This window comes from Paraliomyxa miuraensis (assembly GCF_026337845.1).
GTDB lineage: Bacteria > Myxococcota_A > Polyangia > Nannocystales > Nannocystaceae > Paraliomyxa > Paraliomyxa miuraensis.
Map to the genome: position 1 here is coordinate 346,029 of NZ_JAOVZF010000157.1, position 56,579 is coordinate 402,607.

54 protein-coding genes and 1 tRNA gene (2 of these 55 cut by a window edge) are annotated in these 56,579 nt (G+C 70.4%); 19 read left to right on the forward strand and 36 right to left on the reverse strand.

All coding sequences use genetic code 11. The features are described from left to right. From OEB96_RS28750 to OEB96_RS28800, 11 genes are all read right to left on the reverse strand, one after another. Positions 1 to 461: the 5' portion of a riboflavin synthase gene (locus OEB96_RS28750; RefSeq protein WP_266219969.1), read on the reverse strand. The gene continues 217 nt to the left of window position 1, outside the view; 461 of the gene's 678 nt are visible here — the first part of the coding sequence; its start codon is at positions 459 to 461; the stop codon falls past the left edge of the window. A gap of 9 nt (positions 462 to 470) precedes the next feature. Next, positions 471 to 1,655 (reverse strand): bifunctional diaminohydroxyphosphoribosylaminopyrimidine deaminase/5-amino-6-(5-phosphoribosylamino)uracil reductase RibD, encoded by a 1,185-nt coding sequence (ribD, locus tag OEB96_RS28755; RefSeq protein WP_266219970.1) that lies wholly within the window; start codon positions 1,653 to 1,655, stop codon positions 471 to 473. Then, the gene (gene nrdR, locus OEB96_RS28760; RefSeq protein ID WP_266219971.1) at positions 1,642 to 2,157 is read right to left on the reverse strand and encodes a transcriptional regulator NrdR; all 516 of its coding nucleotides are present in this window, start codon (positions 2,155 to 2,157) and stop codon (positions 1,642 to 1,644) included. Before nrdR ends, ribD begins: the two co-directional genes overlap by 14 nt. A 6-nt stretch (positions 2,158 to 2,163) precedes the next feature. Then, on the reverse strand, positions 2,164 to 2,664 hold the full coding sequence (rpiB, locus tag OEB96_RS28765; protein ID WP_266219972.1) for a ribose 5-phosphate isomerase B: 501 nt from the start codon (positions 2,662 to 2,664) through the stop codon (positions 2,164 to 2,166). 45 nt (positions 2,665 to 2,709) lie between these two features. Next, positions 2,710 to 3,957 carry a beta-ketoacyl-ACP synthase II gene (gene fabF, locus OEB96_RS28770; RefSeq protein ID WP_266219973.1) on the reverse strand — a complete coding sequence of 416 codons (1,248 nt, stop codon included), beginning with the start codon at positions 3,955 to 3,957 and terminating at the stop codon, positions 2,710 to 2,712. Positions 3,958 to 4,057: 100 nt separating this feature from the next. Then, positions 4,058 to 4,297 carry an acyl carrier protein gene (acpP, locus tag OEB96_RS28775; RefSeq protein WP_266219974.1) on the reverse strand — a complete coding sequence of 80 codons (240 nt, stop codon included), beginning with the start codon at positions 4,295 to 4,297 and terminating at the stop codon, positions 4,058 to 4,060. Between the two features lie 56 nt (positions 4,298 to 4,353). Next, a complete protein-coding gene (locus tag OEB96_RS28780; protein WP_266219975.1) occupies positions 4,354 to 5,154 on the reverse strand; it encodes a 3-oxoacyl-ACP reductase family protein in 801 nt (266 codons plus the stop codon). Then, a complete protein-coding gene (gene fabD / locus OEB96_RS28785) occupies positions 5,144 to 6,082 on the reverse strand; it encodes an ACP S-malonyltransferase (RefSeq protein ID WP_266219976.1) in 939 nt (312 codons plus the stop codon). The genes OEB96_RS28780 and fabD overlap by 11 nt, the downstream gene beginning before the upstream one ends. Before the next feature lie 33 nt (positions 6,083 to 6,115). Next, positions 6,116 to 7,243: a phosphate acyltransferase PlsX gene (gene plsX, locus OEB96_RS28790; protein ID WP_266219977.1), complete on the reverse strand. Its 1,128-nt coding sequence runs from the start codon at positions 7,241 to 7,243 to the stop codon at positions 6,116 to 6,118. A 40-nt stretch (positions 7,244 to 7,283) separates the two neighbouring features. Next, a complete protein-coding gene (gene rpmF, locus OEB96_RS28795; RefSeq protein WP_266219978.1) occupies positions 7,284 to 7,469 on the reverse strand; it encodes a 50S ribosomal protein L32 in 186 nt (61 codons plus the stop codon). Between the two features lie 95 nt (positions 7,470 to 7,564). Beyond that, positions 7,565 to 8,266 (reverse strand): YceD family protein, encoded by a 702-nt coding sequence (locus OEB96_RS28800; protein WP_266219979.1) that lies wholly within the window; start codon positions 8,264 to 8,266, stop codon positions 7,565 to 7,567. 270 nt (positions 8,267 to 8,536) lie between these two features. Between OEB96_RS28800 and OEB96_RS28805 the strand changes: the two genes are divergently transcribed. Further along, positions 8,537 to 12,547, forward strand: a complete 4,011-nt coding sequence (locus OEB96_RS28805) for a hypothetical protein (RefSeq protein WP_266219980.1) — start codon at positions 8,537 to 8,539, stop codon at positions 12,545 to 12,547. Between the two features lie 87 nt (positions 12,548 to 12,634). On the opposite strand, the gene OEB96_RS28810 is transcribed toward OEB96_RS28805, so the two are convergent. After that, the gene (locus OEB96_RS28810) at positions 12,635 to 13,261 is read right to left on the reverse strand and encodes a TetR/AcrR family transcriptional regulator (RefSeq protein ID WP_266219981.1); all 627 of its coding nucleotides are present in this window, start codon (positions 13,259 to 13,261) and stop codon (positions 12,635 to 12,637) included. 133 nt (positions 13,262 to 13,394) lie between these two features. Beyond that, on the reverse strand, positions 13,395 to 14,264 hold the full coding sequence (locus tag OEB96_RS28815) for a peptidylprolyl isomerase (protein ID WP_266219982.1): 870 nt from the start codon (positions 14,262 to 14,264) through the stop codon (positions 13,395 to 13,397). A gap of 255 nt (positions 14,265 to 14,519) precedes the next feature. Between OEB96_RS28815 and rpsT the strand changes: the two genes are divergently transcribed. Beyond that, positions 14,520 to 14,789 (forward strand): 30S ribosomal protein S20, encoded by a 270-nt coding sequence (gene rpsT / locus OEB96_RS28820; RefSeq protein WP_266219983.1) that lies wholly within the window; start codon positions 14,520 to 14,522, stop codon positions 14,787 to 14,789. Between the two features lie 99 nt (positions 14,790 to 14,888). Here rpsT and holA read toward each other — a convergent pair whose 3' ends face one another. Beyond that, the gene (gene holA, locus OEB96_RS28825; RefSeq protein ID WP_266219984.1) at positions 14,889 to 15,965 is read right to left on the reverse strand and encodes a DNA polymerase III subunit delta; all 1,077 of its coding nucleotides are present in this window, start codon (positions 15,963 to 15,965) and stop codon (positions 14,889 to 14,891) included. Next, the gene (locus OEB96_RS28830; RefSeq protein WP_266219985.1) at positions 15,962 to 17,242 is read right to left on the reverse strand and encodes a class I SAM-dependent RNA methyltransferase; all 1,281 of its coding nucleotides are present in this window, start codon (positions 17,240 to 17,242) and stop codon (positions 15,962 to 15,964) included. The genes holA and OEB96_RS28830 overlap by 4 nt, the downstream gene beginning before the upstream one ends. Before the next feature lie 120 nt (positions 17,243 to 17,362). Between OEB96_RS28830 and OEB96_RS28835 the strand changes: the two genes are divergently transcribed. From OEB96_RS28835 to OEB96_RS28845, 3 genes are all read left to right on the forward strand, one after another. Further along, the gene (locus OEB96_RS28835) at positions 17,363 to 18,127 is read left to right on the forward strand and encodes a metallopeptidase family protein (protein ID WP_266219986.1); all 765 of its coding nucleotides are present in this window, start codon (positions 17,363 to 17,365) and stop codon (positions 18,125 to 18,127) included. A gap of 173 nt (positions 18,128 to 18,300) precedes the next feature. After that, entirely contained in the window at positions 18,301 to 18,735 is a 435-nt protein-coding gene (locus OEB96_RS28840; RefSeq protein ID WP_266219987.1) for a hypothetical protein, read from the forward strand. A gap of 149 nt (positions 18,736 to 18,884) precedes the next feature. Further along, positions 18,885 to 20,066: a DUF2341 domain-containing protein gene (locus OEB96_RS28845; protein ID WP_266219988.1), complete on the forward strand. Its 1,182-nt coding sequence runs from the start codon at positions 18,885 to 18,887 to the stop codon at positions 20,064 to 20,066. Positions 20,067 to 20,070: 4 nt separating this feature from the next. On the opposite strand, the gene OEB96_RS28850 is transcribed toward OEB96_RS28845, so the two are convergent. From OEB96_RS28850 to OEB96_RS28880, 7 genes are read right to left on the reverse strand one after another with little or no spacing between them, the layout of a single operon-like run. Continuing rightward, positions 20,071 to 21,207: an acyl-CoA dehydrogenase family protein gene (locus OEB96_RS28850; RefSeq protein ID WP_266219989.1), complete on the reverse strand. Its 1,137-nt coding sequence runs from the start codon at positions 21,205 to 21,207 to the stop codon at positions 20,071 to 20,073. Positions 21,208 to 21,249: 42 nt separating this feature from the next. Further along, complete coding sequence (locus OEB96_RS28855) at positions 21,250 to 22,395, reverse strand: acyl-CoA dehydrogenase family protein (RefSeq protein WP_323137441.1); 1,146 nt, start codon at positions 22,393 to 22,395, stop codon at positions 21,250 to 21,252. A 3-nt stretch (positions 22,396 to 22,398) separates the two neighbouring features. After that, on the reverse strand, positions 22,399 to 22,926 hold the full coding sequence (locus OEB96_RS28860; RefSeq protein ID WP_266219990.1) for a hypothetical protein: 528 nt from the start codon (positions 22,924 to 22,926) through the stop codon (positions 22,399 to 22,401). Between the two features lie 45 nt (positions 22,927 to 22,971). Next, positions 22,972 to 24,114 carry an acyl-CoA dehydrogenase gene (locus OEB96_RS28865; RefSeq protein WP_266219991.1) on the reverse strand — a complete coding sequence of 381 codons (1,143 nt, stop codon included), beginning with the start codon at positions 24,112 to 24,114 and terminating at the stop codon, positions 22,972 to 22,974. A 9-nt stretch (positions 24,115 to 24,123) separates the two neighbouring features. Next, positions 24,124 to 24,936: an enoyl-CoA hydratase/isomerase family protein gene (locus OEB96_RS28870; RefSeq protein WP_407674688.1), complete on the reverse strand. Its 813-nt coding sequence runs from the start codon at positions 24,934 to 24,936 to the stop codon at positions 24,124 to 24,126. Continuing rightward, entirely contained in the window at positions 24,937 to 25,815 is an 879-nt protein-coding gene (locus OEB96_RS28875) for a 3-hydroxyacyl-CoA dehydrogenase family protein (protein WP_266219992.1), read from the reverse strand. Between the two features lies 1 nt (position 25,816). After that, positions 25,817 to 27,013, reverse strand: a complete 1,197-nt coding sequence (locus OEB96_RS28880; RefSeq protein ID WP_266219993.1) for a thiolase family protein — start codon at positions 27,011 to 27,013, stop codon at positions 25,817 to 25,819. Positions 27,014 to 27,343: 330 nt separating this feature from the next. Here OEB96_RS28880 and OEB96_RS28885 point away from each other — a divergent pair. Then, positions 27,344 to 27,420, forward strand: a tRNA-Met gene (locus OEB96_RS28885). A gap of 289 nt (positions 27,421 to 27,709) precedes the next feature. After that, a complete protein-coding gene (locus OEB96_RS28890) occupies positions 27,710 to 28,060 on the forward strand; it encodes a hypothetical protein (protein ID WP_266219994.1) in 351 nt (116 codons plus the stop codon). On the opposite strand, the gene OEB96_RS28895 is transcribed toward OEB96_RS28890, so the two are convergent. The 3 genes from OEB96_RS28895 to OEB96_RS28905 are packed head-to-tail and all read right to left on the reverse strand — an operon-like array spanning position 28,057 to position 30,391. Beyond that, positions 28,057 to 28,737 (reverse strand): hypothetical protein, encoded by a 681-nt coding sequence (locus tag OEB96_RS28895; RefSeq protein ID WP_266219995.1) that lies wholly within the window; start codon positions 28,735 to 28,737, stop codon positions 28,057 to 28,059. The two genes, OEB96_RS28890 and OEB96_RS28895, sit on opposite strands and share 4 nt — an antisense overlap. After that, complete coding sequence (locus tag OEB96_RS28900; protein ID WP_266219996.1) at positions 28,734 to 29,399, reverse strand: lipase family protein; 666 nt, start codon at positions 29,397 to 29,399, stop codon at positions 28,734 to 28,736. The genes OEB96_RS28895 and OEB96_RS28900 overlap by 4 nt, the downstream gene beginning before the upstream one ends. After that, positions 29,396 to 30,391, reverse strand: coding sequence for a prolipoprotein diacylglyceryl transferase family protein (locus tag OEB96_RS28905; RefSeq protein ID WP_266219997.1), 996 nt, complete (start codon positions 30,389 to 30,391; stop codon positions 29,396 to 29,398). Before OEB96_RS28905 ends, OEB96_RS28900 begins: the two co-directional genes overlap by 4 nt. Before the next feature lie 96 nt (positions 30,392 to 30,487). Between OEB96_RS28905 and OEB96_RS28910 the strand changes: the two genes are divergently transcribed. After that, positions 30,488 to 31,564 (forward strand): potassium channel family protein, encoded by a 1,077-nt coding sequence (locus OEB96_RS28910; RefSeq protein WP_266219998.1) that lies wholly within the window; start codon positions 30,488 to 30,490, stop codon positions 31,562 to 31,564. 51 nt (positions 31,565 to 31,615) lie between these two features. Here OEB96_RS28910 and OEB96_RS28915 read toward each other — a convergent pair whose 3' ends face one another. Next, on the reverse strand, positions 31,616 to 31,990 hold the full coding sequence (locus OEB96_RS28915; protein ID WP_266219999.1) for a TraR/DksA family transcriptional regulator: 375 nt from the start codon (positions 31,988 to 31,990) through the stop codon (positions 31,616 to 31,618). 359 nt (positions 31,991 to 32,349) lie between these two features. On the opposite strand from OEB96_RS28915, the gene OEB96_RS28920 reads away from it, so the two are divergent. Both OEB96_RS28920 and OEB96_RS28925 read left to right on the forward strand, forming a co-directional pair. Continuing rightward, complete coding sequence (locus OEB96_RS28920) at positions 32,350 to 32,559, forward strand: TIGR04563 family protein (protein WP_266220000.1); 210 nt, start codon at positions 32,350 to 32,352, stop codon at positions 32,557 to 32,559. A 114-nt stretch (positions 32,560 to 32,673) separates the two neighbouring features. Continuing rightward, positions 32,674 to 33,654, forward strand: coding sequence for an alpha/beta fold hydrolase (locus OEB96_RS28925; protein ID WP_266220001.1), 981 nt, complete (start codon positions 32,674 to 32,676; stop codon positions 33,652 to 33,654). Between the two features lie 2 nt (positions 33,655 to 33,656). Here the strand turns inward: OEB96_RS28925 and OEB96_RS28930 are convergent, their stop codons facing one another. The 4 genes from OEB96_RS28930 to OEB96_RS28945 are packed head-to-tail and all read right to left on the reverse strand — an operon-like array spanning position 33,657 to position 37,083. Beyond that, on the reverse strand, positions 33,657 to 35,039 hold the full coding sequence (locus OEB96_RS28930) for an MlaD family protein (RefSeq protein ID WP_266220002.1): 1,383 nt from the start codon (positions 35,037 to 35,039) through the stop codon (positions 33,657 to 33,659). Further along, complete coding sequence (locus OEB96_RS28935) at positions 35,029 to 35,832, reverse strand: ABC transporter ATP-binding protein (protein WP_266220003.1); 804 nt, start codon at positions 35,830 to 35,832, stop codon at positions 35,029 to 35,031. The genes OEB96_RS28930 and OEB96_RS28935 overlap by 11 nt, the downstream gene beginning before the upstream one ends. A gap of 31 nt (positions 35,833 to 35,863) precedes the next feature. Next, a complete protein-coding gene (locus OEB96_RS28940) occupies positions 35,864 to 36,631 on the reverse strand; it encodes an MlaE family ABC transporter permease (protein WP_266220004.1) in 768 nt (255 codons plus the stop codon). Then, on the reverse strand, positions 36,628 to 37,083 hold the full coding sequence (locus OEB96_RS28945; protein ID WP_266220005.1) for a hypothetical protein: 456 nt from the start codon (positions 37,081 to 37,083) through the stop codon (positions 36,628 to 36,630). Before OEB96_RS28945 ends, OEB96_RS28940 begins: the two co-directional genes overlap by 4 nt. Positions 37,084 to 37,568: 485 nt before the next feature. Between OEB96_RS28945 and OEB96_RS28950 the strand changes: the two genes are divergently transcribed. The 5 genes from OEB96_RS28950 (at position 37,569) to dapF (ending at position 41,509) form a co-directional block, all read left to right on the forward strand. Further along, positions 37,569 to 37,751 carry a hypothetical protein gene (locus OEB96_RS28950; protein WP_266220006.1) on the forward strand — a complete coding sequence of 61 codons (183 nt, stop codon included), beginning with the start codon at positions 37,569 to 37,571 and terminating at the stop codon, positions 37,749 to 37,751. 144 nt (positions 37,752 to 37,895) lie between these two features. Then, entirely contained in the window at positions 37,896 to 39,140 is a 1,245-nt protein-coding gene (locus tag OEB96_RS28955) for a phosphoglycerate kinase (protein WP_266220007.1), read from the forward strand. A 2-nt stretch (positions 39,141 to 39,142) separates the two neighbouring features. Continuing rightward, positions 39,143 to 39,949, forward strand: a complete 807-nt coding sequence (gene tpiA, locus OEB96_RS28960; protein WP_266220008.1) for a triose-phosphate isomerase — start codon at positions 39,143 to 39,145, stop codon at positions 39,947 to 39,949. Between the two features lie 24 nt (positions 39,950 to 39,973). Beyond that, a complete protein-coding gene (secG, locus tag OEB96_RS28965) occupies positions 39,974 to 40,645 on the forward strand; it encodes a preprotein translocase subunit SecG (RefSeq protein WP_266220009.1) in 672 nt (223 codons plus the stop codon). 33 nt (positions 40,646 to 40,678) lie between these two features. Further along, on the forward strand, positions 40,679 to 41,509 hold the full coding sequence (gene dapF, locus OEB96_RS28970) for a diaminopimelate epimerase (protein ID WP_266220010.1): 831 nt from the start codon (positions 40,679 to 40,681) through the stop codon (positions 41,507 to 41,509). A 3-nt stretch (positions 41,510 to 41,512) separates the two neighbouring features. Here the strand turns inward: dapF and OEB96_RS28975 are convergent, their stop codons facing one another. Beyond that, positions 41,513 to 43,528, reverse strand: coding sequence for a hypothetical protein (locus tag OEB96_RS28975; RefSeq protein WP_266220011.1), 2,016 nt, complete (start codon positions 43,526 to 43,528; stop codon positions 41,513 to 41,515). Positions 43,529 to 43,601: 73 nt separating this feature from the next. Further along, positions 43,602 to 44,927, reverse strand: a complete 1,326-nt coding sequence (locus OEB96_RS28980) for a serine/threonine-protein kinase (RefSeq protein ID WP_266220012.1) — start codon at positions 44,925 to 44,927, stop codon at positions 43,602 to 43,604. Positions 44,928 to 45,123: 196 nt separating this feature from the next. On the opposite strand from OEB96_RS28980, the gene OEB96_RS28985 reads away from it, so the two are divergent. Continuing rightward, complete coding sequence (locus OEB96_RS28985; RefSeq protein ID WP_266220013.1) at positions 45,124 to 47,346, forward strand: Ig-like domain-containing protein; 2,223 nt, start codon at positions 45,124 to 45,126, stop codon at positions 47,344 to 47,346. Between the two features lie 93 nt (positions 47,347 to 47,439). Next, the gene (locus OEB96_RS28990) at positions 47,440 to 47,859 is read left to right on the forward strand and encodes a hypothetical protein (protein WP_266220014.1); all 420 of its coding nucleotides are present in this window, start codon (positions 47,440 to 47,442) and stop codon (positions 47,857 to 47,859) included. A gap of 158 nt (positions 47,860 to 48,017) precedes the next feature. On the opposite strand, the gene OEB96_RS28995 is transcribed toward OEB96_RS28990, so the two are convergent. The 3 genes from OEB96_RS28995 to guaA all read right to left on the reverse strand — a co-directional run bounded on the left by OEB96_RS28995 (position 48,018) and on the right by guaA (position 53,157). Next, a complete protein-coding gene (locus OEB96_RS28995) occupies positions 48,018 to 50,321 on the reverse strand; it encodes a DUF4215 domain-containing protein (protein ID WP_266220015.1) in 2,304 nt (767 codons plus the stop codon). A 113-nt stretch (positions 50,322 to 50,434) separates the two neighbouring features. Beyond that, positions 50,435 to 51,481: a Holliday junction branch migration DNA helicase RuvB gene (gene ruvB, locus OEB96_RS29000; RefSeq protein WP_407674691.1), complete on the reverse strand. Its 1,047-nt coding sequence runs from the start codon at positions 51,479 to 51,481 to the stop codon at positions 50,435 to 50,437. Positions 51,482 to 51,606: 125 nt separating this feature from the next. Continuing rightward, on the reverse strand, positions 51,607 to 53,157 hold the full coding sequence (guaA, locus tag OEB96_RS29005; protein ID WP_266220017.1) for a glutamine-hydrolyzing GMP synthase: 1,551 nt from the start codon (positions 53,155 to 53,157) through the stop codon (positions 51,607 to 51,609). Positions 53,158 to 53,432: 275 nt separating this feature from the next. Between guaA and OEB96_RS29010 the strand changes: the two genes are divergently transcribed. Continuing rightward, positions 53,433 to 54,830: a cytochrome P450 gene (locus OEB96_RS29010; protein WP_266220018.1), complete on the forward strand. Its 1,398-nt coding sequence runs from the start codon at positions 53,433 to 53,435 to the stop codon at positions 54,828 to 54,830. 10 nt (positions 54,831 to 54,840) lie between these two features. Next, the gene (locus tag OEB96_RS29015) at positions 54,841 to 55,452 is read left to right on the forward strand and encodes a TetR/AcrR family transcriptional regulator (protein WP_266220019.1); all 612 of its coding nucleotides are present in this window, start codon (positions 54,841 to 54,843) and stop codon (positions 55,450 to 55,452) included. A gap of 18 nt (positions 55,453 to 55,470) precedes the next feature. Here the strand turns inward: OEB96_RS29015 and guaB are convergent, their stop codons facing one another. Beyond that, on the reverse strand, positions 55,471 to 56,579 hold the 3' portion of the coding sequence (gene guaB, locus OEB96_RS29020) for an IMP dehydrogenase (protein ID WP_266220020.1). Its footprint extends 370 nt past the window's final position; only the last 1,109 of its 1,479 coding nucleotides appear in the window; its start codon lies beyond the right edge, outside the window — the gene reads right to left on this strand; its stop codon occupies positions 55,471 to 55,473.

Genomic DNA, 56,579 nt, shown 5'->3' on the forward strand with positions numbered 1-56,579 from the left:
CCCACCGCGTCGATCCCATTGACGGTGAGGCTGGTGCCATCGACGCAGATCGAGCCCTTGGGGGCGACGAAGCGCATCAGGTCGCCCGGCACGTCGATCCACACCTCGCGAGCATCGCCGCGTGCGAGCACCGAGCGCACCGTCCCCACGCCATCGACGTGTCCGGAGCAGAGGTGTCCGCCCAGAGGATCTCCGACGCGCAGCGCAGGCTCGAGGTTGAGGCGATCGCCGATCATGCGTCCCCCCAGCGTGGTGAGGCGCAGCGTCTCGAATGCGGCGTCGAACTCGAGCCGGTCCTCGGAGGAGGAGGTGACCGTCAGGCACACGCCGTCGACCGCGATGCTGGCCCCCGTCTCTCGCTCGCGCAGCGGGAATCTGGCCTCCACGACCAGCGTCTGCCGCTGCTGCCCCGGGCGCATCGCGACGAGGGTCCCCACCTGTTGGACCAAGCCGGTGAACACGCGATCCTTCTACCGCACGTCCGCGCGGGGGTCGACCAGACGATCCGGCCCGGGCGACGGCCCGCCCGTGACGGCGTCCTCGGGCGTCAGCACGGTCAGCAGGTCGGGCCCCAGACGACGGCGCGCCTCCACGCGCAAGCGCGGCGCCTCGTCCACCGTGCTCCACCCCACGCCCGCCACCATCGGCAAGCCCTCGCCCAGCAGGCGTGGAGCCTGGAACACGAACGCCCGCTGCCACGCGCCCGCGGCCACGAACGCCCCCAGCAAGCGGCCACCGCCCTCGACGAGCAGCGATCGGATCTCGCGGCGACCCAGCTCGCGCAGCGCCGCGACGAGCTCCACGCGGCCATCCCCGGCATCGGCCACGCTCACGAGCGTGGCCCCGGTCTTCGCGACCCGCGCGCGGGCCGAACGGCTCGCCCGCTCGGTGTGCAGCACCAGCGTGCCCGGCCGCAGCACCCGAGCCGCCGGCGCCGTGGCCAGCCGCAGGCGCCCATCGAACACCACCACCTGGGGATCGACGCCTCGAACGAGGCGCACGTCGAGACCGGGATCGTCGGCCAGCACGGTCCGTGCCCCCACCGCAATCGCGTGGTGCCAGGCCCGGAGCCGATGCCCGTACCGACGCGAGGCCTCGCTGGTGATCCACTTGCTGTCACCGCTCGCGGTGGCGATGCGGCCATCGATCGACGTGGCGGCCTTGAGGCTCACGAACGGCAGACCCACGCGTACGTGGTGGAGGTAGTGCTCGTGCACGGCCTCGCAGGCGGCCGCTCCCACCCCGACCACGACCTGCACGCCGGCCCGCCGCAGGGCATCGAGACCCTGGCCGGCGACGTGCGGGGCCGGATCCTCGACGCCCACCACCACGGTGCGGATCCCGGCGGCCACGATGGCATCGGTGCAGGGCGGGGTGCGGCCGTGGTGGCAGCAGGGCTCGAGCGTGACCACCAGCGTGGCTCCGCGGGCAGCCCTTCCGGCCTCGGCCAGCGCCTGGGTCTCGGCATGGGCACCTCCGGTGGGGCGGCTGCGAGCGGTCCCCAGCACCCGCCCCCCCTTGGCCACCACGGCGCCCACGCAGGGATTGGGATACGTGGCGCCCAGTCCGGACCGAGCCAGGCGCACGGCCTGGGCCATCCACTCGGTCATCCGCGGAGCCGTTCTCTTGTCGGGGTGCGAATCACGACGGCTCATCGTCGGGCCTCCGCTCGAACAGCGATCGTTGCCCCTCGGGATCGACCTTCTCGGCCTTCTCCATCTCTCGCAGCAGCTCGGAGAACTCGGCCACGGACTCGAAGCTGCGGTAGACCGACACGAAGCGCACGTAGGCGACCTCGTCGAGCTCGTAGAGGTGGTGCATCACCCGCTCGCCGATCTCCGCCGCATGCAGCTCGCGATCGCCCCGGGTCGACGACCACTGCTCGACCTGCTGCACCACGCCGTCGAGCTGATCGCGACGCATGGGTCGCTTGCGGCAGGCCAGCTGCAGGCCCCGCAGCAGCTTGCCGCGATCGAACGCCTGCTTGCTGCCGTCGCGCTTGACCACCATCGGCAGCGTCTCCTCGATGCGCTCGTGGGTGGTGAAGCGATGGCCACAGGTGTTGCACGAGCGCCGCCGGCGTACCGACAGTCCATCCCGGCCGTCGCGGGAGTCGAGCACCTTCGTGCTCGGGCTGCGACACACCGGGCACAGCACGGGGGCTCAGCTCTCCCCGTGCTCGGAGGGCGAGTCCTTCGCGGACGTGGCGGCGGCGGGGGAGGAGATGGCCTCGATCTTGCCCACCCTCCGCGCATGCCGACCGCCTTCGAATTCGGCCTCGACGAACGCGCGCAGCAGCTCCTCCGCCAGGCCCAACCCGAGCACGCGACCGCCCATGCACAGCACGTTGGCGTCGTTGTGGGTCCGGGCCATCCTGGCGCTCAGCGGCTCGGTCACCACCGCGGCTCGAATCCCGGGGATCCGGTTGGCCGCCATCGCGATGCCCTGGCCCGTACCGCAGACCAGCAGGCCCCGGCTGGCCGGATCCCCCTCGGCCAAAAGCGTGCGGCACACCTCCACGGCGATGTCGGGGTAGTCGATCGAGTCCGAGGGATCATCGGGCCCGACCTCGAGCACCACCTCGTGACCGCCAGCACGAAGTCGCTCGACCAGGTGCTTGCGCAGGGCCACCGCCCCATGATCGCCACCGACGTACCAGCGCACCGGGCTACCCTCCATCTCCGTCACTCCACGCGAACCACGGCGGCTCTAGCCGTACCTCTTGAGGACGATGGCGGCGTTGGTGCCACCAAAGCCGAAGCTGTTGGACATGGCGTGCTCGACCTGCACCTGCCGTGCCGTGTGTGGCACGTAGTCGAGGTCGCACTCCGGATCGGGATCGTCGAGGTTGATGGTGGGCGGCAGCACGCCCTCGTGCAGGGCCATCGCGCACAGCGCCGCCTCGAGGCTGCCCGCGGCGCCGAGCAGGTGCCCGTGCATGGACTTGGTCGAGCTGACCGCGAGGCCGTCGTAGGCGTGCGACCCGAACACGGACCGGATCGCCGCGGTCTCGATGGTGTCGGCCGCGGTCGAGGTGGCGTGGGCGTTGATGTAGCCGATGGCCTCGGGAGCCAGCCCCGCGTCGCGAAGGGCCAGGGTCATGCAGCGCTGGGCCCCCTCGCCACCGGGCGCGGGCATGGTGATGTGGTGGGCATCGGCGTTGGCTGCATAGCCCACCACCTCGGCGATCACGGTGGCCCCTCGCGCCACCGCGCGGTCGAGCGCCTCGAGCACCACCAGGGCCGCCCCCTCGCTGAGGACGAAGCCATCGCGGCTCTGGGTGAACGGACGCGAGGCCTTGGTCGGCTCGTCGTTGCGCTGGCTGAGCGCCCGCGCCGAGCAGAACCCGCCGATCCCCAGCGGGGTCACCGTGGACTCGGTGCCCCCTGCGATCATCACGTCGGCATCGCCGCGCTCGATCACCCGCGCCGCCTCCCCGATGGAGTGGGCGCCGGTGGAGCAGGCCGACACCATGCTCATGTTGGGACCCCGGCAGTCGTAGCGAATGGAGATCTGCCCGGGCGCGAGGTTGATGATGACCGACGGGGTGAAGAACGGGCTGATCCCGTGGCGGGGCCCCTTGGCCCGCAGGGTCTCCCAGGTGTTCTCGATCCCGGACAGGCCTCCCATGCCAGCGCCCACGTAGACGCCGATCCGCTCGGGGTCGGGCCGGTCCTCGCCGAGCCCCGACTGCTCCATGGCCATCTTGGCGGCCGCGAGCCCGTAGTGGATGAACACGTCCATCTGCCGCAGCTCGCGCTTTTGCATCCCCCACTGCGTGCCGTCGAAATCCCTCACCTCGCCTGCGATGCGGGTGGTGAACTCGCTGGCGTCGAAGCGCGTGATGGCTCCGATGCCGGACTCACCGGCCCGGACCTTGGCCCAGGTCACATCGGTGCCGATCCCCAGCGGGGTGACGAGCCCGATGCCCGTGATCGCAATTCGCCGTCGTGCCATGGTGGAAGGAAGAGCGCGTGGCCGGGAAGAGGGTGGCGCACCGGTCCGTGCGAGCCGTGTGCGAGCCGTGTGCGAGCCACCCCCGGCCCTGGCCGGCCCACTACTTCGTGCGGTCCTGGATGTACTTGATCGCGTCGCCGACGGTCTTGATCTTGTCGACCTCGTCGTCGGGGATCTTCACCTCGAACTTCTCCTCGAGCGCGAGCACCAGCTCGACGATCGCGAGCGAGTCGGCCTGGAGGTCCTCGGTGAAGGACTTGCTCTCGTCGACGTCCTCGGGCTTGGCGTCGAGCTGATCGACGACGATCTCGATGACCTTTTCCTTGATGCTGTCGGACATGATCTTGGTCTTCCTTGCGAACGAAGCGGGCCGCGAAGGCCGTGGAGAGGCGCGACCTAGATGGCCAGGCCTCCGTTGACGCGGAGCACGTGACCGGTGATGTAGGCCGCCGCGGGAGCGGCGAGGAAGGCGACGGCCTCGGCCACCTCCTCCGCGAGACCCACTCGGCCCAGGGGGATCTTGGCCAGCAGCGCATCGCGGGCCGGACCGTTGATGCTGCTGGCGGTCATGTCGGTCTCGATGAAGCCGGGGGCGACCGCGTTGACGGTGACCCCGCGGCTGGCGAGCTCGTGGGCCAGCGACTTGGTCATCCCGATCACACCTGCCTTGCTCGCAGCGTACATCGACTGCCCCGCGTTGCCCTGCTCGCCGACCACCGAGCTGAGGTTGATGATGCGACCGGCCGCGCGCGCCCGCAAAAGGTGCCGCGACGCCGCCTTGCAGCACAGGAACGTGCCCTCGAGGTTGGTGCGGAGGATCGAGCGCAGGTCGTCGGGGCTCACCCGCAAGAGCAGCGCGTCGATCGAGATCCCGGCGTTGTTGACCAGGATGTCGAGGCCACCGAGCTGCTCGACCACGCCCTTGACCCCCGCATCCACGGCCGCCGGGTCGCCCACGTCGAACCCGACCGCGATCGCGGTGCCGCCCGCGGCCACGATCTCGTCGCGCAGCGCCACCGCGGGGCCCTCGCTGGCCACGTAGTTGATCGCCACCGCGGCGCCACGCTCGGCGAGGGTCTTGGCGATGGCATGCCCGATCCCACGCGAGGCGCCCGTCACCAGCGCCTTGCGCCCGGTGAGGCGGAGCGACTCGGGCCAGTCCTTGGATGCGGACGGCGATGCGTGCTCAGCGGCCATTGGCCCAAGCCTCTAGCACAGCGATGTCATCCGGGGAAGCCGCACCCCTCACCTCGACCTCGGGTGCGATCCGCTTGACGAGGCCGGCGAGCACCTTGCCATGACCGACCTCCACGGCCGCAGCGACGCCCATGTGCACCGCCTTGCGCACCGAGGCCTCCCAGCGCACGCGCTCGGTCACCTGTCGCACGAGCAGCTCGGCCACGCGGCTCGAATCATCGTTGGGTTCGGCGTCCACGTTGGTCACCACCGGGATCGTCATCGGGCCCACCTCGATCTCGGCGAGCGCCGTACGCAGCCGCTGCGCCGCCGGCTGCATCAATGCGCAATGAAAGGGCGCGCTGACCTTGAGCGGGATCGCACGACGCTCGCGCGCCTTGACCAGCGAGATCAGCCGCGTCACCGCCTCGGCGTGTCCGGCCACCACGATCTGACCGCCGCCGTTGTCGTTGGCCGGCGCGCAGACCTGGCCCTGCGCCGCCTCGACACAGACCTCGGACAGCTCGTCCTCCTCCATCCCGATCACGGCCGCCATCGCACCGACCCCCGCCGCAACGGCCTCCTGCATCGCCTGGCCGCGCAGCCGCACCAGTCGCACCGCATCGGGAAAGCGCAGCGCCCCCGCGGCCACCAGCGCCGAGAACTCGCCGAGGCTGTGGCCCATGGCCACCACGGGCCGAAGACCGGTGCGCTCGCGGATCACGGCCAGCGCCGCGATCGAGGTGGTCAGGATCGCCGGCTGGGTGTTGGCGGTGAGCGCGAGCTCGGCCTCGGGGCCTTCGAAGCACAGCGTCGACAGCGAGATCCCAAGGGCCTCGTCGGCCTCCTGGAACACCGCGCGGGCGGCCGGCTCGGCATCGAAGAGCGCCTTGCCCATGCCCGCGGCCTGGCTGCCCTGTCCGGGAAAGAGGAATGCGAGGGTGGTCATGCAAGGCTCCTTGGTGGTGCTCGTGGTGTGTGCCTAGGCGACCGATTCCTTGGGCGGCGTGCCGTCGCCCCTGGCGGCCGCCATCAAGGGTGCATGGCGAGCGAGCGCCTCGGTGATGCGGGGGGTGAGCGCCTCGGCCACCGAGCGCTCGGCCAGGCGGATCGCGTTGCCGATGGCAAAGCCCGAGGCCCCGCCATGGCAGATGAACGCCGAGCCATCCACGCCGAGCAGCGGGGCCGAGCCATAGGTGTCGGGGTCGAGCTTGTCCCGCAGCTCGTCGAAGGCAGGCCGCAGCAGGGCCGCGCCCAGCAGGCGCCGCGGGCCCCCGCGCACGGCACCGCGAATCCAGTGCCCGATGAGGCGCCCCGTGGCCTCGGCGATCTTGAGCGCCACGTTGCCCGTGAAGCCATCGGTGACCACCACGTCGACCTCGCCGGTCATCAGGTCGTGGCCCTCCACGTAGCCCACGTAGCGCAGGCCCTGCAGCGATGCCGTGCCGAGCAGCCGGTGCACGGTGCGGGTCAGCTCGGTGCCCTTGCCGTCCTCGGTGCCATTGGACAGCACCCCCACGCGGGGCTCGGCCTTGCCGTGCTTGAACGAGGCATGGACCGCGCCCATGATCGCGAACTGCACGAGGTTGACGGGCCGGCAATCCACGTTGGCCCCGATGTCGAGCAGATCGACCCAGCTGGTGCCCGAATCCTCCGAACCCGATGACCCCGCCCCGTGCGCGAGGGTGGGCAGGCTCGTCACCAACGCGGGCCGATCCACGCCCTTGATCCGGCGAAACTTGAACAACCCGCAGGCGAGCATCGCCCCCGAGTTGCCGGCCGACATCACCGCGTGGGCCTTGCCCTGCCCGACCAGATCGAAGCACACGGGCATCGATGCATCGGGCCGGCTGCGCACGGCCTTGGCCGGGCTGTCCTCCATCGTGATCACCTCGGAGGCGTGATGGATCGACAGCGGCAGCGCATCCCACCCCGGGTGCCGCGAGAGCTCGAGCTCGAGCTTGTCGCGATCACCCACCAGGATCACACGGGCGCCGGTCCGAGCCGCCCGCACCGCGCCGTCGACCTCGGGCCCGGGACACTCGTCGCCGCCAAACGCATCCAGGGCGATCGTAGCGGCGATCGTGGACTCGTCCGTCGTTCCCGACATCGCAGCACCGCCGGTGCCTCGGCCCGGCGCGAAGGAAGGGCTACTCTCGCTCGACCGCGATCATCTCGCGGCCCTTGTAGTGCCCGCACGCAGGGCACACGCGATGGCTCACCATCAGCTCTTCGCAGTTGGGACACGGGGACAGCCCCGGAGCCGAGGTCTTGTCGTGCTGGGAGCGGCGCATGTCGCGTCGCGAGCTGGAGGTGCGCTTCTTCGGTACGGCCATGGGTGCCTCGGGGGGCGGGAGCATAGGGGGGCCCGATCGGGCGTGCAAGCGCGGTCGGGGGGTCTGGCCACCCCGCCAACGCGCGGCCGCTCACGTCAATCGGGCTCGGGCTTGGAGGAATTGGCCAGTCGTGGGGCCAGTCGTTGGGCCAATTGGGCGAATGGATTGTCGCGCTCGCTGCGCGAGCCCTCGGTCCCGCCATCCGAGGATGGCTCGGCCACCGGAGTGAGCGGGACCTCGCAGCGGCACTGCGGGCAGTGCCGGATCCCGGCCTCCAGCGCATTGAGCTCGAAGCCGCAGTTGCTGCACAGGCCCCGGCACTGCTCGCCGCGCTCGCACAGCGCCCGCATGGGATAGGCCAGCGCCACCTGCTCGGCCACCATCGCGTCGAGGGTGAGGATCGGGCCGTCGTAGGCGAACACGTCGGGGGCATCGGGATCGGGCTCCCACCCCTCCTCGTCCTCGCGCAAGAAGGTCTGTGCCGCGGCGGCCGAGGCCATGAAGGTGGCGAAGATCTCCGTCGCACCATCGACCGCCGCCGGCGACAGGCAGCGCCCGCACGGCACCGAGAACCGCAGCGAGAGCGATCCCTGCACCAGCACCACCCCCTCGGGCTGGAGCGTCAGCCGCAGCGCCACCTCGGCATCCTCGGACAGCTCGGCGTCGGTGTCACCGAGCGCCCGTGTCAGCCATGCCTGGGGCAGCACGGTCTTGATGGGGTGCAGGTCGACCCCCCGACGCCGCAGGGCGGCGAGGTCGACGCGAAGCGCCTCGAGGGGCTGGAGATCGCGGGCCATGGTCTGCCGCCACCCTTAGCCCGCTTCGGGGTTGGTTTCAAAGCCCCCAGGAACGACGCCGCTGGCAGGCCCCCAGCCAGGGCCACGGGCCTGCCCCCCACCCTTGCCCGCTTGGGGAGAGTGATCCGCCGCGCGGGCCCATCCCGCCCGTGTTGACCGCGCCTGCGGTCTTTCGTATGCCCCTGCCCGCACGTGACGAGCCCCGAGACGAAGCGGGTCGCCCGAGGCCCTCGAGCTTCCGGGGCCACGGCACGAAGGCCGGCTGCCCGCGTGCTCGTGTGGTTCGCCGTGCTCGTGGGCGCGAGCACCACCGCGAGCACGTCGGCCCATGCGGCGGGACCGCTGTCGTCTCGTGCGGCCCTCTTGCCTCGCGGGGTGCCTCACGATGAGGCCGAGCCCGCATCACGACGGCTCGTGCCCGCCTCCCGGCCTCCCGCCCCCGACGCCCTGGTGCTGGGAGCACCGAGCGATGGACCGTGGGGCGCCGCATTCTCGGCGGGACGTCCCACGCCAAGCGACGGCGAGAGCGAGCCCCCAACGCTCCACGCGATCGACGAGCCCGGCGTGCCTGCGCTCGAGCCACCGCTCGGGTCGGTACCTCCGGCCAGCGACGCCACCTCGTGGGCCGAGGCGTTCGGCCCGCGCCGGATTGCCGCAGCCCGCGAGGCGCTCGCCGAGCCCACCCTCATGATGGGCTCGCCCTCGCTGTCCTTCGGAGCGGTCGCCCTTCCGAGCACGACGCTGCGCTGGGCGCCCGAGGCCGGCCCCGAGTCCACGTCGGACGGCGAAGCCGGAGCCGCCGTGCGCACCGAGCCCGGCGCGTCGTCGGCGAGCATCTCGGCCGACGGTCGCCTCGACGCGCCCGAGCTGCTGGAGAAGCGCGGCCTGCCGCCGTTTTGGATCGACCGCGAGTACGCCACCCACCGCACCCGGGCGATCGCCTTCCCGCCGCTGTTCATCCATCGCACGCCCAAGCCCGACCATCCCGAGACCTACTTCCACGCCGACCTCGCGTTCGACTTCGGCTGGTACTCGCCCACCACCGAGCGGCGCCACTTCCTGAACCCCGTCGCGCTGACCTATGGCTACCAGAGCGAGCGCAAGACCGTGTGGGGCTCGGTCCCCTTGCTCATGGGCTACCGCCGCGTGGGCGAGCAGTTCAACTTCGGCCAGTTCCCGCTGGTGTGGTGGTGGGGCACCAAGTTCGTCAAGAACGTGCTGGTGATCCCGTTCCACTACCAACAGCGCGCCCCCGAGAGCTTCCGCGGCGTGTCGGGCCTGCTGGCGTGGTACGGGCACAAGAACCTCCACGACGCCGACCTCACCAACGATCGCCGGTTCCTGGTGGTGGCTCCGGTGTTCTGGCGCTTCCAGCGGGGGCTGCGGCGCTTCGACATCAGCCCGCTCTACTTCGGCGGCGCCAACGAGCTGCAGGGCAAGCGGCACATGACGGTGCTGCCGCTGTTCCACTGGCAGAGCCGCGAGTTCGGCAACCACCGCGAGCTGTGGACCCTGCCGTGGATCCGTCGGGTCGACGAGGCCCGCAGCCAACAGGCGTGGGCCGTGCCGCCGCTGCTCACGTTCTCGCATCGCGAGCGCGAGCGCGAGATCTTCTCGGCCACGCCGCTCCTTTGGCGAACCCGCAACCACCTCCGCGGCAGCGAGCTGTGGCTGGCGGGACCGTTTGGTCGCTACACCGATCCCACCCAGCGCAACATGGCGCTCGCGCCGGTGTGGTGGCGATTCCACGACACGCGCACCGACCAGACCACGCAGGTCATCGCCCCGCTGGCCCTGACGCGACGCGGGCCGGGCGAGCTGCGCGTGTACACGCTGCTGGGCGGTGGCGGCCGCACCCCGCAGGGCTATCGCCTGGCCATCCCGCCGCTGCTCACCTTCGCCGGGCGCACCGATCGCGGCGTGCGCTACCAGGGCGTGGGCGGCCTGCTGTGGCACGTGGCCCAGCCCCAAGACGACGATGGCACCGGCGGTCGCGAGGACTGGGTGGCGGGCCCGCTGGCCTACTACTCTCGTGTCGGCGGGCACGACGGCGGGAGCACCCGACGCGTGGGCGTGCCGCTGGCGCTGAGCTTCTTCCAGTGGGGCGGCACGCGGCGCTACCAGATGCTCACGCCGCTGCTTTGGCACGTGCACGACACCGATCCCGCGCACGCCGGCCACACCGTGGTCGCGGGACCGCTCTACCACCACGGCCGCAGCGGTCCGAAGGGCCATCAATTCGACGGTGGCATCGCCCCGTTCGTGTTCTGGGGCCGCGGCGTCGAGCGCAACTACGGAATCGTCCCGTGGCTGGCCCTGGCCGACTTCACCGACGTCGCCGAAGGCCGGCGCTTGACGGTCTCGCCGGTGTTCGTGCGCAGCAAGGGCCCCGACCACCGCACCCTGGGCATCGCGGGCCTGGCCTGGGACGTGACCCGAGGCGCCTCCGAGCGCCACACCGTGGTGTTCCCCTTCGTCTACCGCCGTGCGCTGGGCGACGATCGCCTCACCCTCAGCCTCGTCGGCGGCCGACGAGTCGTGGGCGACGACGTGACCGCGATGTGGGGCCCCTACGTCGAGCGTCGCCGCGACGGCCAGCACACCCGCGGGGTGTTCCCCCTCGTGTTCGTGGACGAGCGCGCCACCGAGGGCGGCGTGGCTCGCCACGTGGTGGCCGCCCCGCTCTACCTGCGCCGCCGCGCCCCGGTCGACGACCTCGACATGTGGTCGCCCCTGATCTGGCGCTCCGAGGTCCGCGGCGAGCGGCCACGGCGAGGGCTGGCCGTGGTGCCGTTCTACTTTCGCCAGCGCCAGCCCGGCGGCGTCGACGTGGACGCGGGCCTGGGCTTCTTCTGGTCGCGCGACGAGACCCGCCGCACCCACACCCTCGTGGCCGGTCCCGCCTTCCACCGGCTCAGCCGCAAGAGCATCAACACCGGCGTGTTCCCGCTCTACTGGTGGATGGACTCCGAGGACAAGCGGCGCCTGCTCGCCCTGCCGCTCACCGTGCACATCGAGGACAAGGCCCACCGCGGCCACACCACCATCGCGGTGCCGCTTTGGTTCGATCGCCTGCAGGTCAACGGACGCCGCACCTGGGGTGCGTTCCCGTTCGTGTTCGGCAACCGACGGATCGCCAGCTTCACGCGGTTCTCCGTGGCCCCGCCCGGCTACTTCGATCTGTTCCGCCTGCGCCGCAACATGCGGTTCACCGGCTACGTGCCGCTGCTGTTCCGCTATCGCAAGTGTGGCTATCGCGTCGAGGACGACCCGAGCTGCCAGTACACGCTGTGGGGCTCGGTGCCGCTGTTCCTCTACGGACGCGACGGGCAGGGCCGCCGGACCCACGGCGCGCTGGTCTACTACTGGGACCGCCGCCCCGAGGGCTACCGGCTCTACACCCCGCTGTTCGGCCTGACCAACGAGCCGGGCAAGACCCTGGGCTGGTACGCGGGACCGGTGGGCATGCGCACCACCAACACCTGGCAGCGCACGTTTGCGTTCCCGCTCTACTACCGCCGCAGCCACCGGCTCGAGCGGCGCAGCCTCACCCTCGCCGCGCCGCCGCTGTTCATCAGCCGCGTCCGCAAGGACGAGCGCTTCTTCGAGGCGGGCCTCTTGGTCTGGCAGTTCCGCAAGCCGCACAAGGTCGCCACCGCGATCGTGCCGCCGATCTTCTTCCACAGCCACGCCTGGGCCGAGCGCCGCGTGACGTGGCTGCTGCCGCTGTTCGTGCGCGACGATCACTGGGCCAAGGACGAGGCGTTCACCGGCATCGGCCCCCTGCTCTACTTTCAGCGGCGGCACGGCGAGAACCTCGACTTCGTGCAGTTCCCGCTGGTGTGGCACATCGAGCGCGGCGACGCTCAGGGCACCTTCGGCGCCTTCGCGTGGTGGGACATCCGCACGCGCAAGGGCAAGATGCTCCAGTTCGTGCCGGGCCTCTTCACGCGCTGGGCCACGCCCGAGCGAGACATCAAGGTCCTCGGCCCGGGCCTGGGCTGGTGGACCAAGGGGCGCGGCGCCACCGAGGGCGACCTGCACTGGCGCGCGCTGTTCGGTCTGTTCGGCGGCGGCCGCGAGCACGGCATGCGCTACGTGTCGTTCTTCGGCACGCGCCGGGTGACCGGGCCGGCCAAGGTCAGGGCCCCGCGAGGCCGCAAGGCGGATCCCTCGTCGGGCCCCGCGCCCAAGGCCAAGCGCGAGGCGAGGCGAGCCGAGCGTCGGGCGCGGCGTCAGGCCCGGACCAAGGCTCGCACCGCCACTGCAGCGGCCCGCTGAGCTCGAATCGAGCCCGAAGCGGCATCGTTGCGAGCGACCAGCGGCGCGTGCTCGCCGACGAGCCGAGACTCGTCGGCTCCCGTCCCGCTACTGTGCCGCCGCCGCCTGCCCCCGCATCGACACCGCCCCCGCAAAGAGTGCCGTGACCCGCTGCGCGAGCGTGTGCGGCTCGGGGCGTACGCGACCGGCGAGGTGCTTGCTGAACCACAGCATCGCGAGCCCATGCACCAGCGACCAGGCCGCGAGCGTCACGTCCTCGATCTCGCCCGCCGCGATCCAGCCCTCGTCCATGCCGCGCTCGATGGCCCGCCGCAAGGGGATGAAGGCCTCGCGGCAGGCCTTGAGGTAGTCGGGGTCGCGCGGCAGCAAGCAATCGGGACGAAACATCACCTGGAAGCGCAGCGGCTGGTCCACCGCGAACAGCACGTACGCGGTGCCGACCGACGAGAGGGCCGACGGCCCGCCGCTTGCGGTCCGCTCGGCCTCGTCGAGGCAGCGGCCGAGCGCCACGAAGCCCTCGGCCGCGTACTCGGTGAGCATCGCCGCCCGACCTCCGAACAGCACCCCCGGAGCAGCGTGCGAAAGCCCGGCCTTGGCCGCCACCTTGCGCAACGAGAGCCCCTCGAGGCCCTCCTTGGCCAGCACCACCCCCACCGCGTCGAGCAGGGCGCGACGCGAGTCCTCCGTTCCAGCCCGTACCACTGCTTGCATCATCGACGCCTCGACTTCGAGTTGCAGCCCACGCCGGAGCCTGGCCTCGATTGACATTGTCAATCCGGCCCTGGGGGGTGTCAAACGAAGGCTCGGACCCTCGCCGGCCGCGATCGGTTTCGGCCACCTCGGCCGACTACCGGCGCAGGATCTCCATGCGCTCGATGATCTGCGGAGTGCGCGGCTTGTCACCCGGGCCGCGCATGGCGGCGATCTTCTCGGCAACCGCGATGCCCGGCTCCGAACAGCGTCCGAAGATGGTGTGCTTGCCGTCGAGGTGGGGCACCGGTGCGAGGGTGATGAAGAACTGTCCCGAGCCCGTGCCCGGACCGCGGTTGGCCATGCTCAGCACCCCCGCCTCGTCGTGGCGCAGGTCGGGGTCGAACTCGTCGAGAATCACGTACCCCGTGCTTCCCCGTCCCGTGCCGCTGGGATCGCCTCCCTGGATCACGAACCCCGGGATCACCCGGTGGAACGCCACGCCATCGTAGTAGGGTCGAGTGACCCACTCCACCTGGGCGTCGTCGAGCGCCGGCCGCACCCCGCGGGCCAAGCCCACGAAGTTGGCCACCGTCAGCGGAGCCTCGTCGGGAAACAGTCGGCAGGCGATCACGCCCTGGGTGGTCGTCATCTCGACCCACAGGTCCCCCTGCCCCGGCACGCCATCGAGCGCCTGCTCGAGCGTGAACACGCCGCCCGCCGGATCCCCCTGGGCGCGCGCATAGGCCTGCATCTGCTCGGGCGTCATGTCGAGATCGGCTTGATCGCCGCGGCGATAGCCCCACGGGTCGTCGGGATCGGCGGGCGGCGCCTCGCCTCCCTCCTCGGCCGCGACCTCGGCGACGGCCGCTTCATCCTCGTGCGGTTGGCCTTCGCCCTCCCCGCGCACCGCCTTGCGTCGTGCGGCCTCCTCGGCCTCCTGCTGGGCCAGTTCCTCCGGCAACGGGGGCGGCGGGGTGAACACGCAGGCCACGCCGAGCAGGCCCGCCAGGGCCCACCCGGCCATCGATGCTCCCGGGGCCCGCGAGCGCCCGGGTCCCGGTCGATCGTACGAGGGCCGCGCCACCCCCACGGGGGTACGACGGAGTTGGGTCACGCTCACCACCCGCAACCCTGGCCTCAGCCCAGCCGCTTGACAAGCCCCGACAGGTGCGCGATGAACCGCGCTCCACCGCGCCCGTCGGTGGCGACCTACGAGCCGGCCCGCAACCAGGCCGAGCCTTGCAGGACGAGCATTCAGACGAGAACAGGACGAGAGCCCGTGGCGAATCACAAGCAGGCAGAGAAGCGCAACCGACAGCGCATCAAGCGGAGGGCCCGCAACCTCCAGCACCTGTCGACCATGCGTACCTACATGAAGCGAGTCCGCCGTGCTCTCGCCGGTGGCCAGCTCGATCAAGCCAAGGAAGCGATGCCGCTGGCCATCACCGCGATCGGCCGCGCCGCATCCAAGGGCGTGGTCCACCGCAACACCGCGGCCCGCTACATCTCCCGGCTCACCAAGGCCATGAACGCCGCCACCGCGAGCTGAGTCTTCGCGATTCGCCCACACGGGACTTGCCATGGTCCTCGGGGTGAGAAGGAGCCGCCTGCTTCGCGCGCGAACGGGCGGCTCTCGCATTGGTTTCGCCTAGAGTCGCGGGGACACCCCCGGCAGCGCCCCGCACACGTCGAGCACGAAGCGTTGCAGCGCCAGGTAGGGAGCCTTGACCACCGAGTGCGCGCCGCCCTTGAGATCGCGATCGAGGCGAGCCAGCGATGCGTAGGCTCGACGCAGCCGAGCCTCGTCGAATCGTCGGGCCTGCCCCGCGAGCTTGCGCGCCACGAACGGGGGCACTCCCGTGACGGCCTCGATCGCGCCCCGCCCCTGCCCGGCCATGCGGGCGGCGAACACCAGGCGGATCTGCCGGATCAGCATGCTGAGGACCGCATTGGCCTGGCCGATCTCCGGCTGGCTGCTCTCGTGGAACAGGTGGGCGAGCACCGCGAGCGCCCGCGGCCCGTCCCCCATGCCCACCGCATCGGTCAGCTCGAAGATCACCGCCTCGCGCGTGTGGGCCACCACCGCGTCGAGATCCTGTTGGGTCACCGGCTGCCCCTCGCCCGCATGCAGCGACGCTCGCTCGAGCGCATGGACTAGGTCCGACGGGCCCGTCCCGCACAGCCCCACCAGCGACAGCGCCGTCGCGCGATCGATGCGGGTCCCCGTGCGCCGGGCCTGCTCGAGCACGAACTCCACCGCGTCCTCGTCCTTCTTGAGCGCCTCGAACTTCTCGACCCACCCCGCCTTCTTGGCAGCCGTGACCAGGCGCGAGCGACCATCGATCCCGCTGCTGCTGAGCACCAGCACCGTGGTCGGGTTGGGCGCCTTGAGGTAGCCCACCAGGGCCTCGAGCATCTTGCCCTTGTCCGAGCCCCGACCCTTGCCCACGGCCTCGGGATCGGACAGCTCGACCAGGCGGCGCTCGGACATCATGGGCAGCTGACCGCAGGCGTCGAGCACCGGCGCGATCGCATCGAGTTCGCGGCCCGAGAAGCGCTCGTGGTTGAACGCCTCCATGCCCGGGGTCAGGATCATCCCTCGCAGCTCTCGCAGGCGCGCCGACATCGGGGCCGGCTCGCTGCCGTAGAGGAGCACCACCGGCGGGATCGCCTTGCCGGACCCGGCCTGGCCCTCGGCACTCGTGGCCTTCTTGGCCCGACTCATCGGCGCCCTTCCGCCGGACCGCGCACCAGGGTCACCACCACCTCGACCTCGGCCGTCATCGGCATCATGTCGAAGACCGTCACGTCGGTGATGCGCAGGCCCCCGTCGACCAGCACCCGAAGGTCCCGGGCCAGGGTCGCCGGATCGCACGACACGTAGACCACCCGCTGCTCCGCCACCCTGGCCAGGTGAGCCGCGGACTCCTTGCCCAGGCCGGCGCGCGGCGGATCGACCACGACCACGTCGTAGCGAAAGTCCCGCGCCACGAGGCTCGCCAGCAGGCTCGGCGCCGAGCCGTGCTTGGCGTTGATCGGCAGCCCCTCCGCCTCGGCCAGCGCACGCAGCAGCCCCTTGGCCTCGCGGTCCTCGTCGAGCGTCCACACCCGCTTGGCGGTGCGGGCCAGCGCACGGGTGAGGTTGCCGGCGCCGGCGTAGAGCTCGAGCACGCGCAGCCCGTCCGATCGCGCCGCCAGGGCCACGTGCCGCACCATCGCGCGATTGACCGCGGCGTTGGCCTGAGAGAACACGAACGGATGCGCGCGCATGGGCGCGAGCCCATCCCCACCGTCGAGCCGCAGCTCGTGCTGGCCCACCGCCACGCTGCGCCGACCGCCGCGCAGCACGATGCCGCACAGCCGCTGGTCGAGCAGCGCATGCGCGGCCTCGAGCACGGGCTCGTCGGGCCGCACCCCCGGCAAGGCCAACACCGCCCGCTGCCCATCGGACAACCCGAGCACCTCGCCCTGCGCAGGGAGGTGCTCGGCCAGCCGCCGCACGCGCTGCAGCGCATGCTCGAGCTCCGGGCGCAGCACCGGGCAGGCCGTCACGTCGACCACCTCGCGGCTGCGACCGCCGAAGAACCCCAGCCGCAGGCCTCCCGGGCCGTTCTCGTAGTGCATGCGGGCCCGACGGCGATAGCCCAGCGACGGCCCGGCCACCGCCGCCAGCCGCACCGCCTGGGGATCGGGCACCAGCGCACGCAGCTCACCGGCCACGATCATCCGCTTGTGCTCGGCCTGCCGCGCCGGATCCACGTGCTGCCAGTCGCACCCTCCGCAGCGGTCGGCCACCGGACACGGCGGCGTCACGCGATCGGGCGCGGCTTCGACCACCTGGGTCAGCCGCCCGCGCGCCCACCGAGCCTTGCGGCGCTCGGGCTCGGCATCGACCAGCTCGCCGGGGAGCGTGCCGGGCACGAACCAGGTCAGACCATCGTCTTGCTGCCCAACTCCCTCGCCCCCGTGGGCGAGGCCGCGGATCCGTACGCGCACCGACACGAGGGCGCGACCATACTGCAAAGCCCGCTCGCCGTCCCCCACCAAGGCCGAGCTCCGAGCGCGCGCGGGCCGTTGCCCACCCGGGTGCGATGGAGCGATGCTCTTGCCACCCAGGATCCCGTGCCCGACGCCCTCCACGCCGCCGACCGAGCCGTGGTCGACCACCTGGTCGAGGAGGCCCTCGCCTTGCTGGACGATGGCCGCGACGAGGCCGCCGCCCGCAATCTCGCCGAGGCCCAGGCGCTTGCCCCTCACGACCCCACCGTGCTGGCCGCGCTGGGCGAGCTGAGCGGGGCGCTCGGCCGGCTCGACGAGGCCCGCGACCACCTGCGAGCCGCCATCGCGGCGTTCGAGCGCGCTGGCCCGCCGATCGACCGCGCCCCCGCCCTGGCGGATGCACATCATGCACTCGCCCGGCTCCACCAGGATGCCGGTGAGCACGATCTGCAGGTCCACCACGATCTCGAGGTGTCCAGGCTCGATGCAGCCGCCCACCGCCGCGCGGGGCTCGGCAGCCGCCGCGACCTGGCCCTGGTGGAGCGGGCCACCGCCCAGGCCCTCGATCGCATCCCCGAGCCGTTCCAGGCCCGCCTCCGCAACGTGCCGGTGGTGCTCGAGCCACGTCCCTCGATCGAGCTGGTCCGCGAGGGCTTCGATCCACGGGCCCTTGGCCTGTTCGAGGGCCCCGACGATCTCGGACGGCTCAGCGTCGAGGCAGGGCCCGCCGATCGCCCCACCCGCATCGTGCTGTTCTTCGCCAATCTGCTCGATGCGTTCCCCGACGACGGGGAGCTGTGCCGGCAGGTCGAGATCACGCTGTTGCACGAGATCGGGCACTTCTTCGGCCTCGACGAGGACGAGGTCGACGCGCTGGGTCTCGGCTGAAATCGGTGAAATCGCGGCCACGGTTCTGGCTGGTCCCGTGGCCAGGCACCCCCTCGAGTGCGGCAAGTCGAGTTGCCGATCGGCCTGCGTTCCGTAGATCGAGGTCACGGAAGATGCCGCGATCGTGGGGTCCAACCAGGTTGGCACGCCCGTTGCTCTTCGTGGGAGTCATCATGAAGCTCGAGACGCTCGCTGCCGCCTGCCTCGCCCTCGTCACCCTCACCGGTTGCGACACGCTCGGCGACGACGCGATCGGCCCCGAGGGCGGGGTCGTGATCTCGGTGGACGGCCGGCTCACGGTCGACATCCCCGCCGGCGCGCTCGCCGACGCGATCGAGATCACCATCGAGCAGGTCGACGACGAGCCCGAGGGGGCGCTGGGGCCCTCCTACCGCGTGGAGCCGGTGGGTCTGGTGTTCGAGACCCCGGTGCAGGTGCTCTACAACTACAGCGCCGGCGGCATGGACGTCGCCCCCGAGGACGTGACCTTGATGGTCGCTCGCACCGACGGCTGGAACGAGCTCGCCGACCGCAGCGTGTGGGACGACGAGGAGATCGTGTCCGCCTCCGCGCTCTACCTCAGCACCTTCTGCGCGGTCGAGCGGTAGCGATGACGCCAGCGCCAGCCCGAGCGCCAACGCCAACCTAGCGCCAACCCCAGCGCCAGTTGCGCCCCGCCGACCCCGGCGATGAAGCGCCGCGGCATGGCCGCGGTGGAGGTCGTCGTCGATACCTGCGAGGATCCACGGCCTCTGGCATGAGCTTGCGCTGCGTCTCCTCCTCGTTTCGCCTCCTCTCGTACGCGGTCGGCCTGATGGCGACCGTGGCGTCCTGTCAGCTCGATTCCGACAGCAAGGGCACCCTTCCCATGGGGGTGTCCGGCTCCGGCGAGACCGGGAGCACCGACGATGGAACCGATGACCCCGACAGCACGGGTGCCCCCTCGATCGAGGGCCCGCGCAAGCGTCGGCTGGACATCGCGCCCGCGTTCGCCGGAGGGGTCGGCGTGGGCACCTTGCTGGTCGTGCTCGACGGCACCCGCATCGAGTACGAAGACACGCAACCGGACGGGTCCGACCTTCGCTTCTTCGGACCCGAGGAAGCCGGCGCCTACCCCATCGAGATCGAGCACTGGGACCCGGGCGGCACCTCGTTCGTGTGGGTTCGGATCGACAGCATCGCGCTGCCCGATCACCTGTGGATGTACTACGGCGACACCCCCGGCTTCGCGTCCCTCGATCCCTCCGCGGTATGGGACGGGGCCTTTGCGGCGGTGTGGCACATGGAGCGCGGTGGTTCACCCACGATGCCCGATACCACCGCGGCCGGCCACGACCTGCAATTCATCGGCTTCGGAGGAGACCTCGACGTACCCGGCCCGATTGGCCTTTCGGTCGCCATGGTGCCGGACGACATGGCCACCGCCGGCCCGCTCGAGCTGTTCGACCCCGGAGAGCTCGCGCTCACCGACGCCTTCACCCTGGAGGCGTGGGTCTCGACCCCGGTGGCCGCCGATGACTCCACCCACTCCGTGCTGCGCAAGACCGGAAGCTTCGAGCTACAGACGCTCGAGGCCACCTCGACGCGACCCAAGGTGGTGGTGCGCCCCGAGGGCGTCGCCGGAGCGCAGGTGGCCGAGCTGGGCTCTTCGCTCGCGCTCGACAGCTGGACCTACCTGGCCGCCACCTACCGGGCCGACACCGGGGTGCTCTCGATCTTCCGCAACGGCGCGCTCGAGGGCTCGATCACGGTGGGAGGCGATGCCGTGGCGCGCATGCTCGACGTGACCGATGCAGCGCTGCAAGTGGGGCACGGCCTGCACGGAGGGCTCGACGAGGTCCGGGTCAGCACGATCGCCCGAGCGCCCGAGTGGATCGCGGTCCAGCACGCATCGATGAGCGACCAGCTGCTCACCTTCGGCGCCCCGCAGCCGCGCTGATCGTTCATCCCAGGCGCTCGGCGATCGCGTCGGCCAGCACCGAGCGCGCCGTCGCACTGCCCCCCGCGGTCGCCTCGAGCTGCCGTGCGTCGCGAAGCGCCCGCTCCACCGGATACTCGCGCGTGTAGCCATAGCCGCCGTGGATCTGCAGCGCCTCCGAGCACCCGCGAACCGCTGCCCCCGTGGCCCACGTCCGCGCCCGCGCGGCCGCCTCGCCCAACGGCCGGCCCTGGTCGCATCGCCAGGCCGCCTGCACGGTGAGCAGCCAGGCCGCCTCGAGGCCCGTGGCCATGTCGGCGAGCTTCCACTGGATCGCCTGGAAGCTCGCGATCGGCCGCCCGAACTGCTCGCGCTGCTGGGCGTAGCCGCTGGCCTGCTGCAGCGCCCCTCGCAGCAGTCCACACGCCACCGCGGCCCACGACAGCTCCCGCAGCGCCACGATGGTCGCCGCATCGGTCAGCGCCCGTCCCGGCGCGCCGAGACGTCGCTCGTCGGGCACCCTGACCCCTTGCAGGCCCAGGTGCGCCGTGCCGGCCGCTCGTGCGCCGTGGGTGCGCAGCGGAGCGCTCACGTGCAGACCGCCCGCATCGGCGTCGATCAAGAACGCGGTGGGCCCGTCCTCGGCGCGAGCGAAGACCACGAACCGCCCGGCCACCGCGGCCCCGAGCACGTGGCGTGCCTCGCCATCGAGCGCCCACGCGTCGCCCTGGCGGGTGGCCGTGATCGCCAGCGCCCCCTCGCCCGAGCCCAGTGCCCCCTCGGCCAGCGCCCACGCGCACGGTCGCTGCCCCGAGGCCATCGCCGAGAGTTCCCCGGCCAACGCCGGCTGGCTTGCCGAGGCCGCGGCCACATGAGCCAGCCCCGCGAAGTTGTGCGCCGCGATCAGCATTGCCAGCGCTCCGTCGGCCGCCGCGAGCTCCTCCACGAGCGCACACGCCGTCACCGTCGACAACCCCGCCCCGCCCTCGTCCTCGGGCTGGCGAAGCGCCCAAAGGCCCATCCGGCCCAGCTCGTCGCGCACGGCGGCGGGGATCGCACGCGCCTCGTCCCACTCGCCCGCGTGGGGCCGCACGCTCTGCTCACACAGCTGACGCACCGTGTCGCGCAGCAGCTGGTCGTCCTCGTCCAGATCGAAGTCCATCGCGTCCCACTCCTCCCCGGCCTCGTCCGAGCCGATCCCGCGCTAGCCGCTCGCGAAGCGACGCATGATGTCGCGACTGATCACGATCCGCTGCACCTCCGAGGTGCCCTCGTAGATCATCGTGACGCGCACGTCCCGAAGCCCGCGCTCGACCGCATGGGCCTCGTCGCAGCCCGCGGCCCCCATCGCCTCGACCGCCCGGTTGCAGGCCGCGAACGCGCGCTCGGTGGTGAACACCTTGGCGATCGATGCCTCGCGCGAGAACGGCTGCCCCCGCTCCTTGAGCCACGCCGCGCGCAGGACGAGCAGCTGCGCTGCATCGAGCTCGGTGGCGGCATCGGCCAGCGCCCACTGCACCCACTGCTGCCCGCGCCGACCCGCATCGCCCGCCACGAACTCGGCGGCGGCCTCGACCGCGGCCAGCCCCACGCCCAGGGCCTGAGATGCGATGCCCACCCGACCGCCATCGAGCGCCATCATGGCCACGGGAAAGCCCCGGCCTTCCTCTCCCAGCAGCGCCTGTGGACCCACCTCGCAGGCCTCGAAGTCGATCGCGGTGGTGGTGCTGCCGCAAAGGCCCATCTTGTGCTCGGGCTTGCCACGCACGAGCCCCGGTGTGTCGCCCGGCACCAGGAAGGTGGAGATGCCCCGGGTCCCGGGCGCATCGGATGTCCTGGCCCACACCACGAACAACCCCGCATCGGTGCCCGAGGTGATCCACAGCTTGGACCCCTCGAGCACCCAGCCGCGATCGGTCCGCGTGGCCTTGGTGCGCATGCCACCGGGGTCGCTGCCCGCTCCCGGCTCCGACAACGCAAACGCCCCCACCACCAGCTCACCTCGGCAGAGCCGCGGCACGTAGGCGGTGCGCTGATCCTCGTTGCCGAAGTGGGTGACCACCTCGGCCACCATGTTGCTCACGCACAGCGCCACCGTGGTCGCCGCGCACGCGCGCGCCGTCTCGGTGATGGCGAGGCTGTAGGCGACCACGCCGGCCCCTCGGCCCCCGAGCGCCTCGGGCACGTTGATCCCCAAGAGCCCCGCCCGTGCCGCCTGCGCGAGGTTGTCATGGGGAAAGCCCCCGGTCCGATCGAGCGTGGCCGCCCGCGGCTCGAGCACTTCCTTCGCATAGCTGCGGGCCACCGCCGCGACCGCAGCCTGCGACTCGTTGGGTGAGAAGTCGATCACGACCTAGAACGCTTCACCCACCTGCCCACGATAGGTGTGGCTGTAGGGGGCCTCGGGCGCGGGTTCGAACACCCACTCGGCAATGACCCCCTCGATGCAGCCCTTGAGCCGCGACGGATCGACCTCGCCGATGTCGCCGCCCTTGGCGTTCTGCTTCTTCTCCCAGATGTCGAGGATCTTCGCGCCGCTGGCCTGCCCCTCGGTGTCGATGTCGAACTGCACCGTGAACACGCTGCGGATGAACCGGGTGCCCTCCTCCCCCATCTCGTCCTCGAGGCAGCGCTCGAGGTCGCGCAGGTACACCGTCTTGATGGTGTCCTCGATCGCGGCGAGGGTCTTGGGATCGATCGCGGTGCCCTGGTCCTCGTAGTCCTTGCGGCGACGGGCGGTGACGATGTCCTCTTCGTACTTGTTGTCGGCGTAGGCCGCGGCCACGTCGGGGTTGTCGGAGTCGCGCTTGTTCTTGCCGCACGCCGACAGCGTGGGCATGGCGATGAGCACGGAGAGACAAAGGGCGCTGCGATGCGTCATGGGGACCTCGTGGGTGATTGGTTATACCGCCGGGCTCGCGCTTTCTCAGCCCCGCAGCAGGTAGGAGGCGATGACGATCCGCTGGATCTCCGAGGTTCCCTCGTAGATCTCGGTGATCTTGGCATCGCGGTAGTGGCGCTCCACCGGGTACTCGCTGACGTAGCCATTGCCCCCGTGGATCTGAATGGCGTTCTTGGCCACTTTGTTGGCGACCTCGGAGGCCATCAGCTTGCACATGGCCGACTCCCTGGTGTGGCGCCGCCCCGCCATCTTGGCGGCGGCGGCCCTCCAGGTCAGCAGCCGCGCCGCGTCGATCTCGGTGTCCATGTCGGCGAGCATGAACGCCACCGCCTGGTGATCGATGACACGCTGGCCGAAGGTCTTGCGCTCGCAGGCGTAGCTCGCCGCCGCCTCGAACGCAGCCCGCGCGATCCCCAGCGCTTGCGCCGCAATCCCGATGCGCCCGCAGTCGAGGGTCGACATGGCCACCTTGAAGCCCTGCCCCTCCTCGCCCAGCCGCTGGCTCGCCGGCACCCGCGCGTCGTCGAAGAAGATCTGACAGCTGTGGCTGGCCCGGATCCCGAGCTTGTCGTCCTTCTGCCCGCGCCGCACCCCTTGGCCGTTCATGTCGATCACGAACGCCGAGATGCCCCGGTGCCCCGCGCTGGGCTCGGTCATGCAGATGAGGATCCCGGTGTCGGCCTGCGGCCCGTTGGTGATCCAGTTCTTGGTGCCGCTGATGACGTAGTCGTCACCGTCGCGCACCGCCACCGTCTTCTGCGCGGCCGCGTCCGAGCCCGCCTCGGGCTCGCTGAGCATGAAGCAGCCGAGCTTGTCCCCCGCGGCCAGCGGCACCAGCCACTGCTGCTTCTGCTCCTCGTTGCCCCACTTCATCAGCGGATCGCAGACCAGCGAGTTGTTGACGCTCATGATGACCCCGGTCGAGGCACAGGCGGCCGAGATCTCCTCCATCGCCAGCACATAGGCCAGGGTATCGAGCCCGCTGCCGCCGTAGTCCACCGGCACCTCGATGCCCAACAGACCCAGCTCCGCCATGCGAGCGACCAGCTCGGCCGGGTAGCGGTGCTCGCGATCGAGCGCGGCGGCGATCGGCTTGACCTCGCGCTGGGCGAATTCCTTCACCATGCGCAGCAGCTGTTCTTGTTCGTCGTTCAGCGACAGATCCATGGCAAGCTCCTAGCGCCCGGTGAAGTTGGCCGCGCGCTTGGCCAGGAAGGCGTGCATGCCCTCCGTCTGGTCGGCGCTGGCAAACAGGCTGGCGAACGCCTCCTGCTCGAGGTCGTTGGCGTGAGTCAGCGGCATCGAGGCGCCGCGATGCAGCACCTCCTTGGCCTTGGCCACCGCCAGCGGGCCCTGGGCGGCGATCCGCACCAGGGTCGCCATGGCCTCGTCGAGCAGCTGCTCGGGCGGCAGCACCCGGTTGGCCAGGCCGATGCGATGAGCCTCGGCCGCATCGATCATGTCACCGGTCATGCACAGCTCGAGCGCACGCGCCAGGCCCACGCGCCGCAGCAGCCGCTGCGTGCCCCCAAAGCCGGGGATCACGGCCAGCTTGACCTCGGGCTGCCCGAACTTGGCCTTCTCGCTCGCGTAGATGAAGTCGCACGCCAGCGCCAGCTCGCAGCCGCCCCCCAGGGCAAAGCCGTTGACCGCCGCCACGGTGGGGACGGGCAGCGCCTCGAGCATCTCGCCCAGCGCGTGCCCCTTGCCCGAGAACGCCAGCGCCTGCTCGGGCGTCATGTCGGCCATGGCCGCGATGTCGGCCCCCGCCACGAACGCCTTGCCCTCGCCGGTGAGCAGCAGGCCCCGCACGCTGGCGCCTGCGCCGAACGCCCGGGCGGTGTCCTCGACCACCGCCGTCAGCTCGCCCACGACCTCCTCGGACAGGGCGTTGAGCACCTTGGGGCGATCGATGGTGACCACGCGGATCACCGCCGGCGACGCGGAAGAGACCGCCCGATCCTCGACCTTGATCGTCGCGTAGGCCACTTACTTGCCCTTCCCGTAGTCGTAGAAGCCGCGACCGGTCTTGCGCCCCAGCCACCCTGCCGCCACGTGCATGCGCAGGTTGTTGGCCGGGCGGTACTTGTCGTCGCCCAGCTCGAGGTGCAGCACCTCGGCGATCGCCAGGCAGGTGTCCAGCCCGATGAGATCGGCCAGCTCCAGCGGCCCCATGGGGTGGTTCAGCCCCAGCTTGGCTCCGAGGTCGATGTCCTGGGGCGTGCCCAGCCCTTCCTGGAGCGCGAAGCAGGCCTCGTTGATGAGCGGGATCAGGATCCGGTTGACGATGAAGCCCGGGCAGTCCTTGCTGGTGATCACCGTCTTGCCCAGGTCCTGGGCCAGGGCCACCGTGGTCTGGTAGGTGGCGTCGTCGGTGGCCAGGCCGCGGATGATCTCCACCAGCTTCATCACCGGCACCGGGTTCATGAAGTGCATGCCGACCACGTGGCTCGGCCGCGAGGTCTCGGCCGCCAGCAAGGTGATGCTGATCGACGAGGTGTTGCTCGCCACGATCACCCCCGGCCGGCACGCTGCATCGAGCCCCTTCATCAGGGTCTTCTTGAGCTCGATGTTCTCGGTCGCCGCCTCGATCGCGAAGTCGGCCTCGGAGAACGCCTCGACGCTCGCGACGGGCACGATGTTGGCCAGCGTGGCGTCGCGGGCCTCCGCGGTCACCTTGCCCTTCTCCACCAGGCGTCCCAGGCCCTTTTCGATCGTGGCCTTGCCCTGCTCGGCACGCTTCAGGTCGACATCGGCCAGGAGCACCTTGCGGCCCCCTTGCGCGGCCACTTGAGCGATCCCGCCGCCCATTTGGCCGGCGCCCAGCACTCCGAGGGTCTTCACCGCAACCACCGCGTCGTTGCTCATCCTAGCCTCCCACCTGCTCGATCCGCTCGACCATCAGGGCCACCGCTTCGCCACCGCCGATGCACAGCGACGCCACGCCGCGGGCCTTGCCGGTCTGCTTCATCGCATGCAGCAAGGTGACCAGGATCCGCGCGCCCGTGCAGCCGACCGGATGCCCCAGCGCCACCGCACCACCGCGCACGTTGAGCCTATCCTCGGCGATCCCCAGCTCGTCCTGGTTGACCAGCGAGACCACCGCGAACGCCTCGTTGATCTCCCACAGATCCACGTCGCCCACGGCGCGCCCGGTCTTGGTCAGCAGGTTCTGGATCGACTTGGCTGGTGCAGTGGTGAACCACTCGGGGGCCGCAGCCGCCCCCGCGTAGCCGGCGATGCGAGCCAGCGGGGTCAGCCCGCGCCGCTTGGCCTCGTCGGCCGTCATCAACACCAGCGCGGCCCCGCCGTCGTTGATGGTGGAGGCATTGCCCGCCGTGATCGTCCCGTCCTTGGCGAACGCGGGGCGCAGCGAGGGCAGCGCGTCGATCTTGCCGCGGAACGGCTCCTCGTCCTCGCTGACCACCACCGGGGCTCCCTTGCGCTGCGGGACCTCCACCGAGACGATCTCCTCGGCGAACAGCCCATCCTTCACCGCCGCCTGGGCGCGCCGGTAGCTCGTGGCCGCCCACGCGTCCTGCCGCTCACGGTCGATCTTCTTCTCGCTCGCGCACAGGTCTCCGGCCTTGCCCATGTGGAAGTCGTTGTACGGGTCCCACAGCCCATCGTGGACCATTCCATCCACCAGGGTGCCGTTGCCCATGCGATAGCCGGTGCGGGCCTGGGGCAGGTAGTACGGCGCCAGCGACATGGTCTCCATGCCGCCCGCGACCACGATCGTGGCGTCGCCCGCCTTGATCGCCTGAGCCGCCATCATCACCGTCTTGAGGCCCGAGCCGCAGACCTTGTTGACCGTGACCGCGCCCACTTCCTTGGGGACCCCGGCGGCGATCATCGCCTGGCGCGCGGGCGCCTGACCGACGCCGGCCGGCAGCACGCAGCCCATGAGGACCTCGTCCACGTCGCCCCCCTCCACCTTGGCCCGCTCGAGTGCGGCCTTGATGGCCACCGCCCCGAGCTGGGGCGACGGCACGGTGGACAGCGAGCCGCCGAAGCTGCCGATCGGCGTACGGGCGGCGCTGACGATCACGACTTCCGAGGACATGTGGGCCACGCTTTCCGGTCCAGCCGCTTGGCGCCGACGGCCCTTCCGTCCAGGCGCACCGCTGGTCCAATGCGATCGCTACCACGGGTCGGGTTTGCGGCAAATGCGTTCGGTCACGGGTACTTGGCGGCCTTCCGTCCCCATCGGAGGCGGGAGGTGGGGGTGGGCTCGCACCCGAGCCCGAGCCATGACTCCGCGCACCGTCGGCGTCGGCCTCCGGCGCTTGACGAGGCTTCGGCGTCGGCGCATAAACCCGGTCCCGCCGCCGGCCTCCAACCAGGGGATGGCGGCACCCGCGTCCGCCTCACGTCGAGCACGTCGAACGAACATGTCGAAGTAGCTCAGCTGGTTAGAGCGAGGGATTCATAACCCCTAGGTCGGCGGTTCAAGTCCGCCCTTCGGCACCACGAACGGCAACGTCCACGGACGTTGCCGTTCTTCGTCGAGCCCTCGGGTCCCGCTCGGGTCCCGACATTGGACGCGACACCGCGACTGCGTGGGCCAGGCCTTCCGCGATCCAGTGGACCTCATCGTGACAGCACCATGCGGGTGTCACTCTTCGCCTCAGCGCATCGCCGGGCCCCTCGCCCCGCGTCTTGCTACGCTGGGCTCCGTTGGCCGATTCCAACGGCATCGACGCATGGGCGATCGGTGCCGCGAATCACACGCAACGCAAATGGATCACGGAGGTCGTCCATGGACACGACGGCATGCGAAGCATCGCAGGGCCTGGATCACGCGCTCGTCGACGATGGCGAGCGTCTCGCTCCCTTCGAGCCACGCTCGCTCACCGCGGCCGTCACCGGCCTCTGCATCGATCCTCGGGGTCGTCGCTTCGCCCGGCTCAACGCCTTCGTCGACGGCCTGGGTCAGCGCACGGTCCACCTCGAGCTCGGCGAGCACGACCATGCGCTGGCCCAGCGAGCCATGACCCGGCTCGGCGTCCTCGTCCGCAGCTCGGGCGAGCTGGTCTTCGAAGGCCCTCGGCTGCTGCTCCGTCCTGCCCGCCGGCTGCGGTGGCTCGAGCCGCTCGACGATCCTCGCTAGCCGTCGTCCGCTCGGACCGCCGACGCCTGCATCCACCGCAGCCGCGTGGCCACCCATGCGGGCTCCTGCCGCACCAGGTCCACCACGAACACGTCGGCGCCGTAGTCCACGCACAGCGAGAGCGCGCTCCCCTGGCCTCCGCAACGACGCAGCTCGGGCTTGGCCGCCCGCAAGAAGGCCATCCAGATCCCCACCTGCTCGGTCGTCATCCCCACGTCCTCCACCATCATCAGGGTCAGGTACGTGCCGACCACGCGCTGCACGGTGTGCCGCACGTCCTCGTCGAACAGCCAGTTGATCGCCTCCACGTCGCGAGCCGCCGCCGCGTCGGGCAGCGAGAACGAGGCCACCTCGGAGAACTGCGGCGCCGCGGGCAGCTCGCCCCGGGGCAGCGCCTCGATGCTCGCCGCGTAGCCCTCGGCAAGCGTCACTCCATGACGAGCGCGAAGGTCGACGAGCGCCGCATGCAAGGCGTCGCGGTCGATCTCCATCCCCCGCCGCAGCGGTGCGCGCCCGGCATCGGCGAGCTCTCGGCGCGCCTCGTCGAACACGGCCCGAGCATTGGCGGCCGGCGGGGTCACGCCCTCCCCCGAAGCGATCGGGTCCGGCGAGCCGCAGCCCATCAGCATCGCCACCCAGCCGGCCAACACCCACCCGCACGTCGCTCGCGCCGTCATCCGTCCTCGTCCTCCCCGCGCAGGAACACCGCCGCGCGCTCGAGCACCGCGGGTCTCCACTGCAAGAACGCGTGCACCCCTCCGACCACCGTGGGCTCCACCCCCGGCAATCCCATCTCCGCCACCCCCACCACGCCGTCGTCATCGCCCGAGGAGATGAGCGGGTTGTAGCCACGCCCATCTCCCTTCGCCCCCGCGAGCACCAGCACGTCGGTTCCCGAGGGCGGCGCCGGCATGCGCTGCACGTGCTCGGGTCGCAGCTGATCGGCCGCCTCACCGTAGAGCCACCGCATCAGCGGGTTGTCGCGATTGCGCTCGGCCAGCTCGGCGCCCTGGTTGGGCGGCGAGAGCATCACCACGCGGTGGTGTGCGGCATGCCGCCCGGCATGCCGCAGCAGGTACGCCCGCACCACCAGCCCGCCCATGCTGTGGGTCAGAAAGCCCAGCGTCCCGTCCGCCGGCAGCTGCCATTGGTCGAGGAAGCGCGCGAGCGCATCGCCATGGTGCTCGAGCGTGCCTCGCCGCGTGGGATAGCCGAACGCACGCGCATCGAGCCCACGCCGCGACAGCCAGCGTGCGGTGGGCCAAAGGCCCACCGGCGAGCGCAGCGCCCCATGCAGCAGCACCACGGGCCGTCGCTCGCCGTGGAGCCCGCGGGTCATCGGCGGCGCCGCCCCTTCCGCCCCTTGGCGGTCTTCTTGGTCTTGTTGCGCCCCCGCACCGAGGATGGTTCGGCGGACGGATCGGCCTCGGGCCGAGCCCGCGACGAGGGCTCGGCCTGCGCCGCATCCGACGGGCTCCAGCGCCCGCCTTCCCAGGGCCGAAACGCCGCGGGCTTGTGCTCGGCCAGGGCCAGCCTGCCGCGCGACCACGCCACCACGCCAAGCGACGCACTCAGCACCAGCGCGCTCACTTGCCCGCTCGACAGCGGTCCCAGCATCGCCGCGCCCGCATCCGCACGAAACCACTCCTCCACCAATGCGCGCCCCAGCAGATACGCAATGGCCGTGCCCAGGAACACCTGCCCGGAGAACCGTCGCCGCCGCCGCAGCCAAAGCCCGACGCCGAGCGCCGCCGCGGCCACCAGCAGCGCATAGAGCTGGGTCGGGTGGACGGGCAGCGACAGCTCTGCCCCCGGCGCCACGAGCCCCGGCAGCGAGCGCTCGTGCTCGAGGTACGCCGGCGAGCCCGCCGGAAAGCGGATCGCCCACGGCAGCTCGGGCGCATAGTCGCCAAAGCCCATTCCGGCCAGCAGCGCCCCCAGCCGCTCCACCATGGCGCCCGCCGCCAACGCCGGCGCCACCACGTCGTAGAACGCCACCACCGGCACGCGCCGCCGCATCAGGTAGAAGCCGCTGACGAGCCCCGCCACCATCAGGCCCGCAAATGGAGCCAGCTCGTCGGCCCGCAGCACCCACAGCGATGCATCCACGGTCTCCCCCGGGCGCTGCAGCAACCAGGCGATCCTCGCCGCCACCAAGCCCAGCCCCGCCGCCAGCACGTAGGCCGTGCCGAGCGGCCCCGGCGGGAGCCGGTCCTTGCGCCCCAGCGACAGCGTGACGAGCCAAGCCAGCAGCAGCGCCACCGCGAGCATCAGCCCGTAGGCATGGACCTGCAGGCCAAGCCCAGGAACGGTGAGGACGTCGGGAAGCACGGGCCCGTCAGTGTCGCCTCGGGCCCCAGCGCCGGCAAGCGCCCTCCCTCGGGCCACGCGAGCACCGGGCTCGCTGTATCATCCGGCCGCACGCCCATGGAGGAGGCGTCCCCCAGCCCCAACAATCCCATCGAGGTCTACCTGGCCTCACGGCGCCGCGTGATCGTGGCGCTCGTCGTGCTCGTCAGCGTGCTGGGCCTGGGCGCCTTTGGCTACTGGTATCTGGCGTGGCTGCAGATGCCCGGCCTCTGGAGCTTCGCCGATTGCGTGTACTTCACCGCCATCACCATCACCACCGTGGGCTTCGAGGAGACCCTCGAGCTCGACCTCGTCCCCGGCAGCCGCACCTGGACTCTGGCCCTGCTGGTCTTTGGGATCTCGGCCAATCTCTACGTGGTCTCGTCGATCACCAGCTTCTTCGTGGAGAGTGACTTCGGCAACGTCCGGCGCTACCGTCGGCTCCGCAGGCGCATGGACGAGATCCTCGACCACTACATCGTGTGTGGAGTGGGAAGCACCGGCATCCACGTGGTGGGCGAGCTGCGGGCCATGGGCGAGAAGCTCGTGTGCATCGATCAGGACGAGGCCCACTTGCACGAGCTCGAGCGCGAGGGCGTGCTGACCCTGCACGGCGACGCCACCGACGACGAGATCCTGACCAAGGCGGGGCTCTCGCGCGCTCGCGGCATCGTCGCGACCATGGACGACGACAAGACCAACATGTTCGTCGTGGTCACCGCCCGCCAGTCCAACCCCAACCTGCGCATCGTGACCAAGGCCGTGTCTCCCTCGGCCGTGGCCAAGCTCAAGCGCGCTGGCGCCGACGCGGTGGTGTCCCCCGCCTCCATCGGAGGCATGCGGCTGGCGTCCGAGATGCTGCGGCCCCAGGTGGTGCGGTTCCTCGACGAGATGCTGCGGGACAAGGAGGCCAACCTGCGCATCGAGGAGGCCCAGGTCGGCCCCTCGGGGGACCTCGTGGGCAAGTCCCTGCGCGAGGCCGGGCTCCGCGAGCGCTGCGGGGTGCTGGTGATCGCCGTGCGCTCACCCGAGGGCAAGGCCGACTACGTCCCCTCGGGGGACCTCGTGCTCGAGCCCGGCACCTGGCTCATCGGGATCGGCGGACCCGAGGACATTCGCCGGCTGCGACGCGCCGTCGGCGACCGCCGAGGGTAGGGGGAGCAGCGCCTGCCGGCGCCGCGGGGCCGGTCGGCAAGCTGCGCCTGCCTAGTCTTCGGCGTAGATCGCCTCGTCCTTCTCCTGCGCTTCCTTGCATTGGATGCACAGCTGCGCCTCGGGCCGAGCCTGGAGGCGCTTGAGCGAGATCTGTTCCTCGCATTCCTCACACAGGCCATACTCGTGGCCTTCCATCTTCTTGAGGGCATGCTCGATCTTGCCCAGCAGGAAGCGTTCTCGTCCCCGGAGGCGAAACGAGAACGCCTGCATGTACTCGCTCGAGGCCTGGTCGACCTCGTCCATGCGCTCGTCTGCCTCGATCACCATGTCTTGGTCGAGGGTGCGCTTGGCCTCGGCGATGAGCCGATCGCGCTTGTCGATGAGGATCCTGCGGAATTCTTCGGTCTGCGCCTTCGTCAGAGCCATTGGCCTCTCCCTCGAGGGTCGTGCCGAGACAAGACGGCGAAGGCTATAGCGTCGCCGGCTCCCCGACAATGGAAAATTGGCGGCCCATTGTGGGTCCCGCTCCTCTGGGCGCAAGACCTGGGCGCAACCCCTGGGCGCAACCCTGGGCGCACGCCCTGGACGCAAGCCGGTCCCATCCCTCGTCCCATTCAGAGATCTCGGCGCACGGCATGGCATGCGATGGGCGACAATCAAGTGGGATCGTGCATCGACGGATGCGCGTAGACGCCCGTTCGTCGCGCCCCATCAGTTGACAAAAATTCGTACCGTATCCTACCCTGCGGGCGAACCCTGAAGCCTTGGGCTCGGAGAACCCCTGAATGGCCAGCTCGGACAAGCGCAAGCAGAGCCTGTACTTTCCCGAACAGATGCTGAAAGAGATCCAGGAGGAGGCGGCCCGCCAGGACCGCTCGCTCTCGTGGATCGTCCAGAAGGCGTGGAAGATCGCTCGCAAGGACATCATGAAGTACCCGAGCGTCAACGAGATCTCGGACGACGAACCCGACGACGAGCGGGGGCGCAACGAGTAGCGTTCGCGGGACGAATGGCCGCGACCCTGGCCCCGAGATGGGAGCGCCGGTCGCGGCCGGCGCCCGCCTCCATGATGTGCCATCTCCATGGTGTCTCCTCGGGCGCCTGCGGCCATGACCGAGCCTCACGCACGCGATCGCTCGGACCGGGCCGAAGGTGCCGCTCCGCCGTCCCCGAGCGTGGAGCCATCGACTCCGTCGGTTCCCTCGGAGCACGGGGCATCCGCCGAGGATGTCTTCGTCGAGCGCGATGATGGCGCGTCGTTGTTCGTTCGTGACGTTGGCGTGGGCCACGACCGCGCGATTCTGATCCTCGACGGGATCGGCTGCAGCGGTTGGGCCTTCCGCCGCATCATCCCCCGCTTGGCCGCGCAGCATCGCGTATTGCTGATGCACTACCGCGGCCATGGGCGATCGCCCGATCCCCCCCGCCCCTGGCACCTGAGCATGCCGGACCTCGCGGACGATGCGGCCGCCGTGCTCCAGGCCCGCGGCGTGTCCTCCGCGGTCGCGGTGGGCTTCTCGATGGGCTTCCAGGTCGCGCTCGAGCTCTATCGCCGCCATCGCCCGCGGGTGACGGGCCTGGTCGATCTGGCCGGCCCTTCGGGTCGCGCGCTCGCGACCTTCCAGGGCACCGACGCGTTCGGCCATGTCTTCCCCCTGCTGCGCGTCGCCATGCGTCACGCGCGGGACTTCACGCGACGACTGTGGCGCGGGGTGGTCCCGACCACCTGGATCCAGGAGCTGGGCGCGATCACTCGCCAGATCAACGCCGAGCGGCTACGCAGCGAGGACTTCGAGATCTATCTCGACCAGATGGCCGCCATGAACCCCGAGCTGTTCTTCGAGATGCTCGGCGAGGCCAGCCGCCACACGGCCGACGACCTGCTGCCCGAGATCCGCGTCCCCACGCTGGTGATGGCGGGGGCCCATGACCGCTTCGTGCCGCTGTCGACCCTGCGGGGGATCGCGTTCGCCATCCCCCAGGCGCAGTGGGTGGTGATGGAGGACGGCACGCACGCCCTGCCGGCGGAGTACTCGGACGAGGTCTGCCAGCGAATCGAGGCGCTCGTGACGTCGCTGCCGCCTGCATGACGCTATTGGCCCTGGGGAGCCTCTGCGTCGCTGGCCCCCGCCTCCCCGCCCGTGGCTTCTTCCTGCTCGATCACGTGCCGCACCAGGCGCTTGAAGGTGTCGTTGCGCTCGATGTTGCGCAGGATCTTGACCAGGTCGTCGTGGGCCTTGGAGTCGTTGACCAGCTTGCCGATCGTGCCCTCGCCGCGGTCGACCTTCTGGACCACGTTGTTGGCCGACTTGGCCAGCTCGTCGACGTCCTTGAGGATCTTCTCGAGGTCCTTGGCCATCGTGCCGTCGTCGTCGTAGAGCAGCTTGGCGGCCAGGCTCTTGTTCTTCGGGTCCTTGAGGTCCGACAGCAGGCGTCGCAGGTTGGCCATGGTCTCGCGCGCGTCGTCCACCATGGGCTGGAACGAGTCGTCGAGCTTGGCCATCGAGTCGTTGGCCCGATCCACGAAGCGATCGATCCCGACCGCCGTGTTCCGCATGCTGCGGAGCGTGATCCCGAACTCCTCCTTGTACTCCTCGTCGTTGAGCAGCGCGCCCACCAGGCCCTCGCCCGCGGCCATCTGGCGGGTGATCTCCTCGACGTTCTCGAGCGTCCCCTTGACCGAGTTGATGGTGCGCTCGTCGTTGAGCTGCGAGAACAGGCTGGAGATCCCCGAGAGGCTGGTGTCGACCTTCTCCGTCAGTCCGTCGAAGCGGTCGCGGAACAGCTGGATGTCCTCGTAGAGCGAGGGGCTGCTCTGGATCCGGCGCTCCTCGGGCAAGGGCTCGCGCATGCCCGGCGTGATGTTGACCAGCTGGTCTCCCAGCACGCCGTTGCTGGCCACGGTGGCCCGCGAGTCGGTGCGCACCAGCTCGAGCTTGTCCTCGAAGATCGTCATCTGCACCTGCACGCGGCGGTGGGTGGTGAAGTAGCGCGCACAGACGCCATCGGGGCCGACCCACGCCACCCTCCGCGCGCGACGGCGGAAGTCGGAGGTCACGCAGATCTCCTCGGCCGTGCAGTCGCTGTCTTCGAGGCAAGGCGCGTGCTGCCCCTTGGAGGCGTAGGGCTCGAGGTCGGCGCACAGCCCCCCGGGACCGCAGAACAGGAACGCGTCGCAGTTGTCGGTGCGGCCCTCGCCGTAGCGCCCGAGATCCTCGGTGGCAGGGTCGCACTCGTACTCGACGTTGACGAAGTCGATCGACGACACGGTGCCGATCTCGACCCCCGCCAGCTGCACCGGCGAGCCCTTGCGCAGGCCCGTGATGGTGCGAAAGTCGGTGCGGATGATGGTCTTGGTCTCCCAGGTGCCCTCGCTCTGCCCGATGATGAACAGGGACACGAACAGCAGCACGCTGAGCACCATCACGAAGATGCCCACGATCAGGCGGGTCTTGGCCTCGCTCCTACGCGCCACGGGAGTCCTCCGCAGCATCCACGGGGTGCGCCGGGGCGCTCTGCTCGGCCCTGCGAATGCGCCCATGGATGAAGTCCCGCACCTCGGGCGCCGCGCTGTGCCACATCTCGTCGGCGGTCCCCACGAACGGGAACGCCCGCTGGTAGAGCATCGCGATGCGGTTGGAGACCTTGCGAGCCGTGGGCATGTCGTGGGTCACGACGACGGAGGTCACGTCGAGCTCCCGCTGCAGCTTGAGGATCATGTCGCCGATTCGCTTGATGTTCTTGGGGTCGAGTCCGGTGGTGGGCTCGTCGTAGAGGATAACCTCGGGCTCGATCGCGATCGAGCGCGCTAGGGCAACGCGCTTCTTCATGCCGCCGCTGAGGCTGGCTGGCATCTGCTCGGCCACGCCCTCGTGGAGCCCCACCATGGTCAGGCACTCGCTGGCGCGCTGCTCGATGCGGGCCATGGACCAGTCGGTGTGCTCGCGCAGGGCGTAGCCGATGTTCTCGCCCACGGTCATCGAGTCGAACAGCGCCCCCCCCTGGAACACGTAGGCGACCTTGCGCCGCACCTGGCGCAGGCCCTCCTCGGGCATGTCCGGCACCGAGGTCCCGTGGAACAGCACCTGCCCCTCGTCGGGAACGAGCAACCCGATCATCATCTTGAGGCACACGCTCTTGCCGCCCCCGCTGCCGCCGATGATGGTCAGCGTCTCCCCCGGCAGCACCGACAAGCTCATGCGCTCGTAGACCACGTGCTCCCCAAAGCGCTTGGTCACCCCGCGAAAGTCGATGATGGGCTCGGGCACGAACGGCTCGCTCGCAACGAAAACAGCAGGGCTAGAAGAAGAGCGTGTTCAGGTAGAAGTCGGCAATGATGATGATGATCGCAGTGGCCGCGACGGTGTCGGTCGTGGCCGCCCCCACCGCCTCGGTGCCGATCTTGGTGTTGAACCCCTGGTAGCAGCCGATCGCCCCCACCAGCGCCCCGAAGGTCACGCCCTTGACCGGGCTGGCGATGTAGTTCAGCGGCTCGAGCTCGTCGATGTAGGTCTCGTAGAAGTAGCCGGCAGGCACGCCGAATTTCCACTCGGCGATCAGCATGCCCCCCAGCATGGCGATGAGGTTGCCGAGCGCGATGAGCAAGGGCAGCGACAGGGTGGAGGCGCAGACCCGCGGCCAGACCAGCTTCTTGTAGGGGTCGGCGCCCAGGGCCGCGATGGCGTCGATCTGCTCGGTGACCTTCATCGAGCCCAGCTCGGCGGTCATGCCCGCGGCCATCTTCACGCCCACCGTGATGGCCAGCATCGAGGGCACTAGCTCGGGCACCAGCCCCACCGAGACCACGTTGCCCAGCGCCATGGTGGCGCCGAAGTCCTCGAGCCCCCACCCGAACTGCCAGGTGAGGATCATGCCGATGAACAGCGTGATCAGCATGGCGATGGGCAGGCTGCGCACGCCCAGCTCCACCGTCTGGTGCAGGATGTCGTCGAAGCCGAACGGGCGCCGCGGGCCGACCCGCAGCACGCGAAGCACCAGGCGAGCCACCCCGCCGAGCCACTCCAGGCCCGAGAGCACCAGGGCACCAAAGCGCTCGATGCCGTTCACCGCGCCCCCCTCAGCGGAAAGCGCAGGCCCTGCACCACGTTGGCGAAGTCGCCCTGGCCATCGCCAAAGTGCGGCGGATCGGCGGAGTACCGCAGGTCGAACAGGCAGCCGTTCTTCTTGACCACCCAAAGCTCATTGCGGCGAGGCACTCCGTCGAGCTCGGCCGACACGATCGTCCGCAGCGCCGCCCGGTCGATCAGCCTCGTCTGTTCTTGGGTCTCCACGTCCCAGCTCGTCCAGTCGATCCGCAGGTGATCGGTATATTGATCCAAGGAGCTGTCGCCCTGGTCGTCGCACTGGGCATGGATCTCGATGACGCCCCCGATCTCGCGTCGAACCCAGGCGACCTGTACGTCCTTGAGGTTGCGCACGGGTTGCCACTGCGGGCCCGGATCGCCGAACGCGTACGTGGCCTCCTTGCGCGCGAGCTTGAGCGGAGTGCGGTGCGCCACGTAGGTATCGCCTCGCCAGCCCGCACACCCGAGGCTCGCGGTTCCCGCAAGGACGAGCGCGAGGGCCCCGGCCCGAACGGCCGGCAGCGATCGTCTGGTTGCGCGTCGTAGGGGCAACTTCGGCGCGGAGTCTACAGAGGGGGTGGGGGATCGAGCAAAGACCCCGCGGCTCCTCGGCAGGAGGCCGGGACGATCGAGCCGGGATCGCCCCTCGGACCGGCCGTACGGACGAGCGGGACCGCACACGTGAGCCCAATCAGCGAACCGAGGTGCGCGCTCCAAGCCACCGAGGGCCGCTCCCGATCCACGTTCGTGCACCCCGCTGCGCGCTTGTCCGTGAAACCCGGTGCGCGCAGCCGTCCCTCGGGCGCCAACAACGCCCGATCCAACGCCGCGGAACACCGGGCTTTTTTGGGAGCGGCGGGGGTCCTCGCCCAGAGTGGGCGCGCCGATTGCAGACGTTTCTGGGCCGGAGACCGACCCCCATGCACGCAACCCAGACGACTCCGAAGGACCTCGCGACCAACAAGAGCGTGCACATCTTGGCCCGCTCGTTGTTTCGCGAGATGCGTCAGCAGGGTTACACGGAAGAGCAGATCATCGGCCTGTCGACCGAGCTCATCCACCTCGTCAACGAGGACCTGCAAAAGCGGCTCGCCGCGGAATGATCTGATCCCCCTTGGCCTACTGGCGGTCCGTCCCGCCGTCGAGCCCCGCCGGCCCATCGGTCCGCGGGGCTCGGTCATTGGCACGGAACGGCGAGATCTTGGCGGTGGACGATCCGAGGCCGCAGGGGTATCAGAGCCGCCGTCATGACGACGCCGCCGTTTCGCACCCTGGACGACCTCGATGTCGACAACCGCCGCGTGCTCGTGCGCGTGGACTTCAACGTACCGCTCACCAAGGGCGAGCATCGGACGGTTCGCGACGACACTCGAATCCGCGAGACCCTGCCCACGCTGCGCTTGCTACGAGAGCGAGGCGCCAAGCTGGTGGTGTGCTCGCACCTGGGTCGTCCCGCCGGCACGGGCTTCGAAGCGGCGTTCTCGATGGAGCCGGTGGGCGCGAGGCTGGCCGAGCTGCTCGACGTGGAGGTCAAGCTCGCGGACGAGGTCGTGGGCGACGGCGTGACCAAGCTGGTGGCCGACGCGCGCGCGGGCGAGGTGGTGCTGCTCGAGAACCTACGCTTCGAAAAGGGCGAGACCAAGAACGATGCGAAGTTCTCGGCGGCCCTGGCGGCGCTGTGCGATGCCTACGTCAACGACGCCTTCGGGGCCTGCCACCGCGCGCATGCCTCGGTGGTGGGGGTGCCCGCGCTGGTGGGCGAGAAGGCGGCAGGACGGCTGCTCGAGGCCGAGCTGCGGGCCCTGTCGCGGCTGGTCACGGCGCCCGAGCGCCCGTTCGTGGCCATCGTGGGCGGGGCCAAGGTCAGCGACAAGCTCGGGGTGCTCGTGGCCCTGGTGGAGCGGCTCATCGCGGGCGATACCCTGGTGATCGGCGGTGCGATGGCCAACACGTTCCTGGCCGCGCAGGGGCGAGGGCTGGGCGCGTCGCTCATGGAAGGCGATCGCTTCAAGGACGCCGAGCGGGTCATGGCCAAGGCGGCCGCACGCGACGTGGAGGTGATCCTCCCCACGGACCTACGGGTCGGCCGCGGGATCGAGGCCAGCGAGGCCCGCGTGGTCGGCGTGGCCTACGATCTCGACCCCCAGGAGATGGCGCTCGACATTGGTCCGGCCTCCGCCGAGCGCTGTGCCGAGGCCATCGCCCGGGCGGGGATGGTGCTGTGGAACGGACCGATGGGCCTGTTCGAGAATCCCGCGTTCGCGGGTGGCACCCTGGCGGTGGCCCACGCGGTGGCGCAAAGTCCGGGGTTCACGGTGGTCGGCGGGGGTGACAGCGTGGCGGCGGTCGCCCAGGCCGGGGTGGCCGATCGGATCGATCACGTCTCGACCGGCGGCGGCGCCTCGCTCGAGTACATCGAGGGCAAGACGCTCCCCGGGGTGGCCGCGCTCGCGCAGGACCAGGCTCGGCCGCTGTCATCGGAGGAGGGCTGACCATGCACCGCGTGACCTGGGTCCTCGGCAACTGGAAGCAGAACCATCGGCCGGCCGCCGCCAAGGTGGGTGCCGAGGCGATCGCCGACGGCGTGGCCGAGGCGCTCTCCAACCCCGACCCCACCGCGGGCGAGGTCCGCGTGGGCATCGCGCCGCCGTACCTCTCGCTCGAGGCGGTGCGGCCCTACACCCGGCTCGATGACACCGTCGTCTTGCTGGCGCAGGACTGCGCCGCCCAGGACGAGGGCGCATTCACCGGCGAGGTCGGCCCGGCCATGCTGCGCGATGCCGAGGTCGAAGGCGCCATCATCGGCCACTCCGAGCGTCGCGCCTACTTCCACGAGGACGATGCGCTCATCGCGGCCAAGCTCCGAGCCGTGCTCGAGGGGGGCCTCGTGTGCGTGCTATGCGTGGGAGAGGCGCTCGAGGCCCGCGACGCGGGAGAGCACGAATCCACCGTGATTTCGCAGCTTTCGGGGGCATTCTCGAATGTAGGACCCGAGCTGGTGAACGAGCGGCTGGTCATTGCCTACGAGCCGGTCTGGGCGATCGGGACGGGTCGCAACGCCACCCCGGAGCAGGCGGCGCAGATGCACGCCACCATCCGTCGATGGATGGGGGAGCGCTTCGGATCGGCGGGCGCCGACAGATCCATCCTCTACGGTGGTAGCGTCAAGCCCGGCAACGCGTCCGCGCTCATCGCCGCCGGAGAGGTCGATGGATTCCTGGTGGGCGGTGCCTCCCTTGACCCCACGTCCTTCCTCGCTATCGTGCGCGCCGCGGCGACGACCGCCCGCCCCACCGCCTGACCGCCCACCCGATCCCCGGCCGCCATGACCCTGTTCATCGAGATCGTCTACGTCTTCATCACCGTCGTGCTGATCCTGGTCGTGCTGCTCCAGGCCGGGCGCGGCGGCGGTCTTGGCACCGCGCTGGGCGGCGGGGCCAGCCAGGGGGTGTTCGGCGGAGGCGGCGGAGCGGACTTCCTGGCCAAGCTCACCCAGGGCCTGGCCGCGGGCTTCATGGTGTGTGCGGTGTATCTGGCGTACGCCAGCGCGCACAGCGGTTCGTCGCGCCTGCAAGCGGAGAGCGACGAGACCCAGGAGATCAAGTTCGACGCCGACGAAGAGGTCGACTACGAGCGCGTGGGCGAGGGAACTCCCATGCCGCTGCCCGATCCGGGGGGCAAGCCCCAGGTGCTCCCAACGCCCGCCGAAGCGCCAGCGATCGAGGAGCCCGCCTTCCAGCTGCCACCGGGGCTGGAGGAGATCGAGCCCACCGAGATGACCGAGACGCCCGAGGGCACAGTCGAGGAGCCCGCCACGCCGAGCGAAGGCCATGACGCCGAGCCCGCGGCGACCGAGACGCCCGCCGCCGGGCCCTCGGCCACCGAGACGCCCGCCGCGACGGAGACGCCCGCTGCCGAGCCCGCCGCGACCGAGACGCCCGCCACCGACGTCGAGGCGCCAACGGCCGAGCCCGAGCCGACCAAGGCCACGGGCTGACGCTCCCCTCCCCCACCAGCGTAGGTACCGACCGTGGCCGAGCTCGTGTTCACCAAGGTCGAGGGGCTGGGCAACGATTTCTTGCTCGTCGATCGCCGATCTGCTTCGGTGGACGCGGTCGAGCACGAGCTGCGGGCCTTGTCGGCCCTGGCCCCCCGCGCCTGCGATCGTCGCACCGGCGTGGGCGGTGATGGAATCCTCGTGCTCGGTCCACCACGGGAGGACGGACACGATGCTTCGATGTGGGTCATCAACCACGACGGCTCCCGCCCGCAGATGTGCGGCAACGGCCTGCGCTGCGTCGCCCTGGTCGTCGCCGGTACCGGCACGCGCGAGGTCACCATCGATACCGATGCGGGACCCCGGCGCTGCCGGGTGACGGCCGACGCCATCGATGCCGGCGAAGTCGAGGTCGACATGGGGCCCGGCGTCGAGTTGGGCGAGCACCGGCCCACCGCAGGCGAAGGACGGACCTTCACGGGCATCTCGATGGGCAATCCCCACGCGGTGACCTTCGTGGGGCCGAGCGAGGATCCCGAGGCGCTCGCGCGCCGGATCGGCCCGGGCGTCGAGCGCTCGCCCGAGTATCCCGAGGGCACCAACGTCGAGCTGGCCCAGGTTCGATCCGATGGCGTGCTGCTGTGGGTGTGGGAGCGCGGCTGCGGGATCACGCAGGCGTGCGGCACCGGAGCGTGCGCCACAGCGGTGGCGGCGGTCCGTGCGGGGCTCCAGCCCAGCGAGGCTCCGATCGCCGTGCACCTGCCCGGCGGCTCGCTCGAGATCCGGGTGCCGGCCGAGCCCTCGCAGGGCGTACGCATGCGCGGGCCGGCACGGGTGGTGTTCGAGGGACGTCTTGCGACCTGAACGTCAGCAGGGCGGGCGCTCGCTCAGCGGATCCGCCTCGGTCGTGGGCAGGATCTCGCGCAGATAGTCGTAGGCCCCCTGGCAGAACCTCGCGGGCCCCTGCCCCATCAGCTCGGCCCGCTCCTCGAAGCTGCGGGCGCTGCCGGTGTCCATCAGCCGGTTGGGAAGGTCGCCCACGTTGTGGAACTCGACCCCGTAGGGATCGGCCAGGCCCAGCGAGTGACCGAGCTCGTGGCTGACGGTCGAGCCCACCACCGAGCCGAGCACGAACACGGCGCAGGCCATCTGCGTGGGGCGATCGTAGCCCGGGCAGAACGCCCCCGAGGTCGGTACGGGCACCACGATGCCGGCGAGCTCGGCCTCGGTCACCGGCTGGCCGCGATCGGAGCGGAATGGATCGAAGATGAGATCGAAATTGGCAGTGGCCACCGGCGACGTGGGCACGGTGTTGACGGGCGGGTTCAGCGAGAAGCTGAACAGCGACTCCATGAACACGCCGCCGAAACCCGGCTGGCCGGTCTCCAGGGTCTCGGCGTTGACGCCTCCGATGGTGTCGTTGAGCCGCTCGTTGCCCGTGTCCTTGCCGGGCGTGTTGTCGTAGCCGAGCAGGCCCTGCCCGTTGGGATCGGGGCCGGCGATCACGATCGTCGAGTAGACCTCGTAGTCCTCGGGCGGCTCGGTGCGAAAGTCGACGTTGATCGACGCGTAGTCGCGACGCAGCACGTCGAGCACGCGCTGCCGGATGCGCTCGTCGAGGGCGCGCAGGCCGAACAGGCGCAGGCTCTCCTTGTAGGACGCGCTCCACTGCAAGTAGACGACCTGCTTGACCGGCTCGAGCCGAAAGGAGACCTGGGTCGGCAGGCCCACCACGTGCTGTCCGCGAAAGTCGACCTCGGGCACGAGCTCGCCGACGAGCGTGCCTCGGGCCTCGCGCACGTCGAGCACCCCCGAGAGCGCGTCCTCCTCGTTGATCACGTAGGTGACGGTGTGGCCGTCCACGAACTTCGGCACGAGCCCGACGTCGACCGACAGCTGCGTGCCATCGTCGGAGTCGAAGGTGCCGGTGAAGGCGAGCAGGGTGCCGCCCTCGGGGCCGTCCTCCACGAAGCCACCGCCGGTGATCGGAACCCGACGCCCCAGCGTGCCCACGTCGTCGCCGTCCTCGCCCCCGACCCCGAGGATCACCGTCTCGATCATGTCGAAGGCCATGGGCCGCAGGCCGCTGTCGAAGGTCTGCCCGTCGCCGTGCTCGTTGCGCAGGGTGACGGTGCCGTCGAAGTGTCCGGCCTCGATGCCCGCGATCTCGGGCGCGAACGCGAAGATGCCCCGCGAGCGATCATGGGGCTGTGCGGGCCGTACCGGCACCGCCACCGACGGCACGGGCAGACACGAGGCTCCCCCCGCGGGGGTGAAGCAGCCCTCGACCACCGCGTAGGTGGTGCCCTCGTCCCCGCCGAGCAAGAAGCCCGAGCCCTCGATCTCGATCGGCTCGTTGACGTAGATGGTGGGGCCGGCCACGAGCTCGTCGAGCTGCGGCTGCAGGTGCTCGGCCAGCTCGAGCGTCATCGACAGGGGAACCGAGGCGTGGCGGGTGCCGTCGGGCACGAAGTCGACCTCGACCTGGATCCTCCCCGAGAACGTGCCCGGGAGCGGGCCGAGCAAGCGCAGCAGCTCGGCCGAGGCCTGGATCTCCATCCGGTCGAAGTCGATGAAGGTCGCGGGCAGATAGGAATCGACCAGATAGCCCGAGTAGCCGCCCTGGAGCCGCAACCATGACACGCCCAGCGGCTGGTCGAGGAACGAGCGCCCCTCGATCACCACGGTCGATCCGGGCACGATGATCTTGGGATTGACGTCGAGCAGCTGCAGGGCCTCGAGGCCGGAGTCCTCGCGTCCTTGCGGCTCCTCGCGGCACCCCGCCGCGAGCACGGCCCAACCAACGACCAGGCCCACCACCGGGCCCAAGCGCCCAGACCCAGCGCCCGCCCGAGCCCGCCCCCCTCGCCTCGTGCTCCGCATCGGCTCACGAGCGTAGCAGTGCGGCGGCCCCCAAGACCACGGGGTCGCAGCGGCGGCCCGATGGCTCCAGCGGCTAGCGTTCCTCGTCGGTGGGGGCGGTCGGGGTGCGCAAGCGCGCTCGCTCCTCGTCGGCCTCCACGAAGCGCTCGGCCAGCGCGCGCACCAGCGGCCCCAGCCAACCCCGGGTGTCGAGCTCGCGCTCGAGCGCCTCGCGGGTGACCACGAGCACCGTCACTTCATCCACCGCAACCACCGAGGCGGTGCGCCGCCCCGAGGTGAGGATGGCGGTCTCGCCGAACACGTCGCCGGGTCCGATCCGCCGCAGGTGCACCGAGCGCTCGCCCGAGCGCTTGAACACGTCGCACCGACCCCGGGTGAGGATGTACGCGGACTCCCCTGGCTCGCCTTCCTGCACGATCACGGAGCCGGCGCCGAAGTGCCGCTCGCGGAACCATCCGCCCCCGCGCATCAGGGCCTCGAGCTCGCCCTGCATCGTGGTCACGTCCGGGTAGCGCTCCGCTGGATCGCGAGCGAGCGCGCGCACGGCGATGGCGGCCAGGCCCGGCGGAGGTTGGCGCAAGGTGGGGCTCTCCAGCGGATCGAGCACGACGTTCTCGACCACGCGCACCACGTCCTCGAGCACGCCGCGCGGCTCGAATGGGGGCCGTCCGGTGAGGAATTCGTAGAGGATCGCGCCCAGGCCGTAGACGTCGGAGCGCTCGTCGACCCCGGCCAGCCCGCGGCGCGCCTGCTCGGGCGCCATGTAGGCCAGCGTGCCGCGCAGACCCTTGGTGATCTCCACGGGGCGAAGGTGGCCGTCCTCGCCTCGTGCGCAGCGCACGGCGATGCCCCAGTCCATCACGTAGACCTGGCCGTGGCTGCCCACCATGATGTTGTGGGGCTTGAGGTCGAGGTGCAGCACGCCGCGGCTATGGGCAAAGGCCACCGCGTCGCAGACCTTGATCATCACCTTGATGAACTTCTCGATCTCGAAGCCGGGCAGCTTGCCGGCCCCCAGCCGTCGAAACACCTCGGCCAGGCTCTTGCCCTGGACCAGCTTCATGGAGAACCACGGGGGCGCCCCCTCGTGCCCCATGTCGTGGACCGGCACGATGTTGGGGTGATCGAGCTGGCCGGTGATCTGGGCCTCGCGCACGAACGTCTCGAGCTCGCCCTGCCGGCTCACCAGGTCCTGGTGGAGGACCTTCATCGCCACCTGGCGCTCCATGCGGTGGTCGTAGACGTCGATGATCGAGCCCATCCCGCCGCGGGCCACGGTGCCGCGCGACTCGAAGCGGTTGGTGTCGCCCGAGAAGCGCTCCGAAGGCACGGCGGCCTCGTCCCCCGTGGGGTCGTCGATCCGATCATCGATCAAGGTCTTGTCGAGGCGCTCGCCCATGGTGTGTACGGATGTCCGACCGTATCACAGGCGAGGGCACGACCGAGCGGTATCCCAACCCCCGTCCCCATCCGCGATGGGTCGGTCGGGGAGATGCCAGCGCGCATCCACGCCGAGCGTGGGACCGCCTCGTTCATCGTGGAAGCGGTCGTCTTGCGGTCGCCGGGGCGCCCGCGGGATGATCCAGGCTCCACCCATGCCCCGGCCCCTGCCCCAGCCCACCCGCACGCCCCCGCTTCGACGCCAGGCTCGAGCGCTCGTGCTCGGTGCGATGGTCCTCGGGCTCGCCTCGGCGACCGCGTGCAATCGCGGCAATCCTCCCCAGCTGTTGCCGGTGGACAATCAAGTCGCGGTGGTGGGCGAGCCGCTCGTGATCCAGCTGGTGGCGAGCGACCCCGAGGGAGATCCCTTGACCTTTGGTCTGTTCGCCCCGGGGGTGCCCGACCTCGAGGCCACCACCTCGATCGCCACGACCCCGGCGGGGCTGGGCATCTTCACCTTCACCCCCCTGGCCAGCCAGATCGGCACGCAGTTCTTCGAGCTGTCGGTCTCCGACGGCGAGGAGTCCGACAGCGTGGTGGTGATCGTGGAGGTTCGCGGTGCGGTGGGCTCGGGCAGCATGCCCGTGTTCCGCAGCCCGCTGGGCTCGGGCACGGTCCTCGATCTCGACGAGGACGACTGCGTGCAGGTCGACATCGAGGTCGAGGATCCCGACTCCTCCACGATCGCGCTCGGGGAGATGCCCCCGACCATCGAGGGTGCCTCGCTGACCGCCGCCGCCGATGGCCGCACCGGGAGCTGGAATTGGTGCCCCGATCGCCGCCAGATCGAGACGGACGACCGCTACACCCTGACGCTGGTGGCCGACGACGGCGACAACCCGCCCGTGACCAAGGACTACGTGATCGTGCTGCGCCGCCGCAAGGGCGAGGACTGCCCCGGCCAGGCCCCGATCATCACGCACGCGCCGATGAACTTCACCACGCTCCTCGAGCTGCCGATCGTGGCCGAGATCACCGACGACCAGGGCCTGGGCGCCACCCCCTACGTGGTGTTCGCGTACGAGGATCCGGGCGATCCCATCGACTTCTCGCTGACCACCCTCATCGAGATGGAGCTGACCGCGGGCGACCTGCGGCAGGGCACCTGGCGCGGGATCGTGCCCAACGTCCTGGCCAACCAGCCCGAGGGCACCGCAGGCCCGATGTTCTATCTGATCTCGGCCACCGACGACGACGATGCCGAGGGCGACTGCGACCACCGCAGCGACGACCCGCAGAGCGGGATGCACCGCGTGACCGTCACGATCGGGGGCAACGAGACGGCCGGCCCCTGCGACCCGTGCTCGTACGACGTGCAGTGCGGTACCGCGGCCGACCTGTGTCTGCCCACCGGGGCCGGGGGTCGCTGCGGCGAGGCGTGCAGCGGCGACGGCGACTGCGGCGAGGGCTACGTGTGCTCGCCCGGGCCGGTCGAGTCGGTCGAGGGCAAGTCGGCGCGTCAGTGCATCCCGCTGGCGGGTAGCTGTCAGAGCTCGGGGGGCACGTGCAACGACGACGATCACGAGCCCGACGGCACCCCGGCCGAGGCCGTGGCCCAGGGCCCGCTCTCGGTCGGAGTGAAGGCAGGCCGCATGCTGTGCGCCAACGACGATGACTGGTACGCCGTGCAGCTGGCCCAGACCGCCAAGGTCGCGGCGACCCTCCAGGGCCAAAACCCGCCCGACATGGATCTTTCGCTGACCACCGAGGCCGGGGTGTTGATCGAGGCATCCGACGGGCTGTCGTCGAGCGAGAGCCTGCTGTCGTCGTGCCTGAGCTCGGGGACCTACTTGCTGCGGGTTCACAGCGTCGACCCCGACGATGGCGGCAGCTACACGCTGGAGCTGCAGCTGGCCACGGCCGCGTGCGGAGGGGGCATGGGAGGCGACGGCGACTGCTGTGTCGACAACAACACGCCGGGCTGCGACGACCCCACCCTCGAGGCCTGTGTCTGCGCACTGGACGCGTTCTGCTGCGACACCGAGTGGGACGATCTATGCGCGGGCCGGGCCGCCGCCGATTGCGGGGGCTGCGGCGGCATGATGGGCACCAACGAGGACTGCTGCACGGCCCAGCAGACCCCGGGCTGCACCCAGCCCGCGATCCAGGCCTGCGTGTGCGCGCTCGATCCATTCTGCTGCAATACCCAGTGGGACAGCGTTTGCGTGGGTCGAGTGGGCAACGATCTGTGCGGGCCGTCGTGCGATCCGGACGACGGCGACGGTCCGTGCTGCCAGGCCAACGGCACGCCCGGCTGTGAGGTGAATGCAGTGGAGACCTGCGTGTGCATGGCCGATCCCTTCTGCTGCAACACGATGTGGGACGCCGATTGCGTGACCGGGATCGCGACCCACGGCTGCGGTGCCTGCCCTGCGTGAGTGGCCTGCGTGAGTGGTCGCACCCGTCATCGACCCTCACGAGGGCCGATGCGCGCAACCGCGACGGGCCCATTCCGTCTAGGCTCCCCGGACATGGCCCCACGCACCCTCTCCCTGTACACCATCCTGTTCGCCATCGTGCTCGCCCTCGGGGCCTGCAAGAAGGACGACTTTGCCAACGAGACCATGGCGCAGCTGGCCAAGGTGACCGACGACATCGTCGCCAAGGTCAAGGAGTCCGAGGACAAGAAGGCCGGCGTTGCCGAAGCCCAGAAGATCCTCGACGCCGCCAAGGGCGACCTCGGCCCCAAGATGAAGGAGATCATGGAGCTCCGCGGCTTCCAGCTCAGCGAGGAAGCGCAGGGCAACGTCGCCAAGGTCATGGTCGACGTGACCACCAAGATGGCATCGATGGAGATCGATCTGATGACCGAGACCATGAGCGACAAGGATCTCGAGACCGCGGTCGAGAAGCTCAGCAACGACCACGAGAAGCTCGTGATGGGCGAGTGAGCCGCTCTGGCCTCCGCCACCGCCGGTAGGCAAGCAGGCAGCCCGCTGCCCCACGACTGGGGCGAGTCGAGGCACCGACCCGGGCCGAACGGTGCCCGGCCCACGAAGCGACCGCGCTCCCCATGAGCCCGGTCGCTTCGCTCGTTTGGGCCGTCGGACTACCGCAGCGCGCTGCCGCGGCGGCGGCGGATCGCACCCAGGCCCAACAGGCCCAGCAGCGACCACGGCATGCCGCTGCGACGCCGGCCCTCGTTGCCCGTGGTGCAGTTGCAGCCATCGTCGAGGGTCGTGCCGCCCGCAGTGCCAGTATCGGTGCCGCTCTCCTCGCCGCTGGTGGAGGCCCCCGTGTCGCCCGTCGCCGGGAAGGTGGTGGGCCCCACGCCCGTGCCGTCGCCGGAGCTGCCGGCCGTGTCGTCGACGCCCGAGTCGCCGGAGTCGCTGCCGCCGGTGGAGCCGGTGTCCTCGATCGTGCACGTGGACGAGCACCCATCGAGCTCATCGGTGTTGCCGTCGTCGCACTCCTCGCCGGCGGTCGCGTTGGTGGTGCCGTCACCACACTCGGTCACGGTGCAGTCGTCGTCGCAGTCCTGCGACTCGCCCATGTCGTCGCAGTCCTCACCGGCCGCGCCGTTGACGATGCCGTCGCCGCACGTGGCCGTGGTGCAGTCGGCGTTGCAGCTCTCGGACTCGCCCGCGTCGTCGCAGTCCTCACCCGCGGTTGCGTTGGTGGTGCCGTCACCACACTCGACCGGGGTGCAGTCGGCGTCGCAGGTGACCGTCTCGGCTCCGTCGTCGCAGTCCTCGCCCGCGGTCGCGTTGATCACCATGTCGCCGCACGTCGCATCGGTGCAGTCGTCGTCGCAGGTGGCCGTCTCGCCGGGCATCCCCATGCCGTCGCCGTCGCACTGCTCGCCGGCCGTCATGTTGACCACGCCGTCACCGCAGGTCACCGCGGTGCAATCGGCGTCGCACATGCCCGTGCGACCGCCGTCGTCGCAGGTCTCACCCGCCAGGGCGTTGACCACCGAGTCGCCACACTCGGCCGCGGTGCAGTCGTCGTCGCAGGTGGCCGACTGGCCCCCGTCGTCGCAGGCCTCACCCGCGGCGGCGTTGATCTGACCGTCCCCGCAGGACGCCGGGGTGCAGTCCACATTGCAGGTGGGGGACTCCCCGCCGTCGTCGCACTGCTCGCCCGCGGCCATGTTGACGATGCCATCGCCGCAGCCGACCAGGGTACAGTTGGCGTTGCAGGCGGGGGACTCCCCACCATCGTCGCACTGCTCGCCTGCGGCCATGTTGGTCAGGCCATCGCCACAAGTGGCCGGGGTACAGTCCACGTCGCAGGCGGGAGACTCCCCACCATCGTCGCACTGCTCGCCCGCAGCCATGTTGGTCAGGCCATCGCCGCAGCCGACCGGGGTGCAGTCCACGTCGCAGGTGGGGGACTCCCCACCGTCGTCGCACTGCTCGCCCGCGGCCATGTTGGTCAGGCCGTCTCCGCATGCGACCAGGGTGCAGTCGGAATCGCACGTCGCCGACTCGCCCATGTCGTCGCACGGCTCGGATGGATCCACGACCCCATCGCCGCACAGGATCGGCACGTAGACCATCCCGGTGAAGCCACCCACGCCGCTCAGTGTCAGCCCCGTGGCGAATGCCGGAGCCCCGGCGGTGAAGTCGCCCCCGGCCGTGATGTCGAAGATGGCACCACCGGTCTCCGAGGAGGCGAAGATCCCGATCGGTGTCTCGATCACCTTGCCCGGTGCGAGGACCTGGGCGAACGGGACCTGGAGCGACAGGTCGCCGCCCGCACTGTAGTCCTGGATCTGGTTGGCCGTGTACAGCCCGACATGGTCTTCGGACGGCCCACTGAAGAAGCTGTTGCCCGTGGCAAAGGGAACGGCCGCAGCGAAGTCCCCCCCGCCGGTGATGTCGAAGATCCCCCCGTTGCCCGCGCCGGTGTTGAGCGAGTTGATCCACAGCGTCCCGCCGGCATCACGGAGCAGGTCGAGCCCCGAGTTGATGTTGGTCGCGAACGCCGGAGCGCCGGCGAAGTTGCCCCCGGCGGTGATGTCGGTGACCTCGCCCCCGGGGCCGAAGGTGTACTCGACGACGAGAATCTGCGTCTCGGTGCAAGCCAGGCCCGTGGGGTTCGTCAGCCCGGTGGCAAAGGCGGGAGCACCGGTGAAGTCTCCGCCGTCCGAGATGATCGTGACCTCTCCGGCGGCGAACTCTGCAACGTACAGGTCTCCGCCGGGGCCGACGCACAGCCCGAATGGGGCGCCGAGTCCGTTGGCAAAGCGCGGCGCGCCGGCGAAGTCGCCGCCGCCCTGGATGTCGATGACGGTGCCCGTGACGGCCTCGGACACGTAGAAATCCCCCTGGGCCGGGGCTGCGAGCGCCGTGCCTGCGGGAACGAGGCCCAGGGCGATCAGAGATGGAACGAAGGTCGTGGTCTTCATGATGATGCCCTCGATGCTACGCAAGGTCGGCGCGCGCAAATGCGCCCCACCGAAGATCCCTCGAGTCTCCGCATCAGGGCGTGGAGGCACCCGCTCGCGGCGACCACGGGGCGCTACAGATCGAGCTCGCCCTGGGAGTTCCCGCCGCCCTTGGCCGGGCTGGCCGCGACCGTGCGACCGAGGTGCCGCAGCGCCTTGCGGGTCACCTGGCGTCCGCGCGGGGTGCGAACGAGGAACCCACGCTGCAGCAGGAACGGCTCGTAGACGTCCTCGAGCGTGTCACGGGGCTCGCTGAGGGTGGCCGCGAGCGCGTCGATGCCCACCGGTCCGCCCTCGAACTGATCGAGGATCGCCTCGAGGATCCGGCGATCGATGGCATCGAGCCCGGCCCCGTCGATGCCGAGCTGCTCGAGCGCATACTCTGCGTCCTCGGCCTCGATGCGAGCGCGGCCGCGTACCTGGGCGAAGTCGCGGACGCGGCGGGTCAGGCGGTTGGCGATCCGCGGGGTCCCGCGGCTGCGGCGGCCGATCTCCTTGGCCCCCTCGGCGCTGGCCGGCATGCTCAGCAGCCCCGCGGTGCGCTGGACGATCTGGGCGAGCTCGGCGTCGGCGTAGAAGTCGATGCCCTCGAGGATCTGGAAGCGCTCGCGCAAGGGTGCGGACAACAGCGCCGTGCGGGTGGTCGCGCCCACCAGGGTGAAGGGCGCCAGGGAGAACGGCATGGTGCGCGCCCGGCTGCCCTCGCCCACCGGCAGATCGATGCGACCGTCCTCCATCGCGGAGTAGAGGCTCTCCTCCACCGTGGGCGTGAGGCGGTGGATCTCGTCGATGAACAGCACGTCGCGCTCGCCGAGCGCGGTCAGGTGTCCGGCGAGGATCCCCTTGTGCTCGATCGCCGGGCCCGAGGTGATGTGGATGTGCACCCCCAGCTCGTGCGCGAGGATCTGCGCCATGGTGGTCTTGCCCAGCCCCGGAGGACCGTGCAGCAGGGTGTGATCGAGCGGCTCCCCGCGCTGCCGGGCCGCGGCCACGAACACCTCGAGCTTGCGCTTGAGCGCGGCCTGCCCGATGTACTCGGAGAACCGCTGGGGACGAATGCCGGGCGCCGACTCGACCTCGAGCTCGACCACGTGGCCATCGAGCAGCACGCGCGACTCCACCGAGGCCCCCGCCGCCGGATCCGAAGCCTCGGCGGCCTGCGCCTTGCCGCGGCGCTGCGCCTTGGCCCGGGGCTTGGTCGGCGGCTTGGCCGGCTCGCCGTCGTCGTGTCGTACCCGTGCCACGCTCACTCCCACTCGATCGTCGCAGGGGGCTTGCTGCTGATGTCGTAGCAGACTCGGTTGATCCCGCGGACCTCGTTGATGATACGACTGGAGATCTTGGCCAGCACCTCATAGGGCAGCCGCGCCCAGTCGGCCGTCATCGCGTCGGTGCTCTCCACGGCCCGCACGGCCAGGGCGTTCTCGTAGGTGCGCCCGTCGCCCATCACCCCCACGCTCTGGACCGGCAAGAGCACCCCGAACACCTGCCATAGCTGGCGGTAGAGCCCGGCCGCGCGGATCTCCTCGAGGATGACGGCATCGGCCTGGCGCAGGCGATCGCAGCGCTCCTTGGTCACCTCGCCCAGCACCCGCACCGCCAGGCCCGGGCCGGGGAACGGGTGTCGCCACACCATGTCCTCCGGCAGGCCCAGCTGCAGACCCAGGCGCCGCACCTCGTCCTTGAACAGCTCGCGCAGCGGCTCCACCACCCCCATCTTCATGCGCTCGGGCAGGCCCCCCACGTTGTGGTGGGTCTTGATGGTGACCGAGGGACCACCCTGAAACGACACGCTCTCGATCACATCGGGGTAGAGCGTGCCCTGCACCAGGAAGTCGGCTCCGCCCAGGCGGTGGGCCTCGTGGTCGAACACGTCGATGAAGGTGGCGCCGATCCGCTTGCGCTTGACCTCGGGGTCGGTCACGCCGGCGAGCTGGGCCAGGAAGCGATCGGCCGCATCGGCCACCACCAGCGGATTGTGGAGCCGACCGGCGAACATGCGCTCGACCTCGGCCCGCTCGTCCCGGCGCAGCAGGCCGTTGTCGACGAACACGCAGCGCAGACGATCGCCGATCGCCCGCTCGACCAGGAGCGCCGCCACCGAGGAGTCGACCCCTCCCGACAGCCCGCACAGCACGGTGCCCGTCTTGCCCACCCGGGCCTGGATCCGGGCCACCGACTCCTCGACGAAGCGCGACATGCTCCAGTCGCGCGAGAACCCACAAAGGTCGAGGAATGCCCCCAGGACCTCGGTGCCGCGCGGCGTGTGGGAGACCTCGGGGTGGAATTGCACCCCCCACATGCGGCGCTGCGGGTCCACGATGGCGGCGTGCGGGCAGCTGCGAGAGCGGGCCACCGTGCGAAATCCCGCGGGCAACGCGGCCACGCGATCGCCGTGCGACATCCACACCGGCTCGTCCGATCCGGGGTCGAACGCCGACGCGGGGCCCTCGGCCGCGAGCACCTGCACCGTGGCCGGGCCGTACTCGTGCTCGCCCGCGGCCTCGACCGTGCCGCCCAGCGCGTCCACCAGGACGTAGAGGCCGTAGCAGATGCCCAGCACGGGCACGCCCAGGCCGAGCACCGCGGGGTCGAGCCGGGGGGCGCCCGCTTGGTAGATCGAGGATGGACCCCCGCTGAGGATGACCCCCAGCGGCGAGCGCTCGGCGATCCGCGAGGCCGGGGCATCGTAGGGGATGATCTCGGCGTAGACCCCCAGCTCGCGCACCCGACGGGCGATGAGCTGGGTGACCTGTGAGCCGAAGTCGACGACGACGAGGGTCTGGTGCGCGGTCATGCGGGTCCTGGTCGACGGAGTCGACGCGTGCGCCCGCCTCCCGGGGGAGCGTGGCGCGGCCTCATCCCTATCCGATGCCGCGCTGGACGTCGACCTCCGCGGACGGCGGCACGGGGTGATCCGCCGGGCGCTCTCGGCGGCGGACGACGGAGCCGTGGATACCCCCGCAAGGGGCGCCAGGGCCGAAATTCGGCGCCTCGAAGCCCGACTCGAGGCATGTGTAGAACATGTTCTACTTTGGCCGATCCCTGTGGTAGAACACGTTCTACTCAGCCATGGCGATCCTCCCCCGTTCCCCTGGTCGGCCCGTCGTCGGGCAGCTGTTCGAGGTCATGAAGCGCGGCATGTTTCCGGTGGCGCGCGAGCACTGGCTCGAGCACGGCGATGCCTTTGCGTTCTCGGTGGGCAGCAAGGAGATCGCGGCCTTCGTGCACCCCGATGCGGTGGAGGCGATGCTGGTGACCGGGCGCGAGGACTTCATCAAGGGCTCGGGCTACGACCAGATCCGCCTGCTGGTGGGCGACGGGGTGCTCACGGCGGAGGGCGAGCAGTGGAAGCAGCAGCGCCGCACGATCCAGCCGTGCATGAATCGCTCGTTCCTGGTGGGGTTCGTGCAGCCCATGGTGGAGGCCGCGGTCGACATGGTCGAGGACTGGGCGCACCGCGAGGTCACCGTGCTCGACGTCTATCCCCGGATGCTCCACCTGGCCCTGCGCATCCTCGGCCAGACCCTGTTCAGCATCGATCTCTCGCAGAGCGCCAACGTGTCGACGGCGGCGTTCACGGTGGCACTCGAGGAGCTGTCGCGACGGGGCAACACGATCTTCGCGCCTCCGCTGTCGTGGCCGACCCCGGGCAACCTGCGCCTTCGCAAGGCCCTGCGGACGCTCGATGCGATCGTCTACGAGATGATCGACCAGCGCGCGGCCACCAAGGCTGCGGGTGATCCGGGGCCCGCCGATCTCATCTCGCTGCTGCTCGATCACCGCGGCGACGATGGCCGACCGCTCGATCGCCGCCTGGTGCACGACGAGATCATCACGATGTTCCTGGCCGGTCACGAGACCACCGCGCTGGCGCTCACCTGGACCTGGTACCTGCTGTCGATGTACCCCGAGGCCGAGGCCGAGCTGCACGAGGAGGTCGATCGGGTACTGGCCGGTCGGCTCCCCACCGTCGACGATCTGCCGAGGCTCGAGGCCACCAAGCGGATCTTGCAGGAGTCGATGCGGGTGATGCCCCCGGTGTGGAGCGGTGGACGCACGGTGGCCCGCGACACGGAGCTTTGGGGCTACGAGGTCCGCGAGGGCGCGATGGCCATGCTCCTGCCCTACTTCACCCACCGCCACCCGGACTTCTGGGAGCGACCCGAGGCGTTCGTGCCCGCCCGCTTCGAGACCTCGAACGTACGAGGACGACACAAGTACGCCTACTTTCCGTTCAGCGCGGGACCGCGGATGTGCGTGGGCAACCACTTCACGATGATCGAGGCCCAGCTGGTGCTGGCGGTGGTCGCCCAGCGGGTTCGGTTCGATCTGCGACCGGGGCACTTGGTCGAGCGCGATCACCAGATCACCATGCGACCCCGGCACGGCATGCAGATGCTGCTACACCCTCGGTCCCCCTCGATCACCGTGGTCGATCCGCACCCGAGACTCGCCGCTTCTTGCTAGCATCCCGCCCGTGTCCGAGCCCTCCCCCACTGCGCTCGAGGTCGAGGAGCCGCGCACGCGTCGGATCGTCGAGGTCGCGCTCCGCCTGGCCGAGGCGGGTGGTCTGCCGGCCGTGCGCCTGCGCGACGTGGCGGATCAGGCCGGGGTGGCGCTGCGCACCCTGTACAAGCGCTTCCCCAGCAAGGACGACCTGTTGTTCGCGGTGCTGGTGCACGAGCTGGTCCGGCTCGAGCAGCAGCTGTGCGAGCAGCCGGTGCATGGACCCACGCCCGTGATCCGTCTGCGCCGGCTGTTCGAGGTGCTCACCGCATTCCTGTGCGAGCGTCCCAACCTCGGTCGGGCCATCGTGAGCGCGCTGGCGGGCGGCTCGACCACGCTGCCGCGGCAGGTCAGCGCATTCCACGATCGGATCAATGCGCTGGTGATCGACGCGCTGGCGGGAGATGGTCGATCGGCACCACGCAATCCAACCCACCCACGGCAGCGGCTGGGCGCAATGCTCCAGCACGTATGGTTCTCGGCGCTGGTGGCCTGGTCCAATGAAGTGCACGAGCCCGAGGAGATCGTGGAGGCGGTGATCGACGCGGCCTCGCTGGTGCTCGAGCCTCCCGACGGGCTGTGAGCGGGCCGGCCCTGCTCCCTACTCCATTCGATAGTTCGGCGCTTCCTTGGTGATGATCACGTCGTGCACGTGGCTCTCGCGCAGCCCCTGGGTGGAGATCCGGCGGAAGCGCGCCTTCTCCTGCAGCTCCGCCACCGTGGCCGCGCCCACGTAGCCCATGCCCGAGCGCAGGCCACCGATCAGCTGGTGGATGCTCTCGGCCAGCGGCCCGCGGTAGGGCACGCGTCCCTCGATGCCCTCGGGCACCAGCTTGCGCTGGTCCACATCGTGCTGGAAGTAGCGATCCTTGCTGCCGGCCGCCATCGCCCCCAGCGACCCCATGCCCCGGTAGACCTTGTAGCTGCGGCCCGACAGCAGCACCTTCTCGCCGGGGGCCTCGTCGGTGCCCGCGAACAGGCTGCCGATCATCACCGCGTCGGCCCCGGCCGCGAGCGCCTTGACCACGTCGCCCGAGTACTTGATGCCCCCGTCGGCACACAGCGGAATCCCGGCGCGCCGGGCCTCGGTGGCACACTCGAGGATCGCAGTGATCTGCGGGACCCCCACCCCGGCCACCACGCGGGTGGTGCAGATCGAGCCCGGCCCGATCCCCACCTTGACCCCGTCGGCCCCCGCCTCGGCCAGGGCTCGCACCGCAGCCGGCGTGGCCACGTTGCCCGCGAGCAGCTGCAGCTCGGGATGCTCGGATCGGATCGCCCGGACCGTGTCGAGCACCCGCTTGGAGTGACCATGGGCGGTGTCCACCACCACCACGTCGACCCCCTGTTCCACCAGGGCCGTGACGCGCTCCATGGTGTCGGCCCCCGTACCCACCGCCGCTCCCACCCGAAGCCGGCCCAGCGAGTCCTTGATCGCATGCGGGTGGTCGGCCGCCTTGAGGATGTCCTTGACGGTGATGAGGCCCACCAGCTGTCCGCTTCCCGAGGTGACCAGCAGCTTCTCGATGCGATGCTTGTGCAGCAGCTGCTTGGCCTCGTCGATCGAGATTCCCTCCCGTGCCGTGATGGGATCCTTGGTCATCACGTCGCCCACCGATTGATCGAGCCCGCTCTCGAAGCGAACGTCGCGGCTGGTGAGGATGCCGACGAGACGTCCATCGGCCACCACGGGCAGCCCCGAGAACCCGT

Coding starts and splice junctions, on each gene's coding strand:
- ribD (WP_266219970.1), bottom strand. CDS start 1,655: ATGAGCCGTCGTGATTCGCACCCCGACAAGAGAACGGCTCCGCGGATG.
- fabF (WP_266219973.1), bottom strand. CDS start 3,957: ATGGCACGACGGCGAATTGCGATCACGGGCATCGGGCTCGTCACCCCG.
- acpP (WP_266219974.1), bottom strand. CDS start 4,297: ATGTCCGACAGCATCAAGGAAAAGGTCATCGAGATCGTCGTCGATCAG.
- OEB96_RS28780 (WP_266219975.1), bottom strand. CDS start 5,154: ATGGCCGCTGAGCACGCATCGCCGTCCGCATCCAAGGACTGGCCCGAG.
- fabD (WP_266219976.1), bottom strand. CDS start 6,082: ATGACCACCCTCGCATTCCTCTTTCCCGGACAGGGCAGCCAGGCCGCG.
- plsX (WP_266219977.1), bottom strand. CDS start 7,243: ATGTCGGGAACGACGGACGAGTCCACGATCGCCGCTACGATCGCCCTG.
- rpmF (WP_266219978.1), bottom strand. CDS start 7,469: ATGGCCGTACCGAAGAAGCGCACCTCCAGCTCGCGACGCGACATGCGC.
- OEB96_RS28800 (WP_266219979.1), bottom strand. CDS start 8,266: ATGGCCCGCGATCTCCAGCCCCTCGAGGCGCTTCGCGTCGACCTCGCC.
- OEB96_RS28810 (WP_266219981.1), bottom strand. CDS start 13,261: ATGATGCAAGCAGTGGTACGGGCTGGAACGGAGGACTCGCGTCGCGCC.
- OEB96_RS28815 (WP_266219982.1), bottom strand. CDS start 14,264: ATGGCCGGGTGGGCCCTGGCGGGCCTGCTCGGCGTGGCCTGCGTGTTC.
- holA (WP_266219984.1), bottom strand. CDS start 15,965: ATGAGTCGGGCCAAGAAGGCCACGAGTGCCGAGGGCCAGGCCGGGTCC.
- OEB96_RS28840 (WP_266219987.1), top strand. CDS start 18,301: ATGAAGCTCGAGACGCTCGCTGCCGCCTGCCTCGCCCTCGTCACCCTC.
- OEB96_RS28845 (WP_266219988.1), top strand. CDS start 18,885: ATGAGCTTGCGCTGCGTCTCCTCCTCGTTTCGCCTCCTCTCGTACGCG.
- OEB96_RS28850 (WP_266219989.1), bottom strand. CDS start 21,207: ATGGACTTCGATCTGGACGAGGACGACCAGCTGCTGCGCGACACGGTG.
- OEB96_RS28860 (WP_266219990.1), bottom strand. CDS start 22,926: ATGACGCATCGCAGCGCCCTTTGTCTCTCCGTGCTCATCGCCATGCCC.
- OEB96_RS28865 (WP_266219991.1), bottom strand. CDS start 24,114: ATGGATCTGTCGCTGAACGACGAACAAGAACAGCTGCTGCGCATGGTG.
- OEB96_RS28875 (WP_266219992.1), bottom strand. CDS start 25,815: ATGAGCAACGACGCGGTGGTTGCGGTGAAGACCCTCGGAGTGCTGGGC.
- OEB96_RS28880 (WP_266219993.1), bottom strand. CDS start 27,013: ATGTCCTCGGAAGTCGTGATCGTCAGCGCCGCCCGTACGCCGATCGGC.
- OEB96_RS28890 (WP_266219994.1), top strand. CDS start 27,710: ATGGACACGACGGCATGCGAAGCATCGCAGGGCCTGGATCACGCGCTC.
- OEB96_RS28895 (WP_266219995.1), bottom strand. CDS start 28,737: ATGACGGCGCGAGCGACGTGCGGGTGGGTGTTGGCCGGCTGGGTGGCG.
- OEB96_RS28900 (WP_266219996.1), bottom strand. CDS start 29,399: ATGACCCGCGGGCTCCACGGCGAGCGACGGCCCGTGGTGCTGCTGCAT.
- OEB96_RS28910 (WP_266219998.1), top strand. CDS start 30,488: ATGGAGGAGGCGTCCCCCAGCCCCAACAATCCCATCGAGGTCTACCTG.
- OEB96_RS28915 (WP_266219999.1), bottom strand. CDS start 31,990: ATGGCTCTGACGAAGGCGCAGACCGAAGAATTCCGCAGGATCCTCATC.
- OEB96_RS28920 (WP_266220000.1), top strand. CDS start 32,350: ATGGCCAGCTCGGACAAGCGCAAGCAGAGCCTGTACTTTCCCGAACAG.
- OEB96_RS28925 (WP_266220001.1), top strand. CDS start 32,674: ATGACCGAGCCTCACGCACGCGATCGCTCGGACCGGGCCGAAGGTGCC.
- OEB96_RS28950 (WP_266220006.1), top strand. CDS start 37,569: ATGCACGCAACCCAGACGACTCCGAAGGACCTCGCGACCAACAAGAGC.
- OEB96_RS28955 (WP_266220007.1), top strand. CDS start 37,896: ATGACGACGCCGCCGTTTCGCACCCTGGACGACCTCGATGTCGACAAC.
- tpiA (WP_266220008.1), top strand. CDS start 39,143: ATGCACCGCGTGACCTGGGTCCTCGGCAACTGGAAGCAGAACCATCGG.
- secG (WP_266220009.1), top strand. CDS start 39,974: ATGACCCTGTTCATCGAGATCGTCTACGTCTTCATCACCGTCGTGCTG.
- OEB96_RS28975 (WP_266220011.1), bottom strand. CDS start 43,528: ATGCGGAGCACGAGGCGAGGGGGGCGGGCTCGGGCGGGCGCTGGGTCT.
- OEB96_RS28980 (WP_266220012.1), bottom strand. CDS start 44,927: ATGGGCGAGCGCCTCGACAAGACCTTGATCGATGATCGGATCGACGAC.
- OEB96_RS28985 (WP_266220013.1), top strand. CDS start 45,124: ATGCCCCGGCCCCTGCCCCAGCCCACCCGCACGCCCCCGCTTCGACGC.
- OEB96_RS28990 (WP_266220014.1), top strand. CDS start 47,440: ATGGCCCCACGCACCCTCTCCCTGTACACCATCCTGTTCGCCATCGTG.
- OEB96_RS28995 (WP_266220015.1), bottom strand. CDS start 50,321: ATGAAGACCACGACCTTCGTTCCATCTCTGATCGCCCTGGGCCTCGTT.
- guaA (WP_266220017.1), bottom strand. CDS start 53,157: ATGACCGCGCACCAGACCCTCGTCGTCGTCGACTTCGGCTCACAGGTC.
- OEB96_RS29010 (WP_266220018.1), top strand. CDS start 53,433: ATGGCGATCCTCCCCCGTTCCCCTGGTCGGCCCGTCGTCGGGCAGCTG.